At 65.2% G+C, this 54301-nt stretch carries 58 protein-coding genes and 1 pseudogene (2 of these 59 running past the window's edge); 16 read left to right on the top strand and 43 right to left on the bottom strand.

The window, feature by feature from the left end; all coding sequences use genetic code 11:
* The 3 genes from QUG03_RS02150 to QUG03_RS02140 all read right to left on the bottom strand — a co-directional run.
* Positions 1-256: the 5' portion of a DUF2939 domain-containing protein gene (locus QUG03_RS02150; protein WP_107800970.1), read on the bottom strand. Its footprint begins 305 nt before the window's first position; the window shows 256 of its 561 coding nt (coding positions 1-256); it begins with the start codon at positions 254-256; its stop codon lies beyond the left edge, outside the window.
* A 256-nt stretch (positions 257-512) separates the two neighbouring features.
* Positions 513-2783, bottom strand: a complete 2271-nt coding sequence (locus QUG03_RS02145; protein WP_500819246.1) for a TonB-dependent receptor domain-containing protein — start codon at positions 2781-2783, stop codon at positions 513-515.
* 109 nt (positions 2784-2892) lie between these two features.
* A complete protein-coding gene (locus tag QUG03_RS02140; protein WP_107800972.1) occupies positions 2893-3363 on the bottom strand; it encodes an Lrp/AsnC family transcriptional regulator in 471 nt (156 codons plus the stop codon).
* Positions 3364-3503: 140 nt separating this feature from the next.
* Between QUG03_RS02140 and kynB the strand changes: the two genes are divergently transcribed.
* The 6 genes from kynB to QUG03_RS02110 all read left to right on the top strand — a co-directional run bounded on the left by kynB (position 3504) and on the right by QUG03_RS02110 (position 11421).
* Positions 3504-4157, top strand: coding sequence for an arylformamidase (gene kynB / locus QUG03_RS02135; RefSeq protein ID WP_107800973.1), 654 nt, complete (start codon positions 3504-3506; stop codon positions 4155-4157).
* Between the two features lie 8 nt (positions 4158-4165).
* Positions 4166-5419 (top strand): kynureninase, encoded by a 1254-nt coding sequence (gene kynU / locus QUG03_RS02130; protein WP_500819245.1) that lies wholly within the window; start codon positions 4166-4168, stop codon positions 5417-5419.
* 137 nt (positions 5420-5556) lie between these two features.
* Positions 5557-6945, top strand: coding sequence for an amino acid permease (locus tag QUG03_RS02125; RefSeq protein WP_227105538.1), 1389 nt, complete (start codon positions 5557-5559; stop codon positions 6943-6945).
* A gap of 143 nt (positions 6946-7088) precedes the next feature.
* Positions 7089-8861, top strand: a complete 1773-nt coding sequence (locus tag QUG03_RS02120; protein WP_500819244.1) for an ABC transporter transmembrane domain-containing protein — start codon at positions 7089-7091, stop codon at positions 8859-8861.
* Positions 8851-10608, top strand: a complete 1758-nt coding sequence (locus tag QUG03_RS02115) for an ABC transporter ATP-binding protein (protein WP_500819243.1) — start codon at positions 8851-8853, stop codon at positions 10606-10608. Before QUG03_RS02120 ends, QUG03_RS02115 begins: the two co-directional genes overlap by 11 nt.
* Before the next feature lie 18 nt (positions 10609-10626).
* The gene (locus QUG03_RS02110) at positions 10627-11421 is read left to right on the top strand and encodes a TatD family hydrolase (RefSeq protein WP_107800978.1); all 795 of its coding nucleotides are present in this window, start codon (positions 10627-10629) and stop codon (positions 11419-11421) included.
* 16 nt (positions 11422-11437) lie between these two features.
* Here the strand turns inward: QUG03_RS02110 and QUG03_RS02105 are convergent, their stop codons facing one another.
* The 22 genes from QUG03_RS02105 to QUG03_RS02000 form a co-directional block, all read right to left on the bottom strand.
* Entirely contained in the window at positions 11438-13069 is a 1632-nt protein-coding gene (locus QUG03_RS02105; protein WP_107800979.1) for a methyl-accepting chemotaxis protein, read from the bottom strand.
* Positions 13070-13272: 203 nt separating this feature from the next.
* Positions 13273-13626, bottom strand: a complete 354-nt coding sequence (locus QUG03_RS02100; protein ID WP_107800980.1) for a DUF2069 domain-containing protein — start codon at positions 13624-13626, stop codon at positions 13273-13275.
* Positions 13623-14363, bottom strand: coding sequence for a twin-arginine translocase subunit TatC (tatC, locus tag QUG03_RS02095; RefSeq protein WP_107802034.1), 741 nt, complete (start codon positions 14361-14363; stop codon positions 13623-13625). Before tatC ends, QUG03_RS02100 begins: the two co-directional genes overlap by 4 nt.
* Positions 14364-14435: 72 nt before the next feature.
* The gene (tatB, locus tag QUG03_RS02090) at positions 14436-14936 is read right to left on the bottom strand and encodes a Sec-independent protein translocase protein TatB (RefSeq protein WP_107800981.1); all 501 of its coding nucleotides are present in this window, start codon (positions 14934-14936) and stop codon (positions 14436-14438) included.
* A gap of 14 nt (positions 14937-14950) precedes the next feature.
* On the bottom strand, positions 14951-15160 hold the full coding sequence (gene tatA / locus QUG03_RS02085; protein ID WP_043589548.1) for a Sec-independent protein translocase subunit TatA: 210 nt from the start codon (positions 15158-15160) through the stop codon (positions 14951-14953).
* Positions 15161-15232: 72 nt separating this feature from the next.
* Positions 15233-15559 (bottom strand): histidine triad nucleotide-binding protein, encoded by a 327-nt coding sequence (locus QUG03_RS02080; protein WP_107800982.1) that lies wholly within the window; start codon positions 15557-15559, stop codon positions 15233-15235.
* Between the two features lie 22 nt (positions 15560-15581).
* On the bottom strand, positions 15582-15908 hold the full coding sequence (locus QUG03_RS02075) for a phosphoribosyl-ATP diphosphatase (protein ID WP_043589545.1): 327 nt from the start codon (positions 15906-15908) through the stop codon (positions 15582-15584).
* A 124-nt stretch (positions 15909-16032) separates the two neighbouring features.
* Complete coding sequence (gene hisI / locus QUG03_RS02070; protein ID WP_107800983.1) at positions 16033-16425, bottom strand: phosphoribosyl-AMP cyclohydrolase; 393 nt, start codon at positions 16423-16425, stop codon at positions 16033-16035.
* A gap of 118 nt (positions 16426-16543) precedes the next feature.
* On the bottom strand, positions 16544-17308 hold the full coding sequence (gene hisF / locus QUG03_RS02065) for an imidazole glycerol phosphate synthase subunit HisF (RefSeq protein WP_019103912.1): 765 nt from the start codon (positions 17306-17308) through the stop codon (positions 16544-16546).
* Between the two features lie 77 nt (positions 17309-17385).
* Positions 17386-18126, bottom strand: coding sequence for a 1-(5-phosphoribosyl)-5-[(5-phosphoribosylamino)methylideneamino]imidazole-4-carboxamide isomerase (gene hisA / locus QUG03_RS02060; RefSeq protein ID WP_107800984.1), 741 nt, complete (start codon positions 18124-18126; stop codon positions 17386-17388).
* 20 nt (positions 18127-18146) lie between these two features.
* On the bottom strand, positions 18147-18788 hold the full coding sequence (hisH, locus tag QUG03_RS02055) for an imidazole glycerol phosphate synthase subunit HisH (RefSeq protein WP_107802036.1): 642 nt from the start codon (positions 18786-18788) through the stop codon (positions 18147-18149).
* A gap of 82 nt (positions 18789-18870) precedes the next feature.
* Complete coding sequence (gene hisB / locus QUG03_RS02050; protein ID WP_107800985.1) at positions 18871-19464, bottom strand: imidazoleglycerol-phosphate dehydratase HisB; 594 nt, start codon at positions 19462-19464, stop codon at positions 18871-18873.
* Positions 19465-19467: 3 nt separating this feature from the next.
* A complete protein-coding gene (gene hisC, locus QUG03_RS02045) occupies positions 19468-20538 on the bottom strand; it encodes a histidinol-phosphate transaminase (RefSeq protein WP_107800986.1) in 1071 nt (356 codons plus the stop codon).
* A gap of 99 nt (positions 20539-20637) precedes the next feature.
* Entirely contained in the window at positions 20638-21627 is a 990-nt protein-coding gene (locus QUG03_RS02040; RefSeq protein WP_235085897.1) for an ABC transporter substrate-binding protein, read from the bottom strand.
* A gap of 60 nt (positions 21628-21687) precedes the next feature.
* Positions 21688-22980 (bottom strand): histidinol dehydrogenase, encoded by a 1293-nt coding sequence (gene hisD, locus QUG03_RS02035; protein WP_107800988.1) that lies wholly within the window; start codon positions 22978-22980, stop codon positions 21688-21690.
* Positions 22981-22990: 10 nt separating this feature from the next.
* On the bottom strand, positions 22991-23632 hold the full coding sequence (gene hisG / locus QUG03_RS02030; protein WP_500819242.1) for an ATP phosphoribosyltransferase: 642 nt from the start codon (positions 23630-23632) through the stop codon (positions 22991-22993).
* Between the two features lie 55 nt (positions 23633-23687).
* A complete protein-coding gene (locus tag QUG03_RS02025) occupies positions 23688-24404 on the bottom strand; it encodes a flagellar brake protein (RefSeq protein WP_227105543.1) in 717 nt (238 codons plus the stop codon).
* A 93-nt stretch (positions 24405-24497) separates the two neighbouring features.
* Positions 24498-25085 (bottom strand): SCO family protein, encoded by a 588-nt coding sequence (locus QUG03_RS02020; RefSeq protein ID WP_227105544.1) that lies wholly within the window; start codon positions 25083-25085, stop codon positions 24498-24500.
* Positions 25085-25984, bottom strand: a complete 900-nt coding sequence (locus tag QUG03_RS02015) for a heme o synthase (RefSeq protein ID WP_337882518.1) — start codon at positions 25982-25984, stop codon at positions 25085-25087. The genes QUG03_RS02020 and QUG03_RS02015 overlap by 1 nt, the downstream gene beginning before the upstream one ends.
* Before the next feature lie 25 nt (positions 25985-26009).
* A complete protein-coding gene (locus QUG03_RS02010; RefSeq protein WP_488876568.1) occupies positions 26010-27026 on the bottom strand; it encodes a COX15/CtaA family protein in 1017 nt (338 codons plus the stop codon).
* Positions 27027-27101: 75 nt separating this feature from the next.
* The gene (locus QUG03_RS02005; protein ID WP_107800992.1) at positions 27102-27629 is read right to left on the bottom strand and encodes a redox-active disulfide-containing membrane protein; all 528 of its coding nucleotides are present in this window, start codon (positions 27627-27629) and stop codon (positions 27102-27104) included.
* Positions 27613-28242 (bottom strand): SURF1 family protein, encoded by a 630-nt coding sequence (locus QUG03_RS02000; protein ID WP_253313902.1) that lies wholly within the window; start codon positions 28240-28242, stop codon positions 27613-27615. The genes QUG03_RS02005 and QUG03_RS02000 overlap by 17 nt, the downstream gene beginning before the upstream one ends.
* A gap of 91 nt (positions 28243-28333) precedes the next feature.
* Here QUG03_RS02000 and QUG03_RS01995 point away from each other — a divergent pair, with 91 nt between their 5' ends.
* On the top strand, positions 28334-28531 hold the full coding sequence (locus tag QUG03_RS01995; RefSeq protein ID WP_019102806.1) for a DUF2909 family protein: 198 nt from the start codon (positions 28334-28336) through the stop codon (positions 28529-28531).
* Between the two features lie 57 nt (positions 28532-28588).
* Here QUG03_RS01995 and QUG03_RS01990 read toward each other — a convergent pair whose 3' ends face one another.
* The 7 genes from QUG03_RS01990 to QUG03_RS01960 all read right to left on the bottom strand — a co-directional run bounded on the left by QUG03_RS01990 (position 28589) and on the right by QUG03_RS01960 (position 35928).
* On the bottom strand, positions 28589-29452 hold the full coding sequence (locus tag QUG03_RS01990; RefSeq protein ID WP_227105548.1) for a cytochrome c oxidase subunit 3: 864 nt from the start codon (positions 29450-29452) through the stop codon (positions 28589-28591).
* Between the two features lie 21 nt (positions 29453-29473).
* Positions 29474-29650: a DUF2970 domain-containing protein gene (locus QUG03_RS01985; RefSeq protein ID WP_081544914.1), complete on the bottom strand. Its 177-nt coding sequence runs from the start codon at positions 29648-29650 to the stop codon at positions 29474-29476.
* Positions 29647-30204: a cytochrome c oxidase assembly protein gene (locus QUG03_RS01980; RefSeq protein ID WP_500819241.1), complete on the bottom strand. Its 558-nt coding sequence runs from the start codon at positions 30202-30204 to the stop codon at positions 29647-29649. The genes QUG03_RS01985 and QUG03_RS01980 overlap by 4 nt, the downstream gene beginning before the upstream one ends.
* Before the next feature lie 10 nt (positions 30205-30214).
* Positions 30215-31852, bottom strand: a complete 1638-nt coding sequence (gene ctaD / locus QUG03_RS01975; RefSeq protein WP_227105563.1) for a cytochrome c oxidase subunit I — start codon at positions 31850-31852, stop codon at positions 30215-30217.
* Between the two features lie 38 nt (positions 31853-31890).
* Complete coding sequence (gene coxB / locus QUG03_RS01970) at positions 31891-32943, bottom strand: cytochrome c oxidase subunit II (RefSeq protein ID WP_253313900.1); 1053 nt, start codon at positions 32941-32943, stop codon at positions 31891-31893.
* A gap of 240 nt (positions 32944-33183) precedes the next feature.
* Positions 33184-33822: a dethiobiotin synthase gene (gene bioD / locus QUG03_RS01965; RefSeq protein ID WP_107800998.1), complete on the bottom strand. Its 639-nt coding sequence runs from the start codon at positions 33820-33822 to the stop codon at positions 33184-33186.
* A gap of 297 nt (positions 33823-34119) precedes the next feature.
* Positions 34120-35928: a 2-isopropylmalate synthase gene (locus tag QUG03_RS01960; RefSeq protein WP_107802039.1), complete on the bottom strand. Its 1809-nt coding sequence runs from the start codon at positions 35926-35928 to the stop codon at positions 34120-34122.
* Positions 35929-36163: 235 nt separating this feature from the next.
* Between QUG03_RS01960 and asd the strand changes: the two genes are divergently transcribed.
* A complete protein-coding gene (gene asd / locus QUG03_RS01955; RefSeq protein WP_227105566.1) occupies positions 36164-37006 on the top strand; it encodes an archaetidylserine decarboxylase in 843 nt (280 codons plus the stop codon).
* Between the two features lie 128 nt (positions 37007-37134).
* Here the strand turns inward: asd and ilvC are convergent, their stop codons facing one another.
* Genes ilvC through ilvB form a run of 3 tightly spaced genes read right to left on the bottom strand, consistent with a single transcriptional unit; the run spans position 37135 to position 40480 of the window.
* Positions 37135-38151 carry a ketol-acid reductoisomerase gene (gene ilvC, locus QUG03_RS01950; RefSeq protein ID WP_048407995.1) on the bottom strand — a complete coding sequence of 339 codons (1017 nt, stop codon included), beginning with the start codon at positions 38149-38151 and terminating at the stop codon, positions 37135-37137.
* 59 nt (positions 38152-38210) lie between these two features.
* Positions 38211-38702 (bottom strand): acetolactate synthase small subunit, encoded by a 492-nt coding sequence (ilvN, locus tag QUG03_RS01945; RefSeq protein ID WP_019101853.1) that lies wholly within the window; start codon positions 38700-38702, stop codon positions 38211-38213.
* An 11-nt stretch (positions 38703-38713) separates the two neighbouring features.
* Positions 38714-40480 (bottom strand): biosynthetic-type acetolactate synthase large subunit, encoded by a 1767-nt coding sequence (ilvB, locus tag QUG03_RS01940; RefSeq protein ID WP_107801000.1) that lies wholly within the window; start codon positions 40478-40480, stop codon positions 38714-38716.
* A gap of 195 nt (positions 40481-40675) precedes the next feature.
* On the opposite strand from ilvB, the gene QUG03_RS01935 reads away from it, so the two are divergent.
* Genes QUG03_RS01935 through QUG03_RS01920 form a run of 4 tightly spaced genes read left to right on the top strand, consistent with a single transcriptional unit; the run spans position 40676 to position 42533 of the window.
* The gene (locus tag QUG03_RS01935; protein WP_500819240.1) at positions 40676-41242 is read left to right on the top strand and encodes an RNA polymerase sigma factor; all 567 of its coding nucleotides are present in this window, start codon (positions 40676-40678) and stop codon (positions 41240-41242) included.
* On the top strand, positions 41239-41604 hold the full coding sequence (locus QUG03_RS01930; RefSeq protein ID WP_107801002.1) for a DUF3619 family protein: 366 nt from the start codon (positions 41239-41241) through the stop codon (positions 41602-41604). Before QUG03_RS01935 ends, QUG03_RS01930 begins: the two co-directional genes overlap by 4 nt.
* A complete protein-coding gene (locus QUG03_RS01925) occupies positions 41597-41986 on the top strand; it encodes a DUF3106 domain-containing protein (protein WP_253313896.1) in 390 nt (129 codons plus the stop codon). Before QUG03_RS01930 ends, QUG03_RS01925 begins: the two co-directional genes overlap by 8 nt.
* On the top strand, positions 41973-42533 hold the full coding sequence (locus QUG03_RS01920) for an RDD family protein (RefSeq protein WP_235085876.1): 561 nt from the start codon (positions 41973-41975) through the stop codon (positions 42531-42533). Before QUG03_RS01925 ends, QUG03_RS01920 begins: the two co-directional genes overlap by 14 nt.
* Here the strand turns inward: QUG03_RS01920 and QUG03_RS01915 are convergent, their stop codons facing one another.
* On the bottom strand, positions 42534-43427 hold the full coding sequence (locus QUG03_RS01915; protein WP_500819239.1) for a LysR family transcriptional regulator: 894 nt from the start codon (positions 43425-43427) through the stop codon (positions 42534-42536).
* A gap of 115 nt (positions 43428-43542) precedes the next feature.
* On the opposite strand from QUG03_RS01915, the gene QUG03_RS01910 reads away from it, so the two are divergent.
* Positions 43543-43971 (top strand): carboxymuconolactone decarboxylase family protein, encoded by a 429-nt coding sequence (locus QUG03_RS01910; RefSeq protein ID WP_107801006.1) that lies wholly within the window; start codon positions 43543-43545, stop codon positions 43969-43971.
* A gap of 132 nt (positions 43972-44103) precedes the next feature.
* Positions 44104-44601 (top strand): MarR family winged helix-turn-helix transcriptional regulator, encoded by a 498-nt coding sequence (locus QUG03_RS01905; protein WP_107801007.1) that lies wholly within the window; start codon positions 44104-44106, stop codon positions 44599-44601.
* An 88-nt stretch (positions 44602-44689) separates the two neighbouring features.
* On the opposite strand, the gene QUG03_RS01900 is transcribed toward QUG03_RS01905, so the two are convergent.
* Together QUG03_RS01900 and QUG03_RS01895 are read right to left on the bottom strand one after the other, a co-directional pair.
* On the bottom strand, positions 44690-45331 hold the full coding sequence (locus tag QUG03_RS01900; RefSeq protein WP_107801008.1) for a lytic transglycosylase domain-containing protein: 642 nt from the start codon (positions 45329-45331) through the stop codon (positions 44690-44692).
* Between the two features lie 7 nt (positions 45332-45338).
* Entirely contained in the window at positions 45339-47048 is a 1710-nt protein-coding gene (locus QUG03_RS01895) for a proline--tRNA ligase (RefSeq protein ID WP_235085872.1), read from the bottom strand.
* Positions 47049-47357: 309 nt separating this feature from the next.
* Here QUG03_RS01895 and kup point away from each other — a divergent pair, with 309 nt between their 5' ends.
* Complete coding sequence (kup, locus tag QUG03_RS01890) at positions 47358-49223, top strand: low affinity potassium transporter Kup (RefSeq protein ID WP_107801010.1); 1866 nt, start codon at positions 47358-47360, stop codon at positions 49221-49223.
* Positions 49224-49285: 62 nt separating this feature from the next.
* On the opposite strand, the gene ampD is transcribed toward kup, so the two are convergent.
* Positions 49286-49873 carry a 1,6-anhydro-N-acetylmuramyl-L-alanine amidase AmpD gene (ampD, locus tag QUG03_RS01885; RefSeq protein WP_500819612.1) on the bottom strand — a complete coding sequence of 196 codons (588 nt, stop codon included), beginning with the start codon at positions 49871-49873 and terminating at the stop codon, positions 49286-49288.
* A 48-nt stretch (positions 49874-49921) separates the two neighbouring features.
* Positions 49922-50305 (bottom strand): annotated as a pseudogene (locus QUG03_RS01880) (GNAT family N-acetyltransferase); the annotation flags it as partial.
* 234 nt (positions 50306-50539) lie between these two features.
* Here QUG03_RS01880 and QUG03_RS01875 point away from each other — a divergent pair.
* Complete coding sequence (locus QUG03_RS01875) at positions 50540-51073, top strand: hemerythrin domain-containing protein (RefSeq protein ID WP_500819238.1); 534 nt, start codon at positions 50540-50542, stop codon at positions 51071-51073.
* 233 nt (positions 51074-51306) lie between these two features.
* Here the strand turns inward: QUG03_RS01875 and tal are convergent, their stop codons facing one another.
* From tal to phoB, 3 genes are all read right to left on the bottom strand, one after another.
* A complete protein-coding gene (tal, locus tag QUG03_RS01870) occupies positions 51307-52368 on the bottom strand; it encodes a transaldolase (protein ID WP_500819237.1) in 1062 nt (353 codons plus the stop codon).
* A 320-nt stretch (positions 52369-52688) separates the two neighbouring features.
* A complete protein-coding gene (gene phoR, locus QUG03_RS01865) occupies positions 52689-53996 on the bottom strand; it encodes a phosphate regulon sensor histidine kinase PhoR (protein WP_107801014.1) in 1308 nt (435 codons plus the stop codon).
* Between the two features lie 6 nt (positions 53997-54002).
* Positions 54003-54301 carry the final stretch of a phosphate regulon transcriptional regulator PhoB gene (phoB, locus tag QUG03_RS01860; protein ID WP_048412957.1) on the bottom strand. It continues 391 nt past the right edge of the window, so only the last 299 of its 690 coding nucleotides appear in the window; the start codon falls outside the window, past its right edge; the stop codon is at positions 54003-54005.

The raw sequence follows: 54301 nt of genomic DNA, 5'->3' as shown, positions 1-54301 counted from the left end.
CGGCAATGGCCGCGCCCATCGCCGCCAGCGGGTTCTTGTCCTTGGATTGGTTCAGGTCCAGCACCGATTTGGGCACGACGGACTCTTTCAGGCTGTTGCGCAAGGCCGGGTAGTCCACATAGCCGGACAGTTTGGCCGCGTCGCGCGCGTCCAAGGCCTGCTGCATGCCCCGCACCGCCAAATACGGCGTCGCGTAGAACCACGCCCCCAGGGCCACGACCGCCGCGCCCAGCGTCAACTTCATTTTCATGCTCATGTTTATCCCCCTGAATCAAGCGGCCGCCTCATGCGGCTCATAAAGTCTACAGACCGCCGGCCGGCGCGCAGATTCCCGCCGGCCGCGGCAAAAAACGCGCGGCCGGCGGCTCAGAGCCTGTTCAACGTCTCGCGAGCCAGAGCGAGACAAGGCGAAAACGAGCGAAAAAGCGGAATGTACGAGGGGTACATGAGCATTTTGAGCTTGTACTCGCCGTGCAACGCTCCACGAAGCGCAGCGGACTCTGAACAGGTTCTCAGAAGCGCGCTTCCATCCCCATCCGTATGGTCCGCCCCGGTATCGGCATGCTGATCACGGAACCGGTGTCCACCGCATAGCGGTTGGTCAGGTTGTCCACATTGAAATTCAGATTGACCTGCTTGTTCAGCCGGTACTCGATGAACAGGTCCACCAGCCGCTCGGACGCCAGTTCCAGCACCGGTTGCGCGCCGGTGCCTTTCAGCCACCCGGCCGGATTGGTCTTGCCGGCATGGTATTTCAGGCGGCCGCCCACGGTCAGGTCGCCGTTCAGCCAATGCTTGCCGGCGGAAATCACGTACACGCTCTTGGGCGGGATGCGGGTCGGAATCAGGCTCCAGGCGAAGCCGTTCTGATTGCACACCGCGGCGTCGCGCCGGCTCGCCTGGTTCACCGAGCACACTTCCGGGTCCAGGTAGCGCGTGGCGGCGGCCTCCACGAAGAAGGACGGGCTGTGGTAGTCCACGCCGAACTCGAAGCCGCGCAGCTCCACCTTGTCGTAGTTGAGGAAGGTCAGATTGCCCTGCCACGACGGCATGCCCGGCGTACGGTCCAGCCAGGCGCTGGAAATATAATCCGCCACCTTGTTGTTGAAATAAGCGGCCTTGAAGCCGATGCGTTCCTGATCGCGGAACACATCCTGGAAGCTCGCCTTCAAGCCCAGTTCCAGGTTCAGCGAACGTTCCGGCCGCAAGGGGTTGTACGGGTTGTAGCTGAACACCTCGGAGGAGGTGGTGGTTTCATACAGGCTGGGAGTGCGATAGGCGCGGCCGCCCTTGGCGTAGACATCCAGCCACTTGGCCAGGTGCACATCGACCTGGCCGGTCAAATCCAGCTTGGGCGCGTAATCCGCTTCCAGATTGGTCGCATAGTCGCGCGTGGTCGAACCATGCAGATTCGCGCCCAGGGAGAAGCTGGCCCAGCGATAGGACAGCACGGCGTTGCCGAACAGGCTGCGCTCGTTGCGCACGCCGTTGCGCGAGGCCACCAGCGTCCGCGGCTGCTCGGTGTAGCGGCTGGTGGGCTGGGTGCGCTCCTGCTGGAAGGCCAGGCCGTAGCTCAGGCTCAAGGGCAGCGCCTCCAGTTCCGAGCGGTTGAGCAAATTGAAGCCATGGCGCTTGTTGTTGTAGGCATGCATGTACTGATCGCCGTAGGACGCGCCGGGACGGCCGGCCCACAAGCCGTTGTGCTGGTCCAGATCCGCCTCGGTGGCCCACAGGCCCAGGTTCAGGTCGATCAGCTTGTTGTCGCTCGGCGTATAGCTGTAGTTGGCGCTGTAGGCGTGCACGACGGCGCTGCCCAGCGCCCATTGCGGCATGGACTCCACGCCCGGCGGCAGTTCCTGGAAGTTCTTGTCGTTGGAGTTCTTGTACCAGTAGGCGGCCAGCAGTTCGCCGGCCTGCTGGCGGTGGCGGCGGAAGATCAGCTTCAGTCGCTGCGCGTCGTTCAGCGCGAAGCCCAGCTTGGCCAGCAGCGAATCGCTTTCGTAACTGGTGTTCACCACTTCCTGGCCGCGCGACACCACCGCCTCCGGGTAACCGTCGAAACCGTGGCTGCCGGCGAAGTAATTGCCGGTGCGCCGCTTGCTGTAGGCCAGCAAGGCGTCCAGGCCGGGCTGCCGATAGGCCAGCGCCAGCGTGGCCGAGCCGTTGTTGAAGGTGCGCGGGCTGAGGCCGTTGTTGAGCTGGTAATACACCTGGTCGCGCTCATCGTCCGGCACCCGGGGCGTCTTGTTGTTGTTGTACACGCTGCCCTTCAGCAGCACGCCGAAATCCTTGCCGGGGCGCAGCACGTCCTCGACGCCCAAGGTGCGCATCTGCACCAGGCCTCCGATCGCGCCGCTGGAGAAGGCGCCGTTGCTGGCGCCCTCCTCCACGCTGACCTTGCTGATCAGGTCCGAATCGATATAGGTGCGGTCGCTGGTGCCCTGGTAGCCGCGGGCGGTGTGGGTGGATTGCAGGCTGCCGTCTATCAAGACCGGCACCCGGCCTTCGCCTTGCAGGCCGCGGATGCCCAGGTCGATGGCGCCGGCTTCGTTGCGGATATTGTTGACCTGCACGCTGGGCAGGCCGGAGAAGATGTCGGCGTTGCCGGTGCCGCGCGCGCGGCGCAATTGCTCCGCGTCCAGCACCTCGCCATGCAAGAGCGCGGCTTTGCGCTCGGCGTTGACGTGGACGGTTTCCATTTGCGGCGCGGGTTCGGCGGCCAGCAGGGTTTGCGGATGGGCTGCCGACAATAACAGGCAGGCGGAAAGGCTCCGGTATTTCATGGCGTGGGTGGGGTGGGGTTCAGGAGCGCCGAAGTTAATGCTAATGATTCTCATTAACAATGGTAATTATACCAAGCCACTCTCCGCGCCGGCCCCACCCGGCACGCGGCTATTTACCGTCCAGCGGCACTTGCCAGCGCTGATCCTTGAGCGTGCGCATCACAATATAGGAGCAGATGTCGCGCATGCCGGGAATGCGGTTCAGCCGCTCCACGATGAAGCCGCTGAAGGCGGCCAGATTGCGGCAACGGACATGCAGCACGTAGTTGCTGGGACCGGCGACGATGTAGGCGGCGGCGATTTCCTCAAACTGCCGGATGCGCTCCATGAAGTCTTCATGCCAGTCTTCGCGCGCCCGATCCAGCGTCACGTGGACGATGGCTTCCAGCTCGTAGCCGAGCAGGGCCGGGTCCAGTTGGGCGTGATAGCCGCGGATCAGTCCCTGGCTTTCCAGCGCGCGCACCCGCCGCAGACAGGCGGACGGTGACAGGGCCACCTGGTCGGCCAGATCCTGATTGCTGAGCCTGGCGTTGTGCTGCAATGCGGAAAGAATCCGGCAATCTATCGCGTCAAGCTGCATTTGCAATTTCCCATCGTTATCTGTCTGCTCCGCTGCAGTTCCTGCGAAAAGCATGCCATTAGCAAGACCAACTTGCAATTTCTGGCGGATGCCTTGGTGCTAGCATGATTCCAGGCTTCTTACCGCTCAGGAACCGCTCCATGTTGCTCGATATCAGCCCCCCGCTGCGCGCCGGCCTGCCGGTCTGGCCCGGCGACACCGCCTTCGACGCCAGCCCCGCCTGGCAGCTGGACGCCCACTGTCCGGTCAATGTGGCGCGGCTGACGCTGTCGCCTCACAGCGGCGCGCACGCCGACGCGCCGGCTCACTTCCAGGCCGCCGGCCAGGGCATAGGCCAGGTGGCGCTGGACGCCTATCTGGGGCCGTGCCGGCTGATCCATTGCCTGTCCCCCGGCCCGCTGATCCGGCTGGAGCAGATCCGCGCGCGGCTTGAGGCCCGGCCCGGCCCGCTGCCCCCGCGGCTGCTGATCCGCAGTTACGCGCGCTATCCGCTGGAGGCCTGGGACGCGGACTTCCCCGGCGTGGAGGCCGCCGCCATCGACTGGCTGGGCGGCCAGGGCGTGCGGCTGATAGGCGTGGACACCGCCTCGCTGGACCCGATGGACAGCAAAACCATGGATGCCCATCACGCCACCGCGCGCCAGCGCATGGCCATCCTGGAACAGCTGCTGCTGGATCACGCGCCGGAGGGCGATTACGAGTTGATCGCGTTGCCGCTGAAGTTGATGAACCTGGACGCCAGCCCGGTGCGCGCCGTGCTGCGGCCCTTGCCCGTTTCCACCCCTCTCGTGTAGGACCCGCCATGAAACACACTCGCGAAGCTTGTCTCATCGCCGATCAGCAAGACCCGCTGGCCGGCTTCCGCCAGCGGTTCGACCTGCCGGCCAACACTTTCTATCTGGACGGCAACTCGCTGGGCGTGCTGCCCAAGGGCGCGCTGGAGCGCAGCCGGCAGGTGATCACCGGCGAATGGGGCCATGATTTGATCCGCAGTTGGAACACCGCCGGCTGGTTCGACATGCCGGCGCGTCTGGGCGACAAGCTGGCGCCGCTCTTGGGCGCCGGTCCCGGTGAAACCGTGGTCACCGACACCACCTCGCTGAACCTGTTCAAGGCGCTGGCGGCGGCCCTGCGCATCCAGCGGCAAGCTCATCCGGAGCGCAAGGTGATCCTGTCCGAGCGCGACAACTTCCCCACCGATCTCTACATGATCCAGGGCATGATCGAATTCCTGCAGCAGGGCTATGAATTGCGTCTGATCGACGAGGCGCTGCCGCAGGAACAGGCGCTGGACGAGGACGTGGCGGTGCTGCTGCTGTCCCACGTCAATTACCGCACCGGTTATTTGTACGATATGGCCGCGGTCACCCGCAGCGCCCATCAGCGCGGCGCGCTGGCGATCTGGGACCTGGCGCACTCGGCCGGCGCGCTGCAAGTGGACCTGAACGGCGCGGACGCCGATTTCGCCGTGGGCTGCACCTACAAATACCTGAACGGCGGACCGGGCTCGCCCGCCTTCATCTGGGTGGCCCCGCGCCATCAGAACGCTTTCTGGCAGCCCTTGTCCGGCTGGTGGGGCCACGCCAAGCCCTTCGAGATGGCGGCCGACTACGCGCCGGCCCAGGGCATACGCCGCTTCCTGTGCGGCACCCAGCCCATCGTGTCGCTGGCCTTGGTGGAATGCGGTCTGGACGTGGCGCGCCAAGTGGATGCCCAGCAGCTGCGCGCCAAATCGCTGGCGCTGACCGATCTCTTCATCGAGCTGGTGGAACAGCGCTGCGGTGGCCACCCGCTGACCCTGATCACCCCGCGCGAGCACGCGCGCCGCGGCAGCCACGTCAGCTTCCGCCATCCGCAAGGCTTCGCGGTGATGCAGGCCTTGATCGCCAACGGCGTCATCGGCGATTACCGCGAGCCGGAAGTGCTGCGCTTCGGCGTCACTCCGCTCTACCTGAGCCATGCCGACATCTGGGACGCGGTGGAAATCCTGCGCGAGATTCTGGACAGCGGCAGCTGGGATAAACCTGAGTTCCACCGCCGCGGCGCGGTGACCTGAGCCCAGAACGGCGCGACGGCCCCTGCCGCCTCGCCTCCACAGAGCCGCCGCCCGCGATAGCTACGCGGCCGGCGGCTCTACAGCGCAAGGGACGTCAGATCCCGCCAGACCGCGCTGCATAGACAGAGGAGAACATCATGAGCAGTTTCCAGGACATCAAGGATAGGGAACAGGGCCTGCAGCGCCGGCTCAGCGCCGGACAGATGAGCATGATCGCCATCGGCGGCGCCATCGGCACCGGTCTGTTCCTAGGCAGCAAGTTCGCCATCGGCTTCGCCGGCCCCAGCGTGGTGCTCAGTTACGCCATAGGCGGCCTGATCACCCTGTTGCTGATGGGCTGCCTGGCGGAGATGACGGTGGCGCACGCCACTTCCGGCTCCTTCGGCGCCTACGCCGAGCACTACGTCAGCCCGCTGGCCGGCTTCCTGGTGCGCTACAGCTATTGGGCCTGCGTAGTGCTGGCGGTGGGCACCGAAATCACCGCCGTGGCCGAATACATGCGCTACTGGTTTCCCGACACCCCGCCCTGGATCTGGATTCTGCTGTTCTCCAGCGCGCTGATCGGCGTCAACGCCACCAGCGTCAAGGCCTTCGGCACGGTGGAGTACTGGTTCTCCACCATCAAGATCTTCGCCATCGTCGCCTTCATCCTGATGGGCTGCTATGTGGTGTGGGGCAGCGGCAACCCCGCTTACGGCGCGCGCAACTTCAGCGCCGACGGCGGCTTCTTCCCCAACGGGGTCTGGGGCATGTGGGTGGCGGTGGTGATCTCCATCTTCAGTTATCTGAGCGTGGAGATGATCGCGGTGGCCGCCGGCGAGGCGGAAAACCCGGAACAGGCGGTGCGCCAGGCGTTCCGCGCCACCATCGCGCGGCTGGTGGTGTTCTACCTGCTGTCCTTGAGCCTGATCATCGCCATCGTGCCCTGGGGCCGGATCGGCGCCGGTAACAGCCCCTTCGTCACCGTGATGCAGGTGCTGAACATCCCCTACGCCGCCGGCATTCTCAACTTCGTGGTGGTGGTGGCCGCGCTGTCGGCGATGAACAGCCAGCTCTACATCACCACCCGCATGATGTTCAGCCTGTCCCGCGCCGGCGACGCGCCGATCGGGCTGGGCAAGCTGAACCAGCGCGGCATCCCGGTCAACGCGCTCCTGCTGTCCACCAGCGGCATCGCGCTGGCGGCGGTGCTGTACGTCTTGTTTCCGCAACAGGCGTTCACGCTGATGATCGCGCTGTCGATGTTCGGCGCGCTGTTCACCTGGCTGATGATTTTCTACACCCATCTGCGCTTCCGCCGCCATCACGATCAGGCCGGCGGCCTGGATCTGCCGTTCAAGATGCGCCTGTTTCCCTACACCACGCTGGCCGGCCTGGTGTTGATGCTGGCGATCATGATCACCACCGCCTTCACCGAGGTGTTCCGGCTGACCCTGGTCTTTGGCCTGCCCTTCCTGCTGCTGCTGGTCGTGCTGTTCCACACCGTGCGCAAGCCGCGGCCCAAGCCGGCGGCGCAACAGGGCTAGACCGTCATACGAGGGCCCGCCCGAGAGCCGCTTCAGGATCCGCCGCGCTTCGCGCGATACGGGCTTGAAGCGGTTCTGACACCGCGATCGGATTCGGCATAGAATATTCGGCTCGCACCCAATCCGGATAATCCGCCCCCGCCATGTCACGCCCGTCCGCTCTCGCCCCCGGCGCCAGCCTGTCCGCGCTGCTGCGCGACTTCGTCCTCCGTCATTGGCCTTACTATCTGCGCGCGGCGCTGATGCTGGCCGCCGTGGCGGTGCTCACCGTGCTGATTCCGCGCCAGATCGGAGAAATCGTCGACCTGCTGGCCAAGGGCCAGCTCGGCGCCCCGCAACTCATGCGCGAGCTGGGCTGGCTGCTGCTCTTCGGCGTGGTGATCTATCTGCTGCGCGCCGGCTGGCGGCTGCAGCTCTTCGCCGCCGCCTACCAACTGGGCGTGGAATTGCGCACCCGGCTGTATCAGCGGCTGAGCCGCCAGGGGCCGGGCTTCTACCATCACCAGCGCACCGGCGATCTGATGGCGCGCGCCACCAACGATATCGACGCGGTGGAAATGGCCGCCGGCGAGGCGATGCTGGCCGGCTTCGACGGCAGCCTGGCCCTGGTGATGGTGCTGGCGATGATGACCCTGGGCATAGACTGGCGGCTGGCCGCCGCCGCGCTGCTGCCCTTCCCGCTGATGGCCTTCGCCTTCTGGCGCATCACCCGCCGCGTGCACCAGGCCTGGGCCGGCTCGCTGCAAAGCTTCAGCCGGCTCAACGACCACGTGCAGGAAACGCTGAGCGGAGTGCGCACGCTGCGCACCCTGGGCCTGGAGGAACGCAATAGCCGCGAGCTGGCCGGCCTGGCCGCCTCCGCCGCCGACAACAGCCTGGAGGCGCAACGCTGGGAGGCGGCGTTCGAACCGGTGGTGGGGCTGACCCTGAGCACCGCGGCGGCGGCCACGCTGGGCATCGGCGGCTATCTGGTGTGGCAGCAACAGCTGACCATAGGCGCGCTGACCAGCTTCAGCATGTATCTGGGCCAGCTGATCTGGCCGATGTTCGCCGCCGGCTGGGTGCTGTCGCTGCTGGAACGCGGCCGCGCCGGCTGGAACCGGCTGGAGCCGGTGCTGAGCGCGCCCGAGTCCGTGGACGACAGCGGCGTCAACGCCACGGAGCCGGCCGGCGAACTGCGCTGGCGCGATCTGAACTTCACTTATCCGGGGCAAAGCGCGCCGGCCTTGCGCGCGATCGATCTGCGCCTGGGCCGCGGCCAGACCCTGGGCATCGTCGGCCCCACCGGCAGCGGCAAATCCACGCTGCTGCGCCTGCTGCTGCGCCAGTACCCGCTGCCGGCCGGCAGCGTCAGCTGGAACGGCGTGCCGCTGGAGGAATACAAGATGGACGCCTTGCGCGCGGCGATCAGCTGGGTGCCGCAGGAGTCCTTTCTGTTCTCCGCCTCGGTGGCCGACAATATCGCGCTGACGCGCCCGGACGCCGCCGAACGCGAGATCGAACGCGTGGCGCGGCTGGCGGCGGTGCACGAGGACATCCTGCGCCTGGCCCAGGGCTACGCCACCCCGGTGGGCGAAAAAGGCGTGGCCTTGTCCGGCGGCCAGCGCCAACGGCTGGCCATCGCCCGCGCCTTGCTGGCGGACGCGCCGCTGCTGCTGCTGGACGACGCCTTGTCCGCGGTGGACACCCAGACCGAGACCCAGATTCTGCAACATCTGCGCGAAGCGCGCCGCGGCCGCAGCGTGATCATCGCCAGCCATCGGCTGTCCGCGGTGGCGGACGCCGACCACATCGTCGTGCTGCAGCACGGCGGCATCGCCGAAGCCGGCAGCCACGAGGCGCTGCTGCAATTGAACGGCTGGTACGCCAGCCAGTGGCGCTATCAACAACTGGAGGCCAGCCTGGATGAAATCTGATCAATCCGCGATCAACCGCAGCCGGGCGGTGGCCCTGCTGCGCCACTCCGCCGCGCCGGAAAAGCGCCATGTGCTGTGGGGCACGCTGTGGCTGATCGCCGCCGCGCTGATGGAGGCGCTGTCGCCGCTGCTGGGCAAGGTGTTCATCGACCGCTATCTGCTGCCGCGCGCGCCGCAATGGCTGGAAATGGGCCTGCTGCTGCTCGCCTGTCTGATGGCCGGCTACGCCGCGTCCAGCCTGCGCTATCTGCAGCTGGTGCGCCTGTCCGGCGTGGCGATGCGCTCGGTGCAAAGGCTGCGCGAACAGGTTTACCGCCACGTGATCCGGCTGCCGATGGCCTTTTTCGACAAGGCGATCACCGGCCAGCTGGTCAGCCGCGTCACCAACGACACCGAATCGGTGAAGGCCTTGTACGTGCAGGTGCTGTTCGTGATGCTGGACAGCAGCATCGTGGTCATCGGCGTGATGGCGGCGATGGCCTGGCTGGACTGGCGGCTGATGCTGCTGGCGGCGCTGCTGCTGCCGGCGATGCTGGCCATCGTCTGGCTCTACCAGCGCTGGAGCGCGCCGTCGGTGACGCGCGCCCGCGCGCTGCGCAGCGACATCAACGCCCAGATGGCCGAGTCCATCTCCGGCATGAGCGTGTTGCAGGCCGCCAACGCCACCGGCCGCTTCGCCGCGCGTTTCGATCAGGCCAACCACAATTACTACCGGGCGCGGATCGCGGAGTTGAGCGCCAACGCCTGGCTATTGCGTCCGGCGCTGGACCTGCTGAAAGTGCTGTTGCTGGCCGGGGTGATCTACAGCTTCAGCCAGCGGCCGCTGGGCGCGCTGCAGATCGGCGTGCTCTACGCCTTCATCAGCTATATCGGCCGCATGGTGGACCCGCTGATCCAGATCACCATGCAGTTCAGCCAGCTGCAGCAGGCGGTGGTGGCGGCGGCGCGGGTGGACGCGCTGCTGCAGGAGCCGGCGGCGGCGGCCGGCCAGGGCCAGGGCCGCATCGAGCGGGGCGCGGTCAGCTTCCGCCGGGTGAGCTTCGGCTATCAGCCTGAGCGGCCGGTATTGCCCGATCTTTCGCTGGAGATTCCGGCCGGCGGCTTTATCGGCATCGTCGGCCACACCGGCAGCGGCAAATCCACGCTGCTGTCGCTGCTGCTGCGCTTCTACGCGCCGCAAGGCGGCGAGATCTTGATCGACGAGCAGCCGCTGGCCGCCTTCGACGACGCCGCCTTCCGCGACGGCGTCGGCCTGGTGCCGCAGGAGCCCTTTCTGCTGGCCGCCAGCGCGCGCGACAATATCGCCATGGGCCGGCCGTTGACGCAGCAGCAGATCGAGGACGCCGCGCGCGCGGCCGGCGCGCACGATCTGATCCTGGCCCTGGAGCAGGGCTACGACACCGATATGGGCGAGAGCGGCTCGCGGCTGTCCAGCGGCCAGAAGCAGCTGATCGCCATCGCCCGCGCGCTGGCGGGCAAGCCGCGCATCCTGCTGCTGGACGAGGCCACCTCCCACATCGACAGCGAAACCGAACAACTGGTGCAAGGAGCGCTGGAACAGCTGCGCGGCCAGATCACCCTGATCTCCATCGCCCACCGGCTGTCCACCATCCGCGACGCCGACCGCATCATCGTGCTCAACCACGGCCAGATCGCCGAAACCGGCAATCACGAGGCCTTGATGACCGAGGGCGGCATCTACCAACGGCTATACTTGCTGCAGCAATTGCAGCCGGAAGCCGGCTGAGCGAACGACGAATCCGCCATGCACCGTTTCCCCGCCCTGCCCGCGCCCGGCGCGCTGATCGACACCCACTGCCATCTGGACGCGCCGGAATTGGCGCCGATGCTGTCCGCCGTGCTGGAGCGCGCGCGCGCCGCCGGCGTCGGCCAGATCCTGGTGCCGGCGGTGCGCGCCGACACCTTCGACGCGGCCGCCGCCATGCGCCGCGATCACGGCTGCTGGATAGGCTTCGGCCTGCATCCCATCTATCTGGAACGGCATCTGGACGAGCATCTGGAGCAGCTGGAGCGCGCGCTGCGCGAACAGCGGCCGGAGGCGGTGGGAGAGATAGGCCTGGACTTCTATCTGCCGGAGCTGGATCCGGCGCGGCAGGAGGCCTTGTTCGTCGAACAGCTGAAGCTGGCGCGCAAATACGCGCTGCCGGTGGTGCTGCACGTGCGCCGATCGGTGGACCGCGTGCTCAAGCATCTGCGCGAGCAGCGCGTCGAGCGGGGCATCGCCCACGCCTTCAACGGCAGCCCGCAGCAAGCGGACGCGATGCTGCGCCAGGGCATGAAGCTGGGCTTCGGCGGTGCGATGACCTACTCCGGCTCCCAGCGCATCCGCCGGCTGGCGGCCACGCTGCCGCTGTCCGGCCTGGTGCTGGAGACCGACGCGCCGGACATCCGCCCCGAATTCGCCCAGGACCGGCCCAACGAGCCGGCCCATCTGGCCGCCTTCAGCGCGCAGCTGGCCGAGCTGCGCGGCCTGCCGGAGACGGCGCTGCGCCAGGCCTTGTACCGCAATAGCCTGGAGGCGCTGGGCATCGCCGGCTGAGATGAAGCCCCTTCCCTCAGGTGCGGAAGCGCCTGAGATTGGAGTCCAAATCCACCGACAACTGCTGCAGTTCCTGCGATAGCTGGCTGGCCTGGCCGGAGGCCTTGGCGGTGCTCTCGTTCATCTGCGCCATCTGCTCCACATTGCCCGCCACCAGCTGGCTGGCGTGGCTTTGCTCCTTGATCGCGTTGGCGATGTCGGTGATGCGTTCCACCGAGTGCTGGGACAGCTGATGGATTTCACGCAGCGACTCGGCCACGCTGGAGGTGCTGCTGACGCCGCTCTCGATGCGGGCGTTGGCCTGCTGCATGCTCTGGTAGGCGCGCTGGGTATCGGTCTGCACCCCTTCGATATGGGTGGAAATCTCGGTGGTGGCCTGGCTGGTGCGCTCGGCCAGCTTGCGCACCTCGTCCGCCACCACCGCGAAGCCGCGGCCCATCTCCCCGGCCCGCGCCGCCTCGATCGCCGCGTTCAGCGCCAAGAGATTGGTCTGCTCGGCGATATCGCGGATCACCCGCACGATGTCGCCGATATCGCTGGAACGCTGATTGAGCTGCCCCATCACCGTGGAGGTTTCGGTAATGCCGCTGGCGATCAGCTGGATCTCGCTGGCGGCTTTTTCCGCCAGGCCGTTGCCGCGATCCGCCTGCGCCATGGTCTGGCGCGCCTGGCCCTCCACGTCGCGGGTATTGTCCGCCACCAGATTGATGCTGACCGACATCTGCTCGATCGCCGCCGCGCCGCTGGCGGCGGATTCCGCCTGATTGGCCGCGGCGCCGGACACCTGGGAGCTGACGTCCGCCATCTGGCCCGAGGCGCTGGCCAGTTGCGTGGCGTGGCCCTGGGCTTCCTGCACCAGCCGGCGCACGGTGCCGACCAGCGAGGCCAGCGATTCGCCGACGCTGCCCAGCTCATTGCGGCCGAAGTCCGGCAGTTCCAGGTTCAGATCGCAGGTTTGCGCCAGTTGCTGCGCGGAATCCCGCATCTGCAGCAAGGGCACGCGGATGGAGCGGATGATGTACCAGGACACCACCAGGCTGGCCAGCAGGCCGACCGCCACCGTGGCCAGCAACTGGCTGCGCACCGCGTCCGCGGAGGCGTCGATCTGGCCGCGCAGCCCCGCCACCGCGTCGGAAGCGCCCTTGGCCAGTTTGGCCGAGACCTCTTCCATCTGGTGGATGCTGCCCTTGTACTGGCCAAACGCCTTGTTGGCGTCGCTGGTGCTGGCCAGTTCCTGCTTGTCCACCTTGGCGCCCACCGTCTTGAAGCCGTCGGCGTAGCTGTTGAGCAGTCCGTCCAGCGTCGTCAGCTGCTGGGCGGCGTCGCCGTTCAGCGGATGGGTGCCGGCGCTCTTGATCGCCGCGTGCGCGCCGTCCAGCGTCTTGCTCCATTTCCCGCTGTACTCGCTCCGCTTGGCGGCGTCGCCCAGATTGATGAAATAGTCCTTCTCGAAACGCCGCAGATTGCCCATATGCTGCTGCAACTCCACCACGTCGCGGTAAAAGGCCAGTTCATGAGTGCTGACATCCTCCACCCGGCTGGAAATGCTGCCCAACCCCATGAAGGCCAGCAAGCTGGTCACCGCCAGCGCCACCAGCAACAAGGCGAAACCCAGGGTGATCCGGGCCGCAATCGTCATATTCCGCATTTACACACTCCCCAACCAAACTATGTTTTTTTTGGATTCCCGCCGATTCAAGTCCGCGGTTTCGCCGCGATGGTAAACCAAGCCGTTCACGGTTTTCACCGCATGACTCCGGCAAGTTTCACACTCTGCGCCCGGCATGCGCGGCGGACGCAAAAAAAGCCGTCAGCATGAGCTGACGGCTTCCTTTTGGCTGCGCGCGAGGTCTACTGCGGCTGACGCGACAACTTGAAGGTTCTGGCAAAGCCCAATACACAGACGAAGAATAGTCCGCTTAAGAAGATTTCGCCCCATGCAAGTTGTTGCGACAGGCCGCGATCCGCCCAACCGCGCATCACGCCCTCGGTGAAATAAGCCAGGATGAACATGCTGGCCCATTGATAGGTGTACAGGCGCTGGGCCAGGATGCCGCGCAGCGGCAGCAGCAGCACCGCCGCCTTGAGCGCCAGCAGCGAGCCGCCCGGACGCAGCGGCGCCAGCCACAGCTCCCAGGCCAGGCACAGCAGGATCAGGGCGATCAGCGACGCCGACGCGCCGTAATGCCAGGCGTTTCGATTCATGAACCATCCTCCAGCAAAGGGCGCTCCTTCTTGCGGCCCAGGAACACCGCCAACAGAATGCCCGCCTCGTACAACAGCCACAGCGGCACCGCCAGCAGGGTTTGCGACAGCACGTCCGGCGGCGTGACGACGGCGGCCACCACGAAGGCGCCGACGATCACGTAAGGCCGGCCCTGGCGCAGTTTTTCCACCGACACCACGCCCATGCGCACCAGCAGGATCACCACCACCGGCACCTCGAAGGTGACGCCGAAGGCCATGAACATGCCGAGCACGAAGGACAGGTATTTATCGATGTCGGTCATCATGCTGACCCCGACCGGCGTCACCGCCGACATGAAGCCGAACACCACGGGGAAGACCAGGAAGTAGGCGAAAGCCATGCCGGTGAGGAACAGCAACAGGCTGGCCACCACCAGGGGCAGCACCAGCCGTTTCTCATGGTGGTAGAGCCCGGGCGCGACAAAGGCCCAGATCTGGTACAGGGTATTGGGCAGCGAGATCAGGAAGGCCACCAGCATGGTCACCTTGACCGGTACGAAGAACGGCGCGGTGACGTCGGTGGCGATCATGTTCGCCCCCTTAGGCAACGCGTCCAGCAGCGGCTTGGCCAGCAGATGGTAGATGTCCCCGGACCAATGGAACAGGCCGAGAAACACCAGCGCGACGCCGAGCAGCGCCCGTACCAGACGGGTGCGCAACTCGATCAGATGCGCGAGCAAGGGTTGTTCATTCATGCGCGGGATGTCCAATGGATTCAGGAACGGCCGGAGCGGGCGCCAGTCCCGCCCGGCCGGGTGCGGCCAAGCTCAACGCGGCGATGGCGGATCGGCCGGCTGGGGAGCCGGCGCCGCCGGCGGCAAGTCGTCGAACAGGTCCAGCTGGTTCTCGTCCTTGACCGGCGCCGCCTCGGCCTGCGCCTCGACGTCGGCCGGAAGCGGGTCCAGCAGATCCGGCTGCAGGCCGCCGTGGATGAGATTGGCCGCCTCTTCCACCGGCGCGCGCGCCTCGTCCGCCAGGGAACGCAGTTCGGCGCTGTTCTGCTCCATCGCCTCGCGCACGCCCCGCACTTCGGAGTCGAGCTGGCCTTTGAACGACTGCGCCGCGTCCTCGATGTCCTGCCGCAATTCGTTCAGGCCGGTCAGATTGGCCTGCTGCTGGATGTCGGACTTCACCGTGGCCACGAAACGCTGGGCGCGGCCCACCAGCGCGCCCAGGGTGCGCGCCACCGTGGGCAGGCGCTCCGGCCCCAAGACCACCAGGGCCACCACGCCTATCAACAGGATTTCGCCAAAGCTGATTTCAAACACGCTTGAGCCGCGCCTTATTTCTTGTCGGCGTCGCCGTCGATGATGCGGCCGGTTTCAGCCGGCTTGTCCTTGGCGGCCTTGTCGTTCTCGCCGTTCATGCCTTCCTTGAAGCCTTTGACCGCGCCGCCCAGATCTTCACCGATATTGCGCAGTTTCTTGGTGCCGAACACCAGCACCACGATCAGCAATACCACCAGCCAGTGCCAGATGCTGAAAGAACCCATGATTCACTTCCTTATCAAATCGAATTAGTACGCGGAGGCCGCCCGGCCTCCCGCTTCGGGCCCGCGGGCCGATCAGTTATTCTTGTGGCCGAACACATGCACGTGCAGGTGGAACACTTCCTGCCCGCCGCCGCGGCCGGTGTTGATGCCGGTCTTGAAGCCGCCCTCCAGGCCCTGCTCGCGCGCCAGCTTGGGCGCCAGGGTCAGCATCTTGCCCAGCACCGCCTCGTGCTCGGGGCCGCAATGGGCCAGCGAATCCACGTGCAGCTTGGGAATCAGCATGAAATGCACGGGAGCGATCGGACGGATGTCGTGGAAGGCCAGCACATCGTCGTCTTCGTAGATTTTATTGGCCGGAATCTGCCCGGCCACGATTTTGCAGAAGATGCAGTCTGTCATTATTGTCGGCTCTCGCTCAATCTTAAGGGGTGGGGGCGCGGGAGGCCTTTTCATCCAGGCCGGAAATACCCTCGCGCCGCTTCAACTCCATCAGCACGTCCTCGGGCCGCAGGCCATGATAGGTCAGCAACACCATGCTGTGGAACCACAGGTCGGCCACTTCGCGCACCAGATGCAGCTTGTCCTTGTCCTTGGAGGCCATCAGCGTTTCCGCCGCCTCCTCCGCCACTTTCTTCAGAATGGCGTCCTCGCCCTTGTGAAACAGGGACGCCACATAGGAAGACTGGGAACTGGCCTCGCGCCGCGCTTCCAGCGTGTCCGCGATGGTTTTCAGCACATCCTGGCTCATGTCGCTATTCCTTTACGCCGCAACCCCGGCAAGTATATGTCGTTCCGATGGCAAAACGATAACAATCGCCTTGCCGGCTGCCATTCTAACGGCCAGCCGCCGCAAGGCGTTGACCGCGCGCAAGTCAGGCCTTGCCGTAGATGGCGCCCGGGTCCTTCAAGACCGCGTCCACCACTTCCCAATCTTGCCGCGCCGGATCGAAGCGGCGGTAGAAGCAGCTTTCGCGGCCGGTATGGCAGGCGATGCCGCCGGCCTGCTCGATCTGCATCACCACCACGTCGCCGTCGCAGTCCAGCCGCAACTCCTTGACGCTTTGCAGGTGGCCGGAATCCTCGCCCTTCTTCCACAGCTTGCCGCGCGAGCGGCTCCAGTAATGGGCGACGCCGGTTTCGGCGGTCAGGGCCAGGCTGTCGCGATTCATCCACGCCACCATCAGCACCCGGCCGCTGGCGGCGTCCTGGGCGATGGCGGCGACCAGGCCCTTGTCGTCCCATTTGACTTCATCCAACCAATTCATGGCTCACCTTTAGAAGGCCGCGCGCCTTGGCTATGAGTGGCGGCGCAGCAAATGATTCAGCGCGGCGCCCGCTTCGCCTCAAATTAAGACGCCGGCAAGAGTGTCGATCGGAAAGCGCTCACAGCCGCACTTCGATGCCGGCGTCCCGCATCGCCTGCTTGGCCTCCGCCACCGTGTGCTCGCCGAAATGGAAAATACTGGCGGCCAGCACCGCGTCGGCCTTGCCCAGTTTGACCCCGTCCACCAGGTGCTGCAGCGTGCCCACGCCGCCGGAGGCGATCACCGGAATGTCCACCGCTTCCGACACCGCGCGCGTCAGCTCCAGATTGAAGCCTATCTTGGTGCCGTCGCGGTCCATACTGGTCAGCAGGATTTCGCCCGCCCCCAGTTGCTGCATCTGACGCGCCCACGCCACCGCGTCGATGCCGGTGCGCGTGCGGCCGCCGTGGGTGAACACCTCCCAGCGGTCGTTCTCCGGCGTCACCGCCTTGGCGTCCACCGCCACGACGACGCACTGGCTGCCGAAGCGATCGGCCGCCTCGCTCACCAGCTGCGGCCGGGTCACCGCCGCGGTATTGATGCTGACCTTGTCCGCGCCGGCGCTGAGCAGGCGGCGGATGTCCGCCACTTCCCGCACGCCGCCGCCCACGGTCAGCGGAATGAACACCTGCTCCGCCACCGATTCGATCACGTGCAGAATGATGTCGCGCTGGTCCGAGCTGGCGGTGATATCGAGAAAGGTCAGTTCGTCCGCGCCCTGCTCGTTATAGCGGCGGGCGATTTCCACCGGGTCGCCGGCGTCGCGCAGACCCAGGAAGTTGACGCCTTTGACGACGCGACCGGCGGTCACGTCCAGACAGGGGATGATGCGTTTGGCAAGCATATGGGGTCCGGCAAACGGCCAACCGGCCCGAACAGTGCGTACGGGCCGGCATGGCTTGATAAGTCGAGAACAGGCTCTCAGTCCGACAATTCGTCGGCCAGCGTCTGCGCGGCGGCGAAATCGATGCCGCCCTCGTAGATGGCGCGGCCGGTGATCGCGCCTTCGACGCCCTCGTCCTTCACCGCGCACAAGGCGCGGATGTCGTCGAGATTGCTCAGGCCGCCGGAGGCGATCACCGGGATGGTCAGCGCCTGCGCCAGCTTGACGGTGGCGTCGATGTTGACGCCGTTCATCATGCCGTCGCGGCCGATGTCGGTGTAGATCACCGAATTGACGCCGTAGTCCTGGAAGCGTTTGGCCAGATCGATCACCTTGTGGTTGGTGACCTTGGCCCAGCCGTCTATCGCCACCATGCCGTCCTTGGCGTCCAGGCCGACGATGACCTGGCCGGGGAAGGCGTCGCAGGCATCGTGCAGGAAGCCCGGGGTCTTGACCGCGGCGGTGCCGATGATCACGTAGGCCAGGCCCATGTCCAGGTACTTCTCTATGGTGTCCAGATCACGGATGCCGCCGCCCAATTGCACGGGGATTTCATTGCCGACTTCGCCCAGAATATCGCGGATCACCGCCAGATTCTTGGGCTTGCCGGCGAAGGCGCCGTTGAGGTCGACCAGATGCAGGCGGCGAGCGCCCTGATCGCGCCAATGGGCGGCGACTTGCACGGGGTCGTCGGAGAAAACGGTGGCATCGTCCATCACGCCCTGTTTCAGGCGTACGCATTGACCGTCTTTCAGGTCTATCGCGGGTATGAGCAGCATGGTGCTAAATCAAACGTGAGTTAAACACTGCCATCCCAGGCCAGGAAGTTCTTCATCATCTGAAGGCCGGCCCGGTGGCTCTTTTCGGTGTGGAACTGGCTTGCGAAAATGTTCTCACGACCGACAATACAGGAAAACCGCTCAGGGTATTCACTTTCCGCCAACGTCAGGCCCGCATCGGCCGGCGCAAAGTGGTAACTATGCACAAAATAGAAACGCTCGCCGTCGGCGATGCCGGCGAACAAGGGATGGACCCGCGTCTGGAACACCTGGTTCCAGCCCATGTGCGGCACTTTCAAACGCTCGCCCTCGGCGTCGCGCAGCCCGGCGGCAAAACGCGCCACCTTGCCGGGGAACAGGCCCAGGCCTTGAGTCGGCCCCTCCTCGCTTTCCTCGAACAATAGCTGCGCGCCGACGCAGATGCCAAAAAACGGCTTGTTCTTGGTGCTTTCCCTTATCGCCTCGGCCAGCCCGTGCTGGTTCAGCTCGCGCATGCAGTCCGGCATCGCGCCCTGTCCGGGGAAGATCACCTTGTCCGCCTTGAGCACGGCTTCCGGCTCGCTGGTGAGGAAGATGTCCGCGCCGATGTCGTTGACGGCCTGCGCCGACTTGAGCACCGAATGCAGATTGCCCATGCCGTAATCCACTACTGCAACTTTAATCGCCATCCTGCAAGCTCGCTTCGGGGTGTGGCGGCGCTCCGGCCAAATGCGGCCGGAGCCCTGAAAAAACGGCGCGGCCGACTTATGCGGTCAGCGTGCCCTTGGTGGACGGCGTCTGTCCGGCCATGCGCTCGTCCGCCTCACAGGCCATGCGCAAGGCGCGACCGAAGGCCTTGAAGATGGTCTCGGCCTGATGATGGCTGTTGACGCCGCGCAGATTGTCTATGTGCAGCGTGACCATGCTGTGATTGACGAAGCCGTGGAAGAACTCGGAAAACAGGTCGACGTCGAACTGGCCGATGCTGGCGCGGGTGTATTCGACCTGGTATACCAGGCCCGGACGGCCGGACAGGTCGATCACCACCCGGCTCAGCGCCTCGTCCAGCGGCACGTAGGCGTGGCCGTAGCGGCGGATGCCCTTCTTGTCGCCTATCGCCTTGGCGAAGGCCTGGCCCAGGGTGATGCCGATGTCTTCCACCGTGTGGTGGGCGTCGATATGCAGATCGCCGTGGGCGACCACGTCCAGATCGATCAGGCCGTGGCGGGCGATCTGGTCCATCATGTGGTCGAGAAAGGGCACGCCGGTTTCAAAGCGGCCTACGCCGGCGCCGTCCAGATTCAGGCTGACGGTGATCTGGGTTTCCAGGGTATTGCGGGTAACGGTTGCGGTTCTCATGGCTCAGGCGAAGTAAGCGTCCAGGGCCGCCAACATGGCGTCGTTTTCCTGCGGCGCGCCCACAGTCAGGCGCAGGCATCGCTCCAGCAAGGGGTGGCTGCCGTGCAGTTGCTTGATCAGGATGCCGCTGGCCTTGAAATGCTGGTACAAGGCCAGCGCGTCCGGCACCCGGATGGTGATGAAATTGGCTTCCGACGGGAAGGCTTCGATGGCGGCGTGGCGCGCCAGCCCGGCGGCCAGCCGGCCGCGTTCCTCGCACAGTTCCGCGGCCTGGCGGTTGAACACCTCGATATGGCGCAGCGAGAAGCGCGCGGCGGCCTGGGTCAGCACATTGACGTTGTACGGCGGGCGCACCTTGTCCAGTTCCCGGATCCAGTCGGCGGGGCCGGCGGCGTAACCCAGGCGGATGCCGGCCAGGCCCAGCTTGGACAGCGTGCGCATCACGATCAGATTGTCGCGCAGGCCGGCCAGGTTCATGAAGCTGTCGCTGGCGAAAGCCTGATAGGCCTCGTCCACCACCACAAGGCCGGGCGCGGCCTCGCAGATCGCTTCCACCTCGGCGCGGGCGAAGCGCGGGCCGGTCGGGTTGTTGGGGTAGGACACGAACACCACCGCCGGCTGATGCTCGGCGATGGCCGCCAGCGTCGCCGGCAGGTCCAGGCTGAAATCGGAACGCAGCGGCACGCCGACATAGTCCAGGCCGGAGAACAGCGCGTTCATCTTGTACATCACGAAGGACGGCTCCAGCGCCAGCAACTTGGCGCCGGGACGGGCCAGCGCCTGCGCCACCAGGGTGATCAGCTCGTCGGAGCCGTTGCCCAGCAGCACTTCGGCCGGCTCCGGGATGGAAAACGCCTGCTTCAGCTGGGCTTTCAGCGTGCCGCCGGACGGGTCCGGATAACGGTTGACGGCGACGTCGGCCAGCGTCCGCGCCAGTTCCTGGCGCAGCTCGGCCGGCAGCGGCCACGGATTCTCCATGGCGTCCAGCTTGATGTAGCCGTCGGCGGAGGCTACCGGGTAGGCGCTGATGGCGGCGATCTCATCGCGCACCAGCTGTCGGACGGACTTTTTCATGACTTCGCAATCGGCCTGGCGGCCAACAAAAGCCCCGCGGGCGGAGCCGTATTATCGGAAAAGACGAAAAGCTATAGTAGCGTGTTCATTCGCTTTCAGCTACTCGACCCAATTCGCCCGTTCCCGCAGCCGCGCCGGCAGCTCTATGCGGTCTCGCGCCAGGCCTTCGCGGCTGAAAACATAGCGGCCTTCCGACGGCGTCACCGGGAACAGGCTGGCCACCGGCTTGCCGTGGAACAACACTTGCTCGGCCAGCTTGGCCGCCTCGCGGCCCTGCTCGTAGCCGGACAGCACCAGGCCGCCGGCGGCCTTGTCCTTGCCCACGGCGAAATCCCAGAACGCGAACAGCGGCAGCTTGGCGTGGGCGGCGGTCCAACGCAGCACTTCATCGCCGGGCACCACCTTGCCGCCGGCGTCGCGCAGGGTGAAGTAAAGGCCGACCCAGACCGCCTGATAGCGGCCGGCGGCGCCCAGCACCCGCCGCTGCCAGTCCGCATAGGAGCCGGTCAAGGCCAGGTCGACGTGGATATTGGCCAGCAGCATGGTGTCGCGGCCGACGAAGGTCTCGTCGCGGATGATGCGCGAGGTGAGATCGTCGTCGAACAGCACCAGCGCGCTGCGCAGGCCTTTGACGGTTTTGCCCAATTCGAAGACGCTGCGCAGAATCAACGGCCGCTCCAGCACGCCGCTGACGCCCGACGCCGCGCCCGGGAAGTAATTGCGCGGATTGTTGTTGATGCCCAGATAGATCACCGGGACGCCCCGCTGGGCCAGCTTGCTGCCCACTCTTTGCAAGGCGGCGTCGTCGCCGACGATGACGAGCTCAGGTTTTATTTTCGCCGCCATCGCCAGCGCCTCGTCGGCGCGCGCCTGATGCTGGGCCGGCGGCAGACGCTTGGTGTCCATCGCGTAATAGCTCAGCTGCGCGCGCTTGCCCAGACGCTCCTGCAGGGCGCGGCGGTAATCCTGATCCCAGGGGTAGTCGCTGTGATAGCTCTCCACCACCAGCACCCGCGGTTGCGCCCCTGCCGCCGCGGACAAGAAAAAGGCCAGACAGAGTCCGGCCATGATGCGTTTCAGCCCAGCCATCGCCTTCTCCGGTTACCTATCCAGATTAAGCGATGAAGCGGCGTTTCGCCTCCAGCGGCGCTAGGCGTCCAGCCTCAGCTCCGCCGCACGCGCATGCGCGCTCAGGCCTTCGCCGTGGGCCAGCAGGCTGGCGACCTGGCCCAGCGTCTGCGCACCGGCCTGGGACACCCGAATCAGGCTGCTGCGCTTCTGGAAGTCGTACACGCCCAGCGGGCTGGCGAAACGCGCGGTGCGGCTGGTGGGCAGCACGTGGTTGGGGCCGGCGCAATAATCGCCCAGGCTCTCCGAAGTGAAACGGCCCATGAAGATGGCGCCGGCGTGACGGATCAACGGCAACAGCTCGTCCGGATGGGCCACCGACAGTTCCAGATGCTCGGGCGCGATGTAGTTGGCGATCTCACAGGCTTGCGCCAGATCGCCGACCTGGATCAGCGCGCCGCGATTGCCGAGGCTGGCCTCGATGATGGCGCGGCGCGGCATCTGCGGCAGCAGTCTGGCGATGCTGGCCTCGACCTGGGCGATATAGTCCGCCGACGGGCACAGCAGGATGGCCTGGGCGATTTCGTCGTGCTCGGCCTGGCTGAACAAATCCATGGCCACCCAGTCCGGCGGGGTGTCGCCGTCGCAGATCACCAGGATTTCGGACGGGCCGGCCACCATGTCGATGCCCACCACGCCGAAGACCCGGCGCTTGGCCGCGGCGACGTAGGCGTTGCCCGGGCCGGTGATCTTGTCGACCTGGGGCACGGTCTCGGTGCCGTAGGCCAAGGCCGCCACCGCCTGGGCGCCGCCGCAGGTGAACACCTTGTCCACGCCGGCGATGTAGGCGGCGGCCAGCACCAGATCGTTGCGCTCGCCGTCCGGCGTCGGCACCACCATGATGATTTCGCCGACGCCGGCCACCTTGGCCGGCATCGCATTCATCAACACCGAGCTGGGATAGGCGGCCTTGCCGCCCGGCACGTAGATGCCGACGCGGTCCAGCGGCGTCACCTGCTGGCCCAGCAAGGTGCCGTCCTCGTCCTGATAACTCCAGGAATGCGCCAGTTGCTTCTCGTGATAGCGGCGCACCCGTTCCGCCGCGGTGCTCAGCGCGTGGCGCACCGGATCGCTCAGCCGGTGGAAGGCGGCTTCCAGTTGCTCGCGCGACAGCGTCAGATCGGCCATCGAGACCGCGCGCATGCGGTCGAAGCGGTTGGTGTAGTCGATCACCGCGGCGTCGCCGCGCGCCTTGACGTCGTCGCAGATGGCGGCGACGGCGGCGTCGACGGCCGGGTCCTGCGCGGTTTCAAAGGCCAACAGCGCCTGCAGGCGGGCGGTGAAATCGGCTTGGGAAGAGGACAGTTTCAGCATGGAGCGGACCTCAGGCCGGCACGGCGCCGGCGAATGCGTCCAGCACCGGCTGGATCACGTCGTGTTTGAGCTTGAGCGCGGCCTGGTTGACCACCAGCCGCGAACTGATGTCGACGATGTGTTCGACCGCGACCAGATCGTTGGCGCGCAGCGTGCCGCCGGTGGAGACCAGGTCCACGATGGCGTCGGCCAGGCCGACCAGCGGCGCCAGCTCCATCGAACCGTAGAGCTTGATGATGTCCACATGCACGCCCTTGCGGGCGAAATGCTCGCGCGCGATCTGCGGATACTTGGTGGCGATCTTCAGGCGCGCGCCGCAGCGCACCGCGGCCTCGTAGTCGAAGCCGTTCTGCACCGCCACCATCATATTGCATTTGGCGATATTGAGATCCAGCGGCTGGTACAGGCCGGCGCCGCCGTGCTCGATCAGCACGTCGCGGCCGGCGATGCCCAGATCGGCGGCGCCGTACTGGACATAGGTCGGCACGTCGGACGCGCGCACGATCACCAGCCGCACGCCCGGATGGTTGGTGCCGATGATCAGTTTGCGTGAGGCTTCCGGGTCCTCCGCCGGCAAAATGCCGGCGGCGGCCAGCAGGGGCAGGGTCTCTTCAAAGATGCGCCCTTTGGACAGGGCAATAGTCAGCTTCATGATGTCTTGCGGCAAGGATGACGAAATCGAGGTTAAGGCGAAGCGGCGCGCGGATTCAGCCGACCAGCGCGCGGCGTTCGCGCTCCAGCAGGCCGACGTAGCGCTGGATCAGCGTCTCCATCGCCGGCGTCAGCCCCAGGTAGGAGCAACCGATGCGCACGGCCTCGTTGCCGTTGCGCAGCTTGGCGGCCAGCCGGTGACGGACTTCCAGCCCGATATGCAGCCCGCCCAGCGGTTTCAGGTCCAGCGTGCAGCGCTGGTATTGCTGGCCGATGTCGAAGCCGGGCGTGGCCGGCTGCGGCAGCCACATGCTGACGCCGCCCAGGCTGACGTCGAACAAGGCCAGGTCGATGGGCTTGTGCGGGTAATCGGCCACATGGCACATCACCGGGCTGGCCGCCGGGGTCTGGATGCGGAAGAATTCGCGGCGCTGCAGCTTGATCACCTGCTCGGGCAGATCCGCCTGGAAGGCGGGCTGGCCCTCCCAGTCTATGCGGCGCACCTGGCCGGTGACGAACTGGGTCTTGACGCCCTCCGGCGAGCAGACGAAGACATTGCGCTCGCTGGCCAGCAGATGTTCATTGGTCTCCGGGTCCGCGCCCCAGTCGAACACCAGCGTGCCCGCCTTGTGGTCCACCTCCAGGAAACGAGTCAGGATGAAGGTTTTTCCCTTATTGGAAAACACCGTCACCATGTGGCCGTTCTTGGCGATGCCGGCCAGATGATGGGCGATCTCCACCGACGTGGACAGCGTGTATTTGGCGAGGTCCAACGATGGTTGCGAGCCGGATGTTGCGCCAGCGTTATGGTCGTTGCTCACTTTGATCCGACTTTCATGTCTGCGTCAGTTTCCGATACGCCAAGTTTAGCGTAACAACTGGCCAATATCATGAGCCAAGCTCGCCGACGGCGTGCCATAGGCCTCAAACACTCGCAAACGGCCCTGTTTATCCAACAGATAGGAGCCGGCGCTGTGGTCCACGCTATAGCCGCCGCCCGGCTGGCTCACCCGCTGGGCGACGACCTTGTATTGATTCTTGATCTGCTCGACCTCGCCGGCCGTGCCGGTCAGGCCGACGAAGCTTCGATTGAAATGCGGCACATAGCCGGCCAACACCTGCGGCGTGTCGCGTTCCGGGTCTATGCTGACGAACAGCACCTGCACCTGGCTGGCCTGCTCGCCCAGCTGCTTCACCGCCGCCGCGTATTCCAGCATGGTGGTGGGGCAGACGTCCGGGCAATGGGTGTAGCCGAAGAACAGCGCCACCACCTTGCCCTGGTATTGGGACAGGCTGCGGCGCTGGCCTTGGTGGTCGGTCAGCGTGAAATCGCCGCCTATCGACGCGCCGGCGACGTCGGTGCCTTTCAAATCCAGCTTGGGTTCATTCGGCGAGCACGCGGCCAGCCACAACGGCAGCAGCAGCCAGCCGGCGAGTTTTATCAATTTGCGCATCAGGAAACGGGTATCAGCCAGTAATGGTCTATCAGCAGGGCCGCGAACAGCCAGGTCAGATACCAGATCGACCAAGCGAAGGCGCGGCGGGCCAGAGCGTCAGCATACTGGCGATGCAGGCGCACGGCAAGGAAGAGCAGCCGCGCGTCCAGCGCCAGCGCCGCCAGCAGATAGAGCCAGCCGGCCGCGCCCATCGCCACCGGCAACAGGGTGATGGCCGACAACAGCAGCGAGTACAGCAAGATGGACAGCGTGGTGAAACGCTGGCCGTGGGTCACCGGCAGCATGGGCAGCCCGGCGCGGGCGTAATCGTCGCGGCGGTACAGCGCCAGCGCCCAGAAATGCGGCGGCGTCCAGGCGTAGATGATCAGGAACAGCACCAGCGCGAACGCGTGCACCTCCCCGGTCATCGCCGCCCAGCCCAGCACCGGCGGCATCGCGCCGCTGGCGCCGCCGATCACGATGTTCTGCGGCGTATTGGGCTTGAGCAGCAGGGTGTAGACGATGGCGTAGCCGACGAAGGTGGCCAGCGTCAGCCAGGCGGTCAAGGCGTTGACCAGGCCGGCCAGCAAGGCCATGCCGATGCCGCCGGCGGTCAGCGCGATGACCAGGGTCTCGGCCGCGCCGGCCTCGCCGCGGGCGGTGGCGCGCCAGGCGGTGCGGCGCATATTGGCGTCCACCGTGCGCTCCACTAGGCAATTGATCATCGCCGCCGCGCCGGCCACCAGCGCGATGCCGGCGGTAGCCGGCAACAGGCGCGCCGGATCCGGCCAGCCCGGCCCCGCCAGAAACATGCCGATCACCGCGCAGAATACGATCAGCCCCACCACCCGGGGCTTGGCCAGTTGCATCAAGGCGACCGCGTGCTGGCGCGCCTGCTGAAGCTCCGCTGCGTTCATGTTTTTCCCCCTCAGGATGCGGCGCTCAAACCCATTCGCGATGGTTTTTGGAAAGACGGGGCAAAGGCCCGACCGGCCGCGCCTGCGCGGCGCGCGCCGGCCTCAGCCGCAGCGCCAGCAGGCTGCTGATCAGCAGCAGACAGGCGGCGCCGGCGTTGTGCAGCACCGCCACCGGCAAGGGCAGCGCCAGCAACACATTGGCGATGCCCAGCCCGATCTGCAGCGACAGCGCCGCCAGCAAGCAACACAGGTGGCCGCGCAGCGCCGGCAGCCTCCAGCCGGCGCGCGCCGCGCTCAGGCACAAAACGGTCACCAGAGCAGCGCCCAGCCGGTGCAGCCAATGCACCGCCACCAGATTGCCCACCGCCAGCGGGCTGCCGTCCGGCGCCTCGCCCAAGGCGCGGAACAGATGGAAAGCGTGTTCGAAGCGCATCTGCGGCCACCATTCGCCATTGCAGGCGGGAAAGCCCTGACAGGCCAGCGCGGCGTAGTTGGTGGACACCCAGCCGCCCAGGGCCAATTGCATAGCCACCGCCAGCGCCAGAGCGCGCGCCAGCCAGCTCAACGACACCGGCGCGTCCACCGAAGCGAGCCGCGGCGACAGCGCCAGCCAGGCCAGCAGCAGCAGCACCGACACGCCCCCGATAAGGTGCAGGGTGACGATGGCCGGCTTGAGCAGCAAGGTCACCGTCCACATGCCCAGCAAGCCCTGGAGCAGCACCACCGCCAACAGCGTCCCGGCGACCCGGCGGTGGCGTTTCCGCCGCCACGCCTGCCAGCCGATGGCGACGATCAGCGCGCCGAGCGCGCCGGCCAGATAGCGATGGCTCATTTCCTTCCAGGCCTTGCCCAGGCTGACCGGGCCGTCCGGGCTCTGGGCTTGCTGTTGCTGAATGCGTTCCGCGGCGTGATGCGGGGAGATCTGGCCGTAACAGCCCGGCCAGTCCGGACAGCCCAGCCCGGCGTCGGACAGGCGCACATAGGCGCCGAAAGGCACGACCACGCATGCCAGGATGAATGCCAGCCAGATCAGTCGCCTCATGCTGCTCTCCCCTTGTCGAGCGGCCAAGAAACTGCGGATGTCGCGGGGCCGCGCGGGCGCCGCGGCTTAACAAGCTCAACCGATGCCGTTATTGGTTTTCAGCACGCGGCCTATTTCCTGGATCACTTTCTTGGGATCGGCGGCGTCGGGATAGAACAAGACCTGGTTGCCCAAGGGGTCCACCAGATAGTAGCCGCCGCCGTCGACGTCCGTCTGCGCGGTTTGCACGATGTGGGTGGCGTCCACCTCCTCGTGCGCGGCGCTCTCCTGCCAGCCCAGCCGGGTCAGACGGCCGGCGGCCTCGCCCTGCGCACGCTGGATCTGGCGCATCGCGAAAAAGCGCTGCTGGCAGCGTGTCTGGCAGCCCGGTTCTATCCTGGCCGCCAGCACCCATTTGCCGCGCGGCCATCCTTGCGCGCCGGTCAACGCGAACGGCCGCGTCGGCAACAATTGGCCGTAGCTCTTGCCGCCCTGCGGCGGCATCAGCCGGTAAGCCGCCCAAGAGGCGAGCACCGGCGCCAGGCAGATGGCCGCCATCAGCAGCAGCTTGAGCCGGCCGCGGCGCCGGGACGGCTCGGGGGACGCTTCATCGACGCGGCTCATGGGAACGTCTCCTCAGCGAATGCAAGGACAGCAGCAATAACAGGCCCAGCAGCAGCCACTGCGCCGCATAGGCGTAATGGCGCTCCGGCATGAACTCCGGCAGCACCGGCCAATGCCGCAGCGGGTCCGGCGAGTGCTCCAGCACCACCACGCCCTGATGCCAATGGCCGGGGTAGCGCTGACGCAGCGCGGCCATGTCGATGGCGTCGACGCGGCCCTCCACGCCGGCCACCGCGCCGGGCAGCACGAAGTGGCGCGGCAGCGGCATCCAGTGTCCGCGCAAGGTCAGCGTTTTCGGATCGACGGCGGGCGGCGTCACGCCGTCGGCCAGCCAGCCCAGGTCCAACAGGGCCATCGCGCCGTCTTCCAGCCGCCAGGGCTGCAGCATGCGCCGGCCCTTGACCTCGCCCAGATAGCTGTTTTCCAGCAGCAAGGCCGGGCCGGCCGGCTGCGCGCCGGGCAGCGCCACCCGGCTGAATTCCGGCTGCGGGCGGGCCTCGCGATAAATCAGGCTGACCGGCGGCACGCCGATGGCGCTGGTCAGCGAGCGCAACAGTTCGGACTTTTCCTGCGCGCGCTGCCATTGCCAGGCCGCCAAAAAGAAAGGCAGCACCGCCATGGCCAATAAACACAGCCAAACCAGCCGTTTGCCGCTAGACTTCAAAGCTGTAGATCGACGGCCCAATCGACCGGGGGATTCCGCAATGAAACTTGTCATTCTGTTCTTGCTCGCCTGCATCGTGCTTGCCCTGTTCTGGGGCCTGACCGGCCTGCTGAAGTCCGATCAAGGCTCTCAACGTCTGGTTCGCTCCCTCACTTTGCGCATCGGCCTGTCCATCGGCCTGTTCCTGCTCTTGCTGCTGGGCGCGCTGTTCGGCTGGTGGCGCCCTCATCAAGCTTAGCCGAGCCGGCCGCCCTCGTCCCGGCGCGGCCCCTGGCCTTTGGTCCGGCCGCGCGGTTCACAGCCAGTAGACGAAGACGAACAGCAACAGCCACACCACGTCGACGAAGTGCCAGTACCAGGCCGCCGCCTCAAAGGCGAAATGATGCTGGCCGTCGAAATGCCCGCGCATCACCCTCAGCCACACCACCGCCAGAATGATGGTGCCCAAGAGCACGTGCAGGCCGTGAAAACCGGTCAGCATGAAGAAAGTCATGCCGTAAGCGCCGGAGGCCAGGCTCAGATTCAACTCGCTCATCGCGTGGCCGTACTCATACATCTGCAGGCAGAGGAACAAGCTGCCCAGCAACACGGTCAACAGCAGCCCCAGCTTCAATTGCGCGCGCCGGCCTTGCAGCAGCGCCCAATGCGCCCAGGTCACCATCGCGCCGGAACTCAGCAGGATCAGGGTATTCAGCGCCGGCAGGCCCCAGGCCCCCATCGCCTGATAGGGCTTGGTGATGCCCGGCCCGGTCAGCAGCGGCCAGGACGGCTCGAAATCCGGGTACAAAATTTTGTAGTCCATCTCGCCCAAGGTCGGCACCGACACCACCCGCACCCAGTACAAGGCGCCGAAGAAGGCGCCGAAGAACATCACCTCGGAGAAGATGAACCAGCCCATGCCCCAGCGGAAGGACATGTCTTCCTTTCCCTGGTAGTCGCCGTGCCGGCTTTCGCGGATCACATCGCCGAACCAGCCGAACAACATATAGATCAGTATCAGCGCGCCCACGCCCAGCGACAGCTTGCCCAGCGGCTGGCCGTTGACGGCGAAAGCCGCGCCCAAGCCCAGGCAGAACAGCGCCACCGCGCCCACCGCCGGCCAGCGCGATGGCTGCGGCACAAAGTAATGCGTCTGTTCCCGCTCGTTCGCTGTCGTCATTGCGTTCTCCCTGCACACCGATTAGGACGTGGCCAGCCGCACCACCAATAGCAACACGCCGATAAAAGTCGCCGCCAGCAGCAGCGCGGTCAGTATCAGCTGCAGCGGCGAGAGCTTGCTGTCCTCGCGCGCGTCCGCCTTGCGGCGCACGCCGAAAAAGGCGGACAACACCGCCAACACGCCTTGCCATGCCCTCATGAGCCCGCTCCCGCATTGCCCGGCACGTCAAACACGGTATAGGCCAGCGTGATGCTGTCTATTGAGGCCGGCAAACGCTTGTCGACGACGAACACCACCGGAAAGCGTCTGGTTTCGCCGGGCGCGAAGGCCTGCTGGCGGAAGCAGAAGCACTCCAGCTTCTTGACGTACTCGCCGGCGGCGGCGGGCAGATAGCGCGGAATCGCCTGCCCCACCACCCGCTGACCGCTGGCGTTGGTGATTTCGTACTCCACTTGCACGAACTGGCCCGGCTTCACCTTGAGCCGGGTCTGCAAGGGCCGCACCTGCCACGGCAGGCCGGCCTGCACCGTGGCGTCGAAAGTCATGTCCACCTCGTGCGCCGCCGCGCCGCCGTTTGTCGCCGTGTCGTCCAGGCTGTCCGCCTTGACCACGTCGTTGAGGCCGGTGACTTCGCACACCACCTTGTACAGCGGGATCAGCCCCCAGGCGAAAACGAACATCAGCAAGGCCACCACCGCCAGTTTCTTCATCAGCTGGCGGTTGCTGCGACCCTGCTTGGTGGCGGCTTCCATCGCATCGTCCTCAGTGGTGCTCGCCGCCGGTGCTGGACACCACCACACCGTTTTCAATCACCTCCAGCTGCGGCGCTTCGGCGAAGCTGTGATAGGGCGCCGGGGTGGGAATCGCCCACTCCAGCGTATTGGCGCCCTCCCACGGATGATGCGGCGCGGGCTTGCCGTGGCGCAGCGAGCGCAGGATGTTGTAGAGGAAGATCAACTGCCCCAGACCGAACATGAAGGCGCCGATGCTGGCCAGTTGGTTGAATTCGGTGAATTGCAGCGCGTAGTCGGGAATCCGCCGCGGCATGCCGGCGAGACCGAGGAAGTGCATGGGGAAGAAGGTGACGTTGAACCACAGCAAGGACCACCAGAAATGCAGCTTGCCCAGGCCCTCGTGGTACATCTTGCCCGTCATCTTGGGAAACCAGTAATAGATGGCGGAGAACAGGCTGAACAGCGCCCCGGCCACCAGCACGTAATGGAAATGGGCGACCACGTAGTAGCTGGCGTGCAGCTGGATGTCCACCGCCGCCACGCTGAGGGTGACGCCGGACAGGCCGCCTATGGTGAACAGCAGGATGAAGCCGATGGCGAACAGCATGGGTGTTTCAAACGTCATGCTGCCTTCCCACATGGTGGCCACCCAGTTGAACACTTTGACCCCGGTGGGCACCGCGATCAGCATGGTCGCGTACATGAAGAACAGCTGGGCGGTGGCCGGCATGCCGGTGGCGAACATATGGTGCGCCCACACCATGAAGGACAGGATGCCGATGCTGGAGGTGGCGTAAACCATGGAGGCGTAGCCGAACAAGGGCTTGCGGGCGAAGGTGGGAATCACCTGGCTGACGATGCCGAAGGCCGGCAGCGCCATGATGTAGACCTCGGGATGGCCGAAGAACCAGAACACGTGCTGATACAGGATGGGGTCGCCGCCGCCGGCGGCGTTGAAGAAATGGGTGCCGAAGTGACGGTCGGTCAACACCATGGTGACCACGCCGGCCAGGACCGGCATCACCGCGATGATCAGGTAGGCGGTGATCAGCGAGGCCCAGGCGAACATCGGCATCTTCATCATGGTCATGCCCGGCGCGCGCAGATTGAGGATGGTGACGATGATGTTGATCGACCCCATGATGGAGCTGACGCCCATGATGTGGATGGCGAAGATGGTCATGTCCATGCCCATGCCCATCTGGGTGGACAAGGGCGCGTACAGCGTCCAGCCGGCCGCCGCCGCGCCGCCGGGCACGATGAAGGACAGCAGGAGCAGCAGCGCCGCCGGCGGCAGCAGCCAGAAGCTCCAGTTGTTCATCCGGGCGAAAGCCATGTCCGGCGCGCCTATCATCAGCGGCAGCATCCAGTTGGCCAGGCCGGTGAAGGCCGGCATGATGGCGCCGAACACCATGATCAGGCCGTGCAGGGTGGTGAACTGGTTGAACAGCTCCGGCTGGAAGAACTGCAGGCCGGGCTGGAACAGTTCGGCGCGGATGCACAGCGCCATCACCCCGCCGGACAGAAACATGATGAAGGAGAACCACAGATACATCGAACCGATGTCCTTGTGGTTGGTGGCCGCCAGCCAGCGCATGATGCCGCGCGGGCGCTCGTGATGCCCCGGCGCGTGCCCGGCATGGCCGGCGTCATCGACAATTGCCATATCGCTCTCCTTGCATGGGTTCGCCGCCGCTCCCGGCCTCAGCCGGTGGCGCCGCGGGCCGCCTTGATCTCTTTGGGCTGCACCAATTCGCCGGTGTGGTTGCCCCAGGCGTTGCGCTCATAGGTGATCACCGCGGCAATGTCGGTATCCGACAGCTGCTTGCCCCAGGCTTGCATCGCCGGGTTTTTCTGACTGCCGAACAAGACGATGTGGATGTGCGCCGGCTTGTCAGCGATGGCTATCTTGGAACCGTCCAGCGCCGGGAAGGCGCCGGGCAGGCCCTTGCCGTTGGCCTGATGACAGGCGACGCAGTTCTGGGCGTAGACCTTTTCGCCGCGGGCTTTCAGATCGGCCAGCGTCCACACCTTGTTGGGATCGTCCGCCGCCGCGGCCATTTGCTTTTTCTTGGCTTCCAGCCACTTGGCGTAGTCGTCCGGCGTCTTGGCCTCCACCACGATGGGCATGTAGCCGTGGTCCTTGCCGCACAACTCGGAGCACTGGCCGCGATAAGTGCCGGGCTTGTCTATGCGAAACCAGCTGTCGCGCAGAAAGCCGGGAACCGCGTCCTGCTTGACGCCCAGCTGCGGCACCCACCAGGAGTGGATCACGTCGTTGGCGGTCAGCAGCAGCCGCACTTTCTTGCCGGTGGGCACCACCAGCGGCTCGTCCACTTCCAGCAGATAATTGACCGGTTTGGCCGCGGCGTTGGCGATGGCCTCGCGCGGCGTGGACAAATGGCTCATGAAGCCGAAATTATCGTCCAGATAGTCGTAACGCCACTTCCATTGATAGCCGGTGACCTTGACCGTCATGTCCTCGCCGCGCGTGCTCTTCTGCGACAACACCGCCTTGGTGGCCGGCCAGGCCATGCCGATCAGGATCAGCAGCGGAATCACCGTCCAGATGATTTCCACCGTGGTGTTTTCATGGAAGTGCTTGGCCTGATGGCCGGCGGCTTTGCGGTGGCGGACGATGGCGTACATCATCACCAGGAACACCAGCGCGAAGATGACGCAGGTGATCACCAGCAACATGGTGTGCAGGTCGTATTGCTGACGGGCAATGGGAGTGACGGGGGCTTGCAGATTCAACTCGGCCGCTGACGCGCAGGATATCGGCAGCCAACAGCAAAGGACGCGCATACAGGACATGGAGCCCCCCTAGAAATCCTCAACTGACATGAAATGGTGCTGACTGGTCCGGTCTATTCCCATGACCGGTTAATGGCATGCTAGAAAAAAAGGTCAAGGAAAACAAGAAAATGTCTTGCGGCAACGCAATAAAATATTACGGATGGGAATCGCTGCGCGCGCCGTTCCGCGCCCGGCGGCTCAGTTGGATTCGCCGGCCAGGTGCGGCACTTCCAGCAATAGCGGCGCCGGCATGTGTCTTTGCAGGGTTTCCAGGTTCTGCTCGTAGGCCTGTTGCTGCGGCACCACTCGATTGGCCACCCAGCCGGCCAGCGGCAGGCCGGCGTCCAGCACCGCGCGCGCGGTCAGCAAGGCGTGGTTGATGCAGCCCAGCCGCATGCCCACCACCAGAATCACCGGCAGTTGCAAGGCCTTGGCCATATCGGCCATGAACAGCCGGTCGGACAGCGGGGCCATCCAGCCGCCCGCCGCCTCCACCACCACCACGTCGGCGCAAGCGGCCAATTGCTGGTAATGGTCAACGATCACGTCCAGCCGGATGTCCACGCCGGCCTCGCTCGCGGCGATATGCGGCGACACCGGCGGCAGGAATCGATAGGGGTTCATCAGTTCCAGATCGGACTGGCCGGTGGCGGCGGTCAGCCGCGCCACGTCGTCGTTCCACCAGCTGCCGTCGGCCAGCAGTTCGCAGCCGGAAGCCACCGGCTTCATCGCCAGCACGCGCTTGCCTTCGGCCTGCCATTGGCGGATCAATTGCACGGCGACGTGGGTCTTGCCGATTTCGGTATCGGTGCCGGTGATGAAGAAGGCTGCGGACATGGGCGCTTTCCGTAATGGGGAAGGAGAGAGCTGGCAGTCTAGCGCCGGCCCGTCCGCGCGTAAAACGCAAAAACCCCGGCTCCGCCGCGCAACGACGCCGACCTCATGGGTCGGCTGTCCGCCGCGCGGCCTTGTGAGCCGGGGCAAAAAGGGTCGGCCTTGTGGGCCTGATGGACTTCACACTCGATAAAGTGAACTCCCTGGGCCGGACGGTCTAACGCTGACTGCACGCCGACAAGGACGGGATGGAAAACCTTGTCGACGACGCGCCGCGCTGGCCGCCTCGGCCGGAAAACCTCATACCAGCGCTTGTGCGTTCAGCTTTTGCTCCTGGTTCATCAATTTGTTCAAGGCCGACAAATAGGCCTTGGCCGAGGACACGATGATGTCGGTGTCCGCGCCCAGGCCGCTGACGATGCGGCCGTCTCGCGCCAGGCGCACCGTCACTTCGCCTTGGGATTCGGTGCCCTTGGTGATGGCGTTCACCGAGTACAGTTCCAGTTCCGCGCCGCTGGCGGCCACGCTTTCAATCGCCTTGAAAGCGGCGTCCACCGGACCGGAGCCGCTGGATTGGGCGCGGCGCTCTTCGCCGTGCGCCAGGAAGACGATGGAGGCCACCGGCGCTTCGCCGGTTTCGGTGGCGATCTTCAAGGACACCAGTTTGTAATCCTCTTCGCGGACGGTGCTGAACTCGTCCGACACCAGCGCGTGCAGGTCCTCGTCGAAAATCTCGCGCTTGCGGTCCGCCAGCTCCTTGAAACGGGCGAAGGCGGCGTTCAGCGCTTCTTCGCTGTCCAGCACGATGCCCAGCTCGATCAGCTTGGTCTTGAAGGCGTTGCGGCCGGACAATTTGCCCAGGGTCAGGCGGTTGGTGCTCCAGCCCACCGATTCGGCGGACATGATCTCGTAGGTTTCGCGGTGCTTGAGCACGCCGTCCTGATGGATGCCGGACTCGTGGGCGAAGGCGTTGGCGCCGACGATGGCCTTGTTGGGCTGCACCGGATAGCCGGTCACCGTGGACACCAGCTTGGAGGCCGGCACGATCTGGGTCGCGTCGATGCCGGTTTCCAGTGCGAACACGTCCTTGCGGGTGCGCACCGCCATCACCACTTCCTCCAGGCTGGCGTTGCCGGCGCGCTCGCCCAGGCCGTTGATGGTGCATTCCACCTGGCGCGCGCCGCCCAGCACCGCGGCCAGGCTGTTGGCCACCGCCATGCCCAGATCGTTGTGACAGTGGGCGGACCAGACCACTTTGTCGCCGCCCGGCGTCTTGGCGATCAATTCGCGGAAGAAAGCCTCGGTGATGAAGGGCACCGCGTAACCGACGGTGTCCGGCACGTTCAGCGTGGTGGCGCCGGCCTTGATCACTTCGCCGAAAATGCGCGCCAGGAAGTTGATGTCCGAGCGCAGCGCGTCTTCGGCGGAGAACTCCACGTCGTCGGTGTATTCGCGGGCGATTTTCACCGCCGCCACCGCCGCCGCCACCACTTCGTCCGGGCTCATGCGCAGCTTCTTCTCCATATGGATGGGGCTGGTGGCGATGAAAGTATGGATGCGGCCGCGCGCCGCCGGCTTGATCGCTTCGCCCGCGGCGCGGACGTCGCGCTCGTTGGCGCGGGCCAGACTACAGACGGTGGAGTCCTTGATCACCTCGGCGATGGCGCGGATGGCGTCGGCGTCGCCCGGGCTCGCCGCGGCGAAACCGGCTTCGATGATGTCCACGCCCAGACGCTCCAGCTGGCGGGCAATCCGGATCTTTTCTTCCTTGGTCATCGATGCGCCCGGCGATTGCTCGCCGTCGCGCAAGGTGGTGTCGAATATATAAAGACGATTGCCCATCTGGCTGTTTCTCCCTGGTCCCTGCATTGCAATTTCCGCGCCTGTCCCGACGCCGATCAGATAATCGTTGAAATCGAAGCGTTTACCCTGGCTGGCCGCCATCACCGCCAGCTTGTTGAGCTGGGCCAATGGCAGGCTGCCGCGTTCTCTCCATTTGTATATCGCCGCCCGAGTCACCGGCTCATCGGCGAACAAGCGATTCAGATCCTCAGCCAGCTGTCCCGGCCCGCCGAAGTCCGCAATCAAGCGTTCAATGTCCAATTGCATCATGTGCTCCCGCAGCAAATTTTGATCCAGCCTACCGGCAAGCAAGACATAAAGTCAAATCTGCATGCTGAAAACTGTGATTAAAACGTTACACCGGATGTCCAAGCCAAAAATATCGGACATTATGTCTATTTTTGCCTGGCAATTGCCTAAGCTTTAAGCAAAGCGCAAGCGATCAGACGCCGGCAGATCGGTTATACTCTTGGGTTTAGTCAGATTGATCGAGGACAAACCAGTGTCCGAACGCCTGTTCGTGCTGTTGCAACATCTGATGCCCAAGCTGGCCATGACCCGATTGGCGGGCCGCATCGCCAACTGGGAAGGCGGCAGCCTGACGCAATGGATCATCCGCCGCTTCATCGCCCGCTATCAGGTGGACATGAATGAAGCCGCCGCCAGCGATCCCTCCGCCTACGCCAGCTTCAACGCCTTCTTCACCCGCGCCCTGCGCGCCGACGCGCGCCCGCTCTCGAGCGAACGGCTGGCGTGCCCGGTGGACGGCGCCATCAGCCAGTTCGGCCGTATCGAACAGGGGCAGATTTTCCAGGCCAAGGGCCGCAGCTACTCCGCCCAGGCGCTGCTGGCCGGCGACGCCGAATCGGCGCGCCGTTTCGACGACGGCCATTTCGCCACCATCTACCTGAGCCCGCGCGACTACCATCGCATCCACATGCCTTGCGACGGCCGCCTGCTGCGGATGAGCTATGTTCCGGGCGAGCTGTATTCGGTGAACCCGGCCACCGCCCGCGGCGTGGACCGCTTGTTCGCGCGCAATGAACGCGTGGTCTGCCTGTTCGAGGGACAGGACGGCCGGCCCTTCGCGCTGGTACTGGTGGGCGCCACCATCGTCGGCAGCATGGCCACCGTCTGGCACGGCGTGGTCAATCCGCCGCGGCCGGGCCAGATCCGGCACTGGGACTACCGCGACCAGGACATCCGTCTGGCCAAGGGCGAGGAGATGGGCCGCTTCTTGCTGGGCTCCACCGTGGTCTTGCTGTTCCCGCAAGGCCCGCTGAGCTTCAACCCCGCCTGGCAAGCCGCCGGCGCGGTGCGCATGGGCGAGGCGATGGCCGACTGAAGGCTCTCGCTCCAAACGCAACGGCGCCCAGGGCGCCGTTTTTCATGGGCCGGCCTTGCGTCCGCGCCGTCCACACGCAAAAAAGCCGGGAAATCTCCCGGCTTTGCTTAATGCGGCAGCCCGCGGACTCAGTTCTTGGACTGGTCCACCAGCTTGTTCTTGGCGATCCACGGCATCATCGCGCGCAGCTCGGCGCCCACTTTCTCGATCGGGTGATCAGCGGTCAGACGACGACGCGCGGTCATGCTCGGATAGTTGGTCTTGCCTTCCAGGATGAACATCTTCGCGTATTCGCCGGACTGGATACGGTACAGCGCCTTCTTCATCGCGTCCTTGGTGGCGGAGGTCACCACTTCCGGGCCGGTCACGTACTCGCCGTACTCCGCGTTGTTGGAGATCGAGTAGTTCATATTGGCGATGCCGCCTTCGTACATCAGGTCGACGATCAGCTTCAGCTCGTGCAGACACTCGAAGTAAGCCATTTCCGGCGCGTAGCCGGCTTCCACCAGGGTTTCGAAGCCGGCCTTGACCAGCTCCACCGCGCCGCCGCACAGCACGGCCTGCTCGCCGAACAGATCGGTCTCGGTTTCCTCGCGGAAATTGGTCTCGATCACGCCGCCCTTGGTGCCGCCGTTGGCCGCCGCGTAGGACAGGGCCACGTCGCGCGCCTTGCCGGACTTGTCCTGATAGACCGCGATCAGGGTCGGCACGCCGCCGCCCTTCAGGTATTCGGAGCGCACGGTGTGGCCCGGGCCTTTCGGCGCCACCATGATCACGTCGACGTCGGCCGGCGGCACGATCTGGTTGTAATGGATGTTGAAGCCGTGGGCGAAGGCCAGCGCCGCGCCCTTCTTCAGATTGGGCGCGATGTCCTTGCCGTAGACGTCCGGCTGCGATTCGTCCGGCAGCAGAATCATCACCACGTCGGCCTTCTTCACCGCCTCGGCCACTTCCTTGACCTTGTGGCCGGCCGCTTCCGCCTTCTTCCAGGAAGCGCCGTCCTTGCGCAGGCCCACCACGACGTCCACGCCGGAGTCTTTCAGGTTCTGCGCATGGGCATGGCCCTGGGAACCGTAGCCGATGATGGCGACTTTCTTGCCCTTGATGATGGAGAGGTCAGCGTCTTTGTCGTAGAAAACTTTCATTTGCAATCCTTGATTTCGTTTGTTTAGGCGGCCCGGCCCTTGGCCGGCGCCCGCCTGCTTCAGATTTTCAGAACCCGCTCACCCCGACCAATGCCGGATGCGCCGGTACGGACCGTTTCCAGGATCACTGTGCGGTCCACCGCCTCGATGAAGGCGCCGAGCTTTTCGCTCGTACCGGTCAGCTCGATGGTGTAAGTCTTTTCCGTCACGTCGATGATGCGTCCGCGGAAGATGTCGGCCATGCGCTTCATCTCCTCGCGGTCCTTGCCGGTGGCGCGGACCTTGATCAGCATCAGCTCGCGCTCGATGTGCTCGGATTCATTGAGGTCTATCACCTTGACCACCTCGATCAGCTTGTTGAGCTGCTTGGTGATCTGCTCGATGACTTCGTCGGAACCGTGAGTGACGATAGTCATGCGCGACAGCGTCGGGTCCTCGGTCGTGGACACTGTCAGCGAATCGATGTTGTAGGCACGGGCCGAAAACAGGCCCACCACGCGGGACAATGCGCCCGCTTCGTTTTCCAGAAGAATGGATAGGATATGTCGCATACCGGCTGGCCTCAACACATATTGCCGTAGTCACGGTTGTTCTCGAAGGGCACGTTCTGCACCTCGCTCATGTGCTCGGGCAGGTCCATCTGATCCAGGCCCTTGCCGTTTTGCACCATCGGGAACACGTTCTCGGACTGGTCGGTACGGAAATCCAGGAACACCAGCCGCTCCTTCAGCTTCTGGCTGAACGCCTCCTTCAATACCGGCTCCACGTCGGCGGGGTCTTCCACCTTGAAGCCGATATGGCCGTAAGCCTCGGCGATTTTGACGAAGTCCGGCAAGGCGTCCATATAGGATTCGGAATAGCGCGTGCCGTAGAAGAACTGCTGCCACTGGCGCACCATGCCCAGGTAGCGGTTGTTCAAGGCCAGCACCTTCACCGGGGTGTGGTACTGCTTGCAGGTGGACAGTTCCTGGATGTTCATCTGGATCGAGCCCTCGCCGGTGATGCAGGCGACGGTGGCGTCCGGATTGGCCAGTTGCGCGCCCATCGCCGCAGGCAGGCCGAAGCCCATGGTGCCGAGCCCGCCGGAGTTCAGCCACTGCTTGGGATTGTCGAACTTGTAGTACTGCGCCGCCCACATCTGGTGCTGGCCCACGTCGGATGTGACGATGGCCTTGCCGCCGGTGATTTCGTACAGCTTCTCCACCACGTACTGAGGCTTGATCAGCTCGGTGGACGGGGTGTACAGCAAACAGTTGTGGCCGCGCCATTCCTCAATCTGCTTCCACCAGCCGGCCAGGGCTTGAGCGTCCGGCTTCTGGCCGGATTGCTTCAGCAGGTCCAGCATGTCTTTCAGCACATGCTTGACGTCGCCGACGATGGGGATGTCCGCCTTCACCCGCTTGGAGATGGAGGACGGATCCACGTCGATGTGGATGATCTTCTTCGGCTGGCTGAGGAAGTGCGAGGGCACGCTGATCACGCGGTCGTCGAAACGCGCGCCTATGGCCACCAGCACATCGCAGTACTGCATCGCCATATTGGCTTCATAAGTGCCGTGCATGCCCAGCATGCCGAGGAACTGCGGATCGGAACCCGGATAGGCGCCCAGGCCCATCAGGGTGTTGGTACACGGCAGGCCCAGCGATTTGACCAGTTCGGTCACTTCGCCGGCGGCATTGCCCTGCACCGCGCCGCCGCCCACGTAAATAAAGGGGCGCTTGGCTTCCAACAGCAGGTTCACCGCTTTCTTGATCTGCCCCGGGTGCCCGCGGGTAGCCGGCACGTAGGAGCGGATATGCACGCTTTCCGGGTATTGGAATTCCGTGCGCTGCTGGGTGATGTCCTTGGGGATGTCAACCACCACCGGACCGGGACGACCGGTCTTGGCGATGTAGAACGCCTTTTTGATGGTGGCGGCTATTTCATTGACGTCCTTGACCAGGAAGTTGTGCTTCACGCACGGGCGGGTGATGCCCACCATGTCCACTTCCTGGAAGGCGTCCAGGCCGATGGCCGGAGACGGCACCTGGCCGGACAGCACCACCATGGGGATGGAGTCCATATAGGCGGTGGCAATGCCGGTCACGGCATTGGTCGCGCCGGGGCCGGAGGTGACCAGGGCCACGCCCACCTTGTCGCTGGAACGGGAGTAGGCATCGGCGGCATGCACCGCCGCCTGCTCATGCCTGACCAGCACATGTTTGAATTTGTCCTGCCGGAAAATGGCATCGTAGATTTCCAGCACCGCGCCGCCGGGGTAGCCGAAAACAAATTCGACACCTTCTTCCTGCAGGCAGCGGACAACCGCTTCCGCGCCCGATATCTGCATATCGCCTCTTGTCTTTGCGTTAGTTTCATCCCGTATCGGACGACCTTAGCGTATTGCTTTGAAACCGGTCAAGTGCTTTTGTGCAGGTGCAATATGCGTCTAAGCCTCGGTAAATTCAGGAAAAAAATCAGGCTTGGCCGAATCGGCGGCGCTCTGCTACCATCTTCTGTTGGCATCAACTCAAACTCTCATCCGATGGCTAGCCGCGAGGAAATGGCCGACTTCCTGGAGTCGGCGGAGAAACGCGCTTTCAAGCAGGCGTGGTATGCGGTCCAGAACGAAGACAGCGCATTGGATATCGTGCAGGACTCGATGATGAAACTGGCGGATCGCTATCCGCACGCCCCGGCGGCGGAACTGCCGCTGATCTTCCAGCGCATCCTGCAAAACACCATCCGCGATTTCTACCGCCGCAGCAAGGCGCGCCGTTTCGTCAGCACGCTGCTGTCCTCGCTGATCCCCGCCCGCGAGGAGGAGGAGGGCCCGGACCCGCTGGAAGTGCTGGACGTGGCCGCTGACGAGGCGCACAGCAACCCCGAGCTGTGGTGCGCGCGCAAGGAAACCGCCGTGTTGATCGAGGCCTCGCTGCAGTTGCTGCCCGCCCGTCAACGCGAGGCCTTTTTGCTGCGTTATTGGGAGGGTCTGGATGTCGCCGCCACCGCGCGCGTGATGGGCTGCTCGGAAGGCAGCGTGAAAACGCATTGCTCGCGCGCCAATCACACGCTGGCCGCCATCCTCGCGCAAAAGGGAGTGACGCTATGAAACCTTCCAATCCCCTGCCCGGCCATGTGTCCCGCGTGCTGGACCACGCCAGCGACGATCTCGACCCCGCGCTGGAACGCAAGCTGCGCCAGGCGCGCGAACGCGCGCTGAGCCGCTTCGACGCCCATTCCCCCGGCGCCGCGCCCCCGCGCGAGCGGCTGGGCCTGTGGGCTCAACGCCATGTGTTGTCGCTCCGCCGCGGCGGCCTGGCCTTGGGCTTCGCGCTGTTGACCGGCGCCGGCATGATGCTGGCCGAAGACCTGCTGCTGGAGGAAGAAGCGGTGGACGCCGCGCTGCTGGCGCAGGATCTGCCCTTCGAAGCCTTGCTGGAACCGCATTTCAGCCGAGGCCTGCATGAATAGCGGCCGCCGCCTGCTGCTTGCCCTGTGCCTGAGCGGGCTGCTGACGCCGGCGGTCAAGGCCAGCCCGCCGGCCAACCCCAGCTGGGCGCAGTTGAGCGCGGAACAGCAACAGGTGCTGGCGCCGCTGGCCACGGAATGGGACCGCTACGCGCCGTATAAAAAGCAGAATCTGCTGGCCATCGTGCCGTCCTTCCAACAGCTGCCGGAGGCCCAACGCCAGCGCGTGCAACAGAAGCTGAAAGCCTGGTCCGAACTGAGCCAGCAGCAGCGCGACGAAATCCGCGCCAACTGGAAAGCCTTGCAGCAGATGCCGCCCGAACAACGCCGGCAGGCCATCCAGCGCCTGCAACAACAACATAAAGCCCAAGATGCCTCCCGCTGACGCCCCCGCCCTGACTCCTCCGACACTGAAACGCAGCCTGGCCAGCCTGTTCTACGAATTGCTGCTGGTCGCCGCGCTCTTGCTCACCGTCACCGCGGCGCTGACGCCGTTGCAAACGCTGATCGGCCAGGGGCCGCTGTTCAAGGCCCTGCTGAAAGGCGTGCTCGCCGTCGCGCTGTTCGGCTACTTCGGCTATTGCTGGGTGCGCAGCGGCCAGACCGTGGCGATGAAGACCTGGCGCATCAAGCTGGTCAACGCCCGCGGCGGCGGCATTGTCTGGAAGCAGGCGGCGGCGCGCTACCTGATCGGCCTGACCTTGTTCGTCGGCATGCCGGCGGTGTCCTACCTCGGCTGGGCCAATGCCTACGGCCACCAGCCGCAGGCGCTGTGGCTGGCGCTGAGCTGGTGCCTGGTGCCCTTCCTGGCCAAGTTCTACGACCGCGACAAACTCTTCCTGCACGACAGACTGGCCGGCACCCGGCAGATCGTGCTGCCCAAGCCGCCGCATCCGGGCAAGAAGCGGCGCGGCGAGCCCACGCCGGGCTGACTAAGCCCGCGCCAGCAAAGGCTCCGTCTCGGCGAACTCCGCCAGAACGTCCAGCAAGACCCGCACCCGCGCCGGCGGATAACGCCGTTGCGGCCATACCGCGTACACCGGCTGCGCCGGCATTTCCCAGCCGGCCAAGACCTGCCGCAAGCCGCCTTCCGCCAGCTGACGGTGGCACAGGCTGTGAGGGCAGACGGCAATGCCGACGCCGGCCTCGGCCAAGCGGCGCGGCAGCAGCATATCGTTGACCCGCAGCCGCGGCGGCGGCAACTCCCATTCCGCGCCGTCGCCCCGGCGCCGCAAATGCCAGCGCTCGAACGGCTCCGCCACCAACAAGGCGTGACGCGCCAGCGCCTCCGGCGTCCGCGGCTCGCCTTGCGCCGCCAGATAGGCCGGCGCGGCCACCAGCAAAGTGCGCACCCAGCCCAGCCGCCTTTGGTTCAAGCTGGAGTCCGGCTGCTCCCCTACCCGCAAGGCCAGGTCCGCCATGCCGCTGAGCAGGTCGTCGATGGCGTTGTTCAGATGCAGCTCCAAGCGCAAGTCCGGATAGTCTCTGAGCATCCGCCGCCACACCGGCACCAGGACGTCGTTGCCCAGGCTCAGCGGCGACAGCACCCGCAGCACGCCCTTGACCTGGTGCAGCGAATCGGCCAGCGACGCGGCGGTCTGGCTCAGCGATTGCAGCAAGGGCCGGCATTGCTCGTAGTACTGCCCCCCTTCCGCCGTCAGCTCCATCCGCCGCGCGCTGCGGTGCAGCAGGCGACAGCCCAACTCCCGCTCCAGCGCCTGCAAGCGCCGCGACAGGGTGGCGGTGGGCACGCCCAGCCGCCGGGCGGCGGCATTCAGGCTGCCGGCGTCGACAATGCTCACGAACAACTGCAGATCATCCAGCATGATTTTCATTTTTGGAATTTGAATTCGATATTTTAAGTCTATTTACATAAATGATTTTTGCCTAGACTGGCCTTGCAGCTCGCCGCTGCGACTCTCTCTCTTGAAAGGAATTGCCATGTCTCTGCGCCTGCCCTACACCCAACTGTCCCCCGCCGCCTACCAAGGGCTGGCCAGCGTCAAAGCCAGCCTGCAGCACAGCAGCCTGGGCCTGCCCTTGATCGAGCTGGTTTACCTGCGCGTATCCCAGATCAACGGCTGCGCCTTCTGCCTGAAAATGCACGCGTCGGCCCTGCGCGCCCGGGGGGAAAGCAATGAACGCATCGATTCTCTGGCCGGCTGGCGCGTCAGCGAGTTGTACAGCGCCCGCGAACGCGCGGCGCTGGAATGGGCGGAATCGCTGACCGACATCGCCGTCACCCAGGCGCCGGACCAGCACTATCTGCCCTTGCAGGAACACTTCAGCCCGGAAGAAGTGGCGGACCTGAGCTTCGCCATCGCCCTGATGAACGCCTTCAACCGGCTGGCGGTCAGCATGCGTCAGTAAGCGCGCTTCCCGCTGGTGCGGGTGATGACTGAAGACTATTCTTTCACGTGAAGATAAACTAACTTCAAGCCGTGCTAATCTCTGCGCCCGGTAGTCATCCAGTTGTCACCCACACATCAGGAACCGTCAGTGATGCAACAAGCACCAGACCAGATTGACCGTATCGTGGCCCTGTGGCGCGAGGTTCGCCCGGACTTGGACCCGTCCTCCACCGAAGTGGTCGGCCGCATTGTGCGAATGGAGTACTTCGTCACCCGCCGCGTACTGCACGATTTGGCGCGCCACAATCTGAATGTCGGCGAATTCGACGTGTTGGCCGCGCTGCGCCGCGGCGGCGAGCCGTTCCAGCTGTCCCCCAATCAACTGCAAGGCATGGTGCTGATTTCCTCCGGCGCGCTGACCAACCGCATCAATCGTCTGGAAGAAGCCGGCCTGGTGACCCGCTCGCCGGACCCGGGCGACCGCCGCGGCGTGATCGTGACGCTGACGCCCAAGGGCTTCGAGGTGATCGAGGACGCCGTCGGCAACCATCTGTCGGCCGAGGCCGAGTTGATCGAGATGCTGGACGCGGAAGAACGCGCCACGCTGGCGCGCTTGCTGAAAAAGATGCTGCAAACCCAGGAGGATTGAAATGCGCGCGCCCTCCTGTAGCCTGCCGCGCTGAGCGGACAAAAAAACCGGCCTGGATTCCAGAGCCGGTTTTTTTTGCATCCGCGCTTCAGCGCAGCAGCGGCGGCGCGGCGCCCGCCGCCGCCGTTTTCACCGGCAGCGGCGCCACCCAGTGCCAGCGGCCTTTCCAGGCCCCCATCACCAGATTGGGATACTCGGCGCGGCCCAGGCTGCCGTTGTAGCGGCCCAGCGCGCGGAACAGATTGCCGCGCTCGATATCCAGGTAGTAACGCAGAATGGTGCAGCCGTAGCGCAGATTGGTGGTGAGGTCGAACAGATTGTGCTGCGCATTGCCTATGCTGCGCACCCAGAACGGCATCACCTGCATCAGCCCGCGCGCGCCGGCGCCGGAGATCGCGTACTTGTTGAAGCCGCTTTCCACCTGGATCAGGCCCAGCACCAGCTGCGGGTCCAGGCCGGCGCGGGTGGCCTCGTAATGGATGGCGGTGAGCAGACGCTCGCGCGTCCATTTATCCGGAATCCGCTTGGCCAGCCGGCTGGACATCTCTCCCAGCCAGGCGTCAGCCTCGCGCTGGTCGTCGAACACCAGCCGCGGCGCATTGGCGTCCGACACCGAACGGCGCATGGTGGAAGCGACGTTGGCGGCCAGCGCCTCTTCCTTCTGCGCGCCGGCCCACGCCGGCATCGCTGCCAGCGCGGCCAACAATACGACGATGCCGGATCGGATCATAAGACGGTCACAGCCCCAGTTTGGCTAGCACTTGTTCCAGCATAGCATCGGCGGCCAGCGCGCTGGCCTCCGCGTCGCGACGGTGCTGGTACTCGACCTTGCCTTCCTTCAGGCCGCGGTCGCCGATGGTGACCCGATGCGGCGCGCCGATCAGTTCCCAATCGGCGAACATCGCGCCCGGGCGCTCGCCGCGGTCGTCCAGGATCACGTCCACGCCCTTGGCCAGCAGGCCTTGGTACAAGGCGTCGGCGGCGGCCTTCACCTCGGCGGAACGGTCATAGCCCACCGGGCAGATCACCAGGGCGAACGGCGCGATGGCGTCCGGCCAGATCATGCCTTTGTCGTCGAAGTTCTGCTCGATCGCCGCGCCCAGAATGCGGGTGACGCCGATGCCGTAGCAGCCCATCTCGAACGGCTTGGGCTTGCCGTCCTCGTCCAGGAAGGTGGCGTTCATCGCTTCCGAGTACTTGGTGCCCAGATAGAACACATGGCCCACTTCAATGCCGCGCTGGATCGCCAGCTCGCCCTTGCCGTCCGGCGAGGCGTCGCCGGCCACCACATTGCGGATGTCCATCACTTCCGGCTCCGCGCAATCGCGGCCGAAGTTGACGCCGGTGTAGTGCTGATCGTCCTCGTTGGCGCCGGTAATCATGTCGGCCATCTTGGCGACGGTGCGGTCGGCGATGACGCGGCCCTTGAAGCCCACCGGGCCCAGCGAGCCGGGATTGGCGCCGAAGGCAGCCTTGATCGCGGCCGGCGAGGCGAAAGTCAGCGGCTTCTTGATGCCGGCGATCTTCTCCGCCTTGACTTCGTTCAGCTCGTGGTCGCCGCGCACCAGCAACAGCACCGGCTGATCTTCGTCGCCGTCCACCACCACCGCCTTGACGGTCTGCTTGACGTCCACGTTCAGGAAGCCCACCAGATCGGCGATGGTCTTGACCTTGGGCGTGTGCACCTTGGCCATGGCCGCGCCGGCGGCCGCGCGTTCGCCGGCCGGGGCCACGGCTTCGGCCAGTTCGATGTTGGCGGCGTAGTCGGAACCCGGGCAGTAGACGATGGCGTCCTCGCCGGTGTCGGCGATCACCTGGAATTCATGCGAGCGGTCGCCGCCGATCGCGCCAGTATCTGCGGCGACGGCGCGGTAGCTCAGACCCAGGCGGTCGAAGATGCGGCAGTAGGCGGCGTACATATTGTCATAGCTGACGCCAGCGGCGTCGGCGCTGCGGTCGAAGGAGTAGGCGTCCTTCATGGTGAACTCGCGGCCGCGCATCACGCCGAAGCGCGGACGGCGCTCGTCGCGGAACTTGGTCTGGATCTGGAAGAAGTTCTTCGGCAGCGCGCGGTAGCTGCGCAGCTCGTTGCGGGCGATGTCGGTGATCAGCTCCTCGGCGGTGGGCTGCAAGGCGAAATCGCGCTCATGGCGGTCCTTGAAGCGCAGCAACTCCTCGCCCATCTTGTCCCAGCGGCCGGTTTCCTGCCACAAGCCGGCCGGTTGCACCACCGGCAGGCTGACTTCGATTGCGCCGGCGCGATTCATCTCTTCGCGCACGATGTTTTCCACCTTGCGCACGCTGCGCAGGCCCATCGGCATCCAGGAGTAAATGCCGGCGGCCACTTTGCGGATGAAGCCGGCGCGCATCATCAGTTTCTGGCTGGCGATGTCGGCGTCGGCGGGGGCTTCCTTCAGGGTGGAAATGAAAAACTGCGATGCGCGCATGATGCGTCCTTGGCAATACGGTGTAATTGAGGGCTTGATTGTAGCGTTTGCCGCGCCTCGCGGCCAAGCCTTGCGCCGGCATCGCCGATTTGCGCTATAAAGATGCGTGTCCCGCCCCCCGCCGGCTACCCCAGATGCGGCCGCCGCGCAAGCAGACAGCCCGGACTCTGTCGTTTTACGAGAACACATCTCGGCTCTTGCGCGGCCTTTGCTTGGCTTACCCAGACCTCTGGAGTAATCTGCGCGCTCAAGAACCACCGATATTGCTGTGCAGCAATATACGGTGACGAACAATTCCATTGGATGCTTATGCAGGATCACAACAAACAGGCCATGGCTGGCCTGACCCTGGCCGCCTTGGGCGTGGTATACGGCGACATCGGCACCAGCCCGCTGTATACCCTGCGCGAATGCTTCACCGGCCAGGGCATCCCCACCACCCCGGAAAACATCTTCGGCATCTTGTCGCTGATCTTCTGGTCGCTGATTTTCGTGGTTTCCATCAAGTACGTGGCTTTCGTGCTGCGCGCCGACAACCGCGGCGAAGGCGGCATCATGGCGCTGATGGCGCTGGCCCGGCATTACACCACTCACGCCGCGCGCTGGAAGATCGTGCTGCTGGGCTTGTTCGGCGCGGCGCTGTTCTACGGCGACGCCATCATCACCCCGGCGGTGTCGGTCTTGTCCGCCGCCGAGGGCATGGAGCTGATTTCCCCGGCGATGGAAAGCTATGTGCTGCCGATGGCCATCGGCGTGCTGACCGGCCTGTTCCTGCTGCAACGCTTCGGCACCGCCAGCGTCGGCCTGCTGTTCGGCCCCATCATGCTGGTCTGGTTCTCTGTGCTGGGTCTGCTCGGCTTGCACCAGATCGTGCAAGCGCCGCAAGTGCTGCAGGCGCTCAATCCCTACCACGCGCTGCACTTCATCGGCCACAACGGCTGGGGCTCCTTCCTGACCCTGGGCTCGGTGGTGCTGGCGCTGACCGGCGCCGAGGCGCTGTACGCCGACATGGGCCATTTCGGCAGCTCGCCGATCCGCCGCGCCTGGTTCAGCCTGGTGCTGCCCGGCCTGGCGCTGAATTATTTCGGCCAGGGCGCGCTGCTGATGCAAAACCCGGCGGCGATCAAGAATCCCTTCTTCCTGCTGGCGCCGGACTGGGCGCTGCTGCCGCTGATCGTGATGGCGACGCTGGCCACGGTGATCGCGTCGCAGGCGGTGATTTCCGGCGCCTACTCGCTGACCCGCCAGGCCATCCAGCTAGGTTACTGCCCGCGGCTGGAAGTGCAGCACACCTCGGAAAAAGAGATCGGCCAGATCTATATGCCCTTCATCAACTGGGCGCTGCTGATCGCGGTGATGGTGGTGGTGCTGACCTTCAAGACTTCGTCCAGCCTGGCCGCCGCCTACGGCATCGCCGTCACCGGCACCATGCTGATCACCACCTGCCTGTTCTTCGTGGTGGCCCGGGTCAACTGGCGCTGGCCGCTGCCGCTGGCGCTGGGCGTCACCCTGATGTTCGCCACCATAGACCTGGGCTTCTTCAGCGCCAACATCCATAAAGTGGCCGACGGCGGCTGGCTGCCGCTGGTGCTGGGCATGGTGATCTTCACCCTGATGAGCACCTGGAAGCAGGGCCGCGAGCTGCTGTTCACGCGCCTGCGCGACCAGGCGCTGCCGCTGGACAGCTTCATCGAGAACCTGGAAGCCTATCCGCCGACGCGGGTGCAAGGCACCGCGGTGTTCCTGACCAGCACCTTGCACGGCGTACCGCACGCGCTGCTGCACAATCTCAAGCACAACAAGGTGCTGCACGAGCGGGTGGTGTTGATGACGGTGCGCACCGAAGACGTGCCCTATGTGGCGGAAGAGGACAGACTGGAGATCGTGCAGATGTCGGCTTCGTTCTGGCGCGTGGTGGCCCGCTACGGCTTCAAGGAAGACCCGAACGTGCTGCAGGTGCTGGAAGACTGCACCGCCCAGGGCCTGGCCTTCGAGCTGATGGACACGTCCTTCTTCCTGTCGCGGGAAACCATCGTGTCCACCGAGCGTCCGGGCATGTCGCGCCTGCGCGAAAAGCTGTTCGTGTGGATGAGCAAAAACGCGATGCGCGCCACCGACTTCTTCCAGGTGCCGACCAACCGGGTGGTGGAGCTGGGCGCACAAGTCGAGCTGTAAGCCCTCCCGCCCCGCTCCCAAGCCGGACCGGCCCTGCCTGTCCGGCTTTTTCGCGCCTGACTCTAGCGTTGCAGGCCGCTGTCCGCCTCCGCCCGCGCCCAATCGAAGAACGGGCCGGGATCGGTCTTGCGCCCCGGCGCGATGTGCTCGTGGCCGATGACGGCGCTAAGCGGCAGCTTGCTCCGCAATGCCCGCGCCAGCGCTTGCAGCGTCCGGTATTGCGCCTCGCTGAACGGCTCGAAATCGCAGCCTTCCAACTCCACGCCGATGGAAAAATCGTTGCAGCGCTCACGCCCCCGCCAGCTGGACATGCCGGCATGCCAGGCGCGCCGCGTCACCGGCACGAACTGCTGCAGCTCGCCGGACCGACGAATGAAGAAATGGGACGACACCCGCAGATGCTGGATTTCGGCGTAGAACGGATGCTCGTCAGGATTCAGCCGGTTCTGGAACAGCTGTTCCACGCCCAAGCCGCCGTAGCGATACGGCGGCAGGCTGATGTTGTGGATCACCAGCAGTTCCGGCGCCATACCCTCGCCGCGTTCATCGTGATTGGGCGAGGGCAGCCGGCGCGCGCCGTCCAGCCAGCCGTCTTCCAATAATTGCAAAGCAGGCGGCGGGGCCGGCTGATAATTCAAACGCCACAACATCAAGCCGTCCGGCGTGGACCAGCGCTGCTCGGCGACGAAACCGGCCTTGCGGTACAAGGACAACGCGGCGATATTGACCTCGGCGGTGTCCACGCTGACCTCGCCCTCGCCCACCAGCGCCCGGTTCAGCAGGCGATAGCCCCAGCCGGCGCGCAGCTGTTGCGGATCCACCACCACTCTTTCGATATGCAGACCGCCGTCCTCGCGGCGCGAGGCCACCAGCAGACCGCGCAGGCTCTCGCCCTCGAACGCGCCCCAGACCGCGTCGGCGCAGGCCCGCGCCGCGGCCAGATCGGCCCACAGCACGGGCAGGTGCGGATAGGACAGCCACTCCGCCTCCAGGCGGTGGGCGGCCAATTGCAGATCCAAGGCGCGCGCGGCCAGCGCGGCGTCCCTCAAATCCAGGCTTTTCACTTCAAACGGGGCTTGCATTCACTCTCCCTGCGCGCGTAACCGATGCAACAATCCGGTAACTGGAACAGTCCAATATCGCACTTGTTTTCTGAGGCCCTACGCGGTATCAAGAACAACCGGGGCGGACAAGCCTTCATCCTGCATTCTACCGCTCCCGCCCGGCGGAAGGCTCGCCTTGCTTGAGCCGAATCATGGCCGCGGCCCGTTCCATGCCGCAGAATGCAGGCCGTCACCCATCACAGGAGAACGCCCATGCTGACGCTGGACTCTCTGAGCAACGCCGCCGCGCCCAGCTTCGAACAGCCGCTGGAAATGCTGCAAGCCTGTCACGACAAGATTCGCCGCTTCTGCGAGCAATTGGATCAACTGCCCGCCTACATCGAGCAACACGGCGTCAACGAGGCCGCCCGCAATACGATAGACGGCGTGGTCCGCTACTTCGATCTGGCCGGCCCCGCCCATCACAGCGACGAGGAGGACGAGCTGTTCCCGCTGATTCTGGCGCGGGTGCCCACCGCCGCCTCGCGGCTGGAGCAACTGAGCGCCGAACACGGCTATCTGCATTCCTGCTGGAACGCGATCCGCGACGATCTGCTGGCGCTGCGCGACGGCAAGATCCACAGTATCAGCCGCAACGAGCTGGAGGAGTTCGCCCGCCAGTACCGCGAACACGCCGCCGCCGAGGAAAGCTGGCTGTTCCCCACCGCCGCCTCCGCCATCAGCGCCGAGGAAATGAGCGCCGCCGGGCAGCGCATGGCGGCGCGCCGGACGCAGCAGGCCGCCTGAACGACGGCCGCTCCAGGCCGCACGCGCAAAAAAGGCTGACCGCGCTGGTCAGCCTTTTTATCTTTCCGCACTCAAAACCTGTTTACGATCTGCTGCGCGTCGGCGATACAGCGTTGAAAACCCCTTCGAAATGCTCATGTACCGTGTGTACACTCCGCTTTCTCAGCTGTTTTCGCCTTGTCTCACCTTAGCTCGCGAGATCGTAAACACGTTCTCAGAGCTGGTTTACACTCTCAGGCGGTCAGCTTCAGCAGCTGCTCGAACGCGTCTTCGAACAGCTTCAAGCCGTCCTGCTGCAGCTTCTCGCCGGCGGCGGCCAGATCCACGCCGGACGCCCCCACCGCGTGCAACAGGGTTTGCGCGTCGTCCATGCCTTCCGGCAGCGTCAACGCGGCCTGGCCGTGATCGCGGAAGGCCGCCAGCGTGCCGTCCGGCACGGTGTTGACGGTTTCGTCGCCGATCAGGCTTTCCACGTAGAGCACGTCGGAGTAAGCGGCGTTCTTGGTGCCGGTCGACGCCCACAGCAGATATTGCGGACGCGCGCCGGCGGCTTTCAGCGCGGCGAACTCGGCGCCGTGGAAACGTTCGCGGTAGCGGGCGTAAGCGGCCTTGGACAGCGCGATGGCCACCTTGCCCTGATGGGCCGCGCCCACTTGCGGATCCAGCAGGCTGTCGACGCGGGACAGGAAGAAGCTGGCCACCGCCTTGATTCCGGACACATCCTTGCCGTCGGCGTGACGGGCGGACAGGCCGGCGATGTAGGCGTCCCACACCGCTTCCACTTGCGGCAGCGAGAACAGCAGGGTGATGTTGACGTTGACGCCTTCGCGGGTCAGCGCCTGAAACGCGCGGATACCGGCGGCGGTGGCCGGGATCTTGATCATGGCGTTGGGGCGGGCGATTTCCGCCCACAGGCGGCGCGCCGCGGCCAGGGTGCCGGCCTCGTCGTTGGACAGCTCCGGCGACACTTCCAGGCTGACATAGCCGTCGTTGCCCTGGCTGGCGTCGTACTGGCCGCGCAGCAGATCGCAGGCGGCCTGGATGTCCGGCACCACCAGCGCTTCGTAACGCGCCTCGGCCGACAGGCCGGCGTCCGCTTTCAGGCGGGCCAGGTCGGCCTGGTAGCTGGCGTCGCCGCTGATCGCCTTGTAGAAGATCGCCGGATTGGAGGTCACGCCGGCAATGCCGTCGTCGGCCAGCAGGCGCGCCAGTTCGCCGGAGGCGATCAGTTCGCGGGACAGATTGTCCAGCCAGATGCGCTGGCCGAAGGGGCGGATGGATTGCAGTCGATTCATGGTGGAACGATCCAGAATAAAGTCAGGGCGGACCCGGCGTCGCCGAGCCGGCCGGTGGCTACCACGCCATAGAGCCTGTTCAGAGTCTCGCGCACAAGGGCGAGACAAGACGAAAACAGCCGAGGAAGCGGAATGCACATACGGTACATGAGCATTTCGAAGCGGGTTTCTAACGCCGTATCGCCGAAGCGCAGCAGACTTTGAACAGGTTCTAAAATCGGCGGGCTAAAACGGACATCCTAACCCGCTTGGAGCGGCGCGCCAAGAGCGCCGACCCAAGCTTGCAAGAATACGCCGCATGCGGCCCCGCGGCGCGGCGCTCAGGCCGCTTGCGAGCCGCTGCGGCGGTCGCGCGGGAACACCGCGGAGAACACGCTGCCCTTGTCCGGCTCGCTTCTGATCTCCAGCCGGGCATGATGACGCGCCAGCACGTGCTTGACGATGGCGAGCCCCAGGCCGGTGCCGCCGCTGCCGCGCGAACGGCCGCGGTCCACCCGGTAGAAACGCTCGGTCAGGCGCGGGATATGCTCGCGCGGGATGCCGATGCCGGTGTCGCTGACGGAGAAGCGCAGCTGCTCGCCCTCCTCTTTCCAGCTGAGGGTGATGCAGCCGCCCTCCGGCGTGTAGCGCACCGCGTTGGACACCAGGTTGCCGAAGGCCGAGTGCAGCTCCTGCTGGCTGCCCCACAGCCAGGCGTCGCTGTGCCGGTCCAGCTTGACCTGATGGCGGCCGTGGGACAGGCCCTCGGCCTCCACCATCAGCGTGTCCAGCATGTCCTGCATGTCCACCCGCTCCGACACCGTCGCCTTGGGGCTGTTCTCCAGCTTGGACAGGGTCAGCAAGTCCTCGACCAGGCTTTGCATGCGCCGCGACTGCTCCATCATCATCGGCAGAAACTGGCGGAAGGTGGCGTCGTCCACCTGCGGCATGTCTCCCAGCGTCTCCAGAAAGCCGCCCACCACGGTCAGCGGCGTGCGCAGCTCGTGCGAGACGTTGGCGACGAAATCCTTGTGCACGGTCTGCACCCTCTCCAACTGGGTGATGTCGCGGGTCAGCAGCAGCTTGCGGGTGGAGTCGAAGGGCACCATCTGCAAGGAGATCACCAGTTCGCGCGGCTGCACGAAGTTGAGCACCAGCGGCTGGCTGAAGCGCGCCTCGTTCATATAGGCGTGAAAGGCCGGTTGGCGGATCAGATTGAGAATCTGGTTGCCGACATCGCGTTTGCGGTCCAACCCCAGATGCTCCACCGCCATCGGATTGATCCATTCGATGCGGTCGTGCTCGTCCAGCACCACCACCCCGTCCGGCATCGCCTCGCCGGCGTTGATGAAACGCTCCAGCGCGTGGGTGAGCTTTTTCTGGCTCTGGCTCTGGGTGCGGGTGGTACGGTACAGCGTCATGAAAATGGTGTGCCAGACGCCGAAACCGTCAGGCACCCGCTCCGGAGTCGGCCGTTGCAGCCAACGCAACAGCAGCGCCACATGGTAGAGATTGAAGGCCAGCCAGCCGCCCAGGCAGATGGCCACCGCGATCAGTCCGTCTTCCGCCGACGAGCCCAGCCAGAAGCCGAGGCCGATGACGGCGGTCGCCAGCAGCGAGGCCAGCGTGCGTTTCAGAAATTCAGGCATCAGGCCTCACTGCTGGGTGGAAAAGCGATAACCGGTGCCGCGCACGGTCTGGATCAGCGTGTCGTGCCCGGTGCCCTCCAGCGCGCTGCGCAGCCGGCGGATATGCACGTCCACGGTGCGCTCTTCCACGAACACATGGTCGCCCCACACCTGGTCCAGCAGTTGGGAGCGCGAATGCACGCGCTCGGGGTGGGTCATGAAGAAGTGCAGCAGGCGGAATTCGGTGGGGCCCAGATCGATGACGCCGCCGTTGCCGGTGACGCGGTGGGTGACCGGGTCCAGCCGCAGGCCTTGCACATCCACCG

Source organism: Chromobacterium sp. CCUG 30098, from assembly GCF_059916605.1.
The sequence above is the reverse complement of the archived record's forward strand: the minus strand, read 5'-3'. Positions and strand labels throughout refer to the sequence as shown.

Bases quoted from the DNA above. Each gene is read 5' to 3' on its own strand.
- QUG03_RS01985 (WP_081544914.1), bottom strand. From the start codon at position 29,650: ATGAGGGCATGGCAAGGCGTGTTGGCGGTGTTGTCCGCCTTTTTCGGC.
- QUG03_RS02010 (WP_488876568.1), bottom strand. From the start codon at position 27,026: ATGAGGCGACTGATCTGGCTGGCATTCATCCTGGCATGCGTGGTCGTG.
- QUG03_RS01995 (WP_019102806.1), top strand. From the start codon at position 28,334: ATGAAACTTGTCATTCTGTTCTTGCTCGCCTGCATCGTGCTTGCCCTG.
- QUG03_RS02105 (WP_107800979.1), bottom strand. From the start codon at position 13,069: ATGCGGAATATGACGATTGCGGCCCGGATCACCCTGGGTTTCGCCTTG.
- QUG03_RS01925 (WP_253313896.1), top strand. From the start codon at position 41,597: ATGAATAGCGGCCGCCGCCTGCTGCTTGCCCTGTGCCTGAGCGGGCTG.
- bioD (WP_107800998.1), bottom strand. From the start codon at position 33,822: ATGTCCGCAGCCTTCTTCATCACCGGCACCGATACCGAAATCGGCAAG.
- ilvC (WP_048407995.1), bottom strand. From the start codon at position 38,151: ATGAAAGTTTTCTACGACAAAGACGCTGACCTCTCCATCATCAAGGGC.
- QUG03_RS02040 (WP_235085897.1), bottom strand. From the start codon at position 21,627: ATGGCTGGGCTGAAACGCATCATGGCCGGACTCTGTCTGGCCTTTTTC.
- hisF (WP_019103912.1), bottom strand. From the start codon at position 17,308: ATGCTTGCCAAACGCATCATCCCCTGTCTGGACGTGACCGCCGGTCGC.
- QUG03_RS01875 (WP_500819238.1), top strand. From the start codon at position 50,540: ATGCTGACGCTGGACTCTCTGAGCAACGCCGCCGCGCCCAGCTTCGAA.
- ampD (WP_500819612.1), bottom strand. From the start codon at position 49,873: ATGTTGTGGCGTTTGAATTATCAGCCGGCCCCGCCGCCTGCTTTGCAA.
- QUG03_RS01990 (WP_227105548.1), bottom strand. From the start codon at position 29,452: ATGACGACAGCGAACGAGCGGGAACAGACGCATTACTTTGTGCCGCAG.
- QUG03_RS01895 (WP_235085872.1), bottom strand. From the start codon at position 47,048: ATGCGCGCATCGCAGTTTTTCATTTCCACCCTGAAGGAAGCCCCCGCC.
- phoR (WP_107801014.1), bottom strand. From the start codon at position 53,996: ATGCCTGAATTTCTGAAACGCACGCTGGCCTCGCTGCTGGCGACCGCC.
- QUG03_RS02015 (WP_337882518.1), bottom strand. From the start codon at position 25,984: ATGAACGCAGCGGAGCTTCAGCAGGCGCGCCAGCACGCGGTCGCCTTG.
- QUG03_RS02080 (WP_107800982.1), bottom strand. From the start codon at position 15,559: ATGACAGACTGCATCTTCTGCAAAATCGTGGCCGGGCAGATTCCGGCC.
- ilvB (WP_107801000.1), bottom strand. From the start codon at position 40,480: ATGCAGATATCGGGCGCGGAAGCGGTTGTCCGCTGCCTGCAGGAAGAA.
- QUG03_RS01960 (WP_107802039.1), bottom strand. From the start codon at position 35,928: ATGCAATTGGACATTGAACGCTTGATTGCGGACTTCGGCGGGCCGGGA.
- tatC (WP_107802034.1), bottom strand. From the start codon at position 14,363: ATGAATGAACAACCCTTGCTCGCGCATCTGATCGAGTTGCGCACCCGT.
- hisG (WP_500819242.1), bottom strand. From the start codon at position 23,632: ATGAAGCTGACTATTGCCCTGTCCAAAGGGCGCATCTTTGAAGAGACC.
- QUG03_RS01900 (WP_107801008.1), bottom strand. From the start codon at position 45,331: ATGATCCGATCCGGCATCGTCGTATTGTTGGCCGCGCTGGCAGCGATG.
- hisI (WP_107800983.1), bottom strand. From the start codon at position 16,425: ATGAATTGGTTGGATGAAGTCAAATGGGACGACAAGGGCCTGGTCGCC.
- QUG03_RS01910 (WP_107801006.1), top strand. From the start codon at position 43,543: ATGTCTCTGCGCCTGCCCTACACCCAACTGTCCCCCGCCGCCTACCAA.
- QUG03_RS02075 (WP_043589545.1), bottom strand. From the start codon at position 15,908: ATGAGCCAGGATGTGCTGAAAACCATCGCGGACACGCTGGAAGCGCGG.
- QUG03_RS01930 (WP_107801002.1), top strand. From the start codon at position 41,239: ATGAAACCTTCCAATCCCCTGCCCGGCCATGTGTCCCGCGTGCTGGAC.
- kynB (WP_107800973.1), top strand. From the start codon at position 3,504: ATGTTGCTCGATATCAGCCCCCCGCTGCGCGCCGGCCTGCCGGTCTGG.
- QUG03_RS01915 (WP_500819239.1), bottom strand. From the start codon at position 43,427: ATGCTGGATGATCTGCAGTTGTTCGTGAGCATTGTCGACGCCGGCAGC.
- QUG03_RS02120 (WP_500819244.1), top strand. From the start codon at position 7,089: ATGTCACGCCCGTCCGCTCTCGCCCCCGGCGCCAGCCTGTCCGCGCTG.
- kup (WP_107801010.1), top strand. From the start codon at position 47,358: ATGCAGGATCACAACAAACAGGCCATGGCTGGCCTGACCCTGGCCGCC.
- hisD (WP_107800988.1), bottom strand. From the start codon at position 22,980: ATGCTGAAACTGTCCTCTTCCCAAGCCGATTTCACCGCCCGCCTGCAG.
- hisA (WP_107800984.1), bottom strand. From the start codon at position 18,126: ATGCTGCTCATACCCGCGATAGACCTGAAAGACGGTCAATGCGTACGC.
- hisB (WP_107800985.1), bottom strand. From the start codon at position 19,464: ATGAGAACCGCAACCGTTACCCGCAATACCCTGGAAACCCAGATCACC.
- hisC (WP_107800986.1), bottom strand. From the start codon at position 20,538: ATGAAAAAGTCCGTCCGACAGCTGGTGCGCGATGAGATCGCCGCCATC.
- QUG03_RS01935 (WP_500819240.1), top strand. From the start codon at position 40,676: ATGGCTAGCCGCGAGGAAATGGCCGACTTCCTGGAGTCGGCGGAGAAA.
- QUG03_RS02115 (WP_500819243.1), top strand. From the start codon at position 8,851: ATGAAATCTGATCAATCCGCGATCAACCGCAGCCGGGCGGTGGCCCTG.
- QUG03_RS02140 (WP_107800972.1), bottom strand. From the start codon at position 3,363: ATGCAGCTTGACGCGATAGATTGCCGGATTCTTTCCGCATTGCAGCAC.
- QUG03_RS02005 (WP_107800992.1), bottom strand. From the start codon at position 27,629: ATGAGCCGCGTCGATGAAGCGTCCCCCGAGCCGTCCCGGCGCCGCGGC.
- QUG03_RS02145 (WP_500819246.1), bottom strand. From the start codon at position 2,783: ATGAAATACCGGAGCCTTTCCGCCTGCCTGTTATTGTCGGCAGCCCAT.
- QUG03_RS02110 (WP_107800978.1), top strand. From the start codon at position 10,627: ATGCACCGTTTCCCCGCCCTGCCCGCGCCCGGCGCGCTGATCGACACC.
- QUG03_RS01920 (WP_235085876.1), top strand. From the start codon at position 41,973: ATGCCTCCCGCTGACGCCCCCGCCCTGACTCCTCCGACACTGAAACGC.
- ilvN (WP_019101853.1), bottom strand. From the start codon at position 38,702: ATGCGACATATCCTATCCATTCTTCTGGAAAACGAAGCGGGCGCATTG.
- QUG03_RS02100 (WP_107800980.1), bottom strand. From the start codon at position 13,626: ATGAATCGAAACGCCTGGCATTACGGCGCGTCGGCGTCGCTGATCGCC.
- kynU (WP_500819245.1), top strand. From the start codon at position 4,166: ATGAAACACACTCGCGAAGCTTGTCTCATCGCCGATCAGCAAGACCCG.
- QUG03_RS01980 (WP_500819241.1), bottom strand. From the start codon at position 30,204: ATGGAAGCCGCCACCAAGCAGGGTCGCAGCAACCGCCAGCTGATGAAG.
- QUG03_RS02020 (WP_227105544.1), bottom strand. From the start codon at position 25,085: ATGCGCAAATTGATAAAACTCGCCGGCTGGCTGCTGCTGCCGTTGTGG.
- ctaD (WP_227105563.1), bottom strand. From the start codon at position 31,852: ATGGCAATTGTCGATGACGCCGGCCATGCCGGGCACGCGCCGGGGCAT.
- QUG03_RS02125 (WP_227105538.1), top strand. From the start codon at position 5,557: ATGAGCAGTTTCCAGGACATCAAGGATAGGGAACAGGGCCTGCAGCGC.
- QUG03_RS01905 (WP_107801007.1), top strand. From the start codon at position 44,104: ATGCAACAAGCACCAGACCAGATTGACCGTATCGTGGCCCTGTGGCGC.
- tal (WP_500819237.1), bottom strand. From the start codon at position 52,368: ATGAATCGACTGCAATCCATCCGCCCCTTCGGCCAGCGCATCTGGCTG.
- tatA (WP_043589548.1), bottom strand. From the start codon at position 15,160: ATGGGTTCTTTCAGCATCTGGCACTGGCTGGTGGTATTGCTGATCGTG.